Genomic DNA, 56,031 nt, shown 5'->3' on the forward strand with positions numbered 1-56,031 from the left:
CGGTCTTCGGCCCGGCGGGGATCGGCAGCCATGCGTGAGGGGGCGGTGATGGACGATGCCGCGCTTGCGAAGGTCCTGCGCTTCCTGCTGGCGGTGGGCGAGGCGCGGCTGGCCGAAGACGCCGTCCTTGCCGCCGACGGGCGCCGGCAGCCGCTCGCCCCGGCGGTTCTCGCCGAGGCGCTGCGCCTCGGCCTCGTCGGGCGAAAGGGCGAGCGGCTTTTCGCGGCGGCGGAGGCGCGGGCCTATCTGAAGCGCCGGCTCTGCACGGCCGAGACGCCCTTTGCCCTGCAGCACCGCGACATGGCCGAGGTGACGGTGCTGCGCGACGGGGTGCGGGAAAGGGCGCTCGCCAACCGGCTGGAATCGCCGCTGGCGAGCCTCACCCGGCTGAAGGAGAAGACGGGCGAGGCCTTCCTGCCGGACACCGCCCTTGCCGCCGGCGAGCGGCTGCATGCGGATTTCACCCGCGGCGGCCTGCAGCCGCGTTTGACCATGTCCTGGGAGCCGCGCATCGCCGGCCGCCAGAAGGGCGAGGCGGGCGCGGCGCGCGAGCTCACCGACACCGCGCTTGCCGCGCGCCTGCGCGTCGCGCGCGCCATCGCGGCGATCGGGCCGGAACTGTCGGGCGTCGCGCTCGATGTCTGCTGCTTCATGAAGGGGCTGGAGACGGTGGAGCGCGAGCGGCAATGGCCCGCCCGCTCGGCCAAGCTGATGCTGCGCGCCGCCCTGATGGCGCTCGCCCGCCACTACGCCCCGCCGGCCCCGGCCGGGCGGCGGGCGCATGCCTGGGGTGCGGAGGGCTATCGGCCGGATCTGCCGGGGTGAGGGGGCCTCGCAGGGGAATGCGGCGTTAGGTTCGTTGTTCCGCAAAATGGGCACGGCAGCCGCATATGAGCAGGCGAAGCAGCATGTGGCATCACCCCCCTCTGGCCTGCCGGCCATCTCCCCCTCAAGGGGGGAGATCGGCAAGAGGCAAAAACCTTGCTCAATCAGCAGCTTTTGAGATTGGCGGGACGGTGCCCCATCCAATCTCCCCCCCTTGAGGCGGCAGCTTCTTCAGAAAGGCAGGACCGATGGGACGGTGCCCCATCCAATCTCCCCCCCTTTGAGGGGGAGATGGCCGGCAGGCCAGAGGGGGTAATGGCCCGGTCAACAAGGGAGATCGGGGGCAGCGATGCTGAGGCCGTTCAGGCGAAAATGCCGGCCGCCTACGCCGCCACCCGCATCGCCGCCTCTTCCCTTATGCGCCGCACCATCGAGCGCAGGCCGTTGGCGCGCTGGGAGGAGAGGTGCTCGACGAGGCCGATGGCGTTGAAGGTGTCGATGGCGTCGAGGGCGGCGATCTCGGAGGCGCGCTTGCCGGAATAGATGGCGAGCACGATGGCGACGAGGCCGCGCACGATATGGGCGTCCGAATCGCCCGTGAAGGTCATGACCGGATCGGCGCCCGCGCCGACCTGGCTGACGAGCCAGACCTGGCTGGCGCAGCCCTGCACCTTGTTGGCGGCCGTGCGCTGCTCCTCCGGCAGGTCCGGCAGCGCCTTGCCGAGCTCGATGACATAGCGGTAGCGGTCCTCCCATTCGTCGAGGAAGGCGAAGTCGTCGATGATCTCTTGCAGCGTGGCCATGGTTCTTCCGTGTGCGGGGACTGCCTTCATATAGGCGAGGCCGCCCGGAATTTGAACCGCAAACCGACGGGGCAAAAAGAAACGCCGCAGGGAACGGGTCCATGCGGCGGTTGCAGGGCAACGAGTGAGGCAGGCAGAAAAACGGTCGGGCGGCGTCCGGAGGGGAAAGAGGATCCGTTTCCGGACGGGCGGGAAATGGGGGGCGGTATCAGCCCTTGTGGTCGGGGCGGCGGGTCGGGATGGCGACGGTGCCGGTGATGACCTCGTCGTCGGCGTCGATGGTCGCCATGGCCGGGAGCGGCTGGTCGAGCGCTTCCCTGGCGGCCGGATCGGCCTTGGCGACGGCGGTGCCCTCTTCGGCGAACTGGGTGTCGAGGAACTGGTAGGCGATGCGGGCGCCTTCGCGGGCCCGGTGGCCGAGGGCGACGAAGGTCTCGGCGCCCTTCTCGCAGACGTCGGGCTTTTCCAGGCACATGGCGGTGACGTAATGCAGCGCTTCACTGGCGGCGGTGAAGGTGCCGCCGATCTCGACCGTCGGGCCCTTCTCCAGCTTGGCGGAGGATTCCGCGTCCAGGAAGGGGAGCAGGACGAGAACCAGTGAGAACCAGAACGTTCCCTTGATCAGAAACCACATCACTTGCCATCCTCGTTATCGCCTCGGCTCTTTGCGGCCTTCGGCTTGTCTGGTCCTTGGCGAACCGTTGATGCGAGAATAGGGGCGGGAAGGAAATTCCCCTTTGCAGGAATCATTCGGGTTTTGCCCAGTTTTGATTAAAATGCGATCTATCTCGTTCCTGTCGGCACTTTAAACGCATTTGAGGCGGATTTTAGCGATTGCCGTTAAGGATCGTGGCGGGCCGCGCCGCGGCAAGGCGCCGGAATGCCGGGAGGGCGTCTTCCGGCCCTTTGCCCCAGAAGTTAATATGAACAGAAAAATGCCGCAAAATGAGGCGCTTACGCCCCGTTAACCACGCCGGACGAATGGCCGTTGGATTGCCCCGAAATGGGACTTTTGGGCCTTTTTGACCCGCTTTCAGGCCCCGCCGTTTATCCTTTCCTTAAGTCGCCGATGCGATTTTGGGCGCACCAAAAGAACATAAACGGCAGGGTATCGCGTTGCGCCAATTGACCACCATCGCTGACAGAATGGCAGCCCGCCTGGGCGCCGTTGCTGGCGTTGCTGGCGCGTCCGTTGCCGATCAGCGCCCGTCCGCGTCGCTGCGCGCCACCACGCTGGCGCTGCTGGCGGCCGTTCCCGGCCTGCCGCTCATCCTGTCTGCCGTCATGCCCGCCTCCGCCGCGCTGCCGGCCGGCGTCGCGCTGGCCGGCGCCGGCGCACTGCTGACGGCGGCGGCCGCGACCCTCAAGGAAAAGCCGGCGCCGCGGAAGAGCTTTGCCGAGGAGCTGGCCGCCGCCGCGCCGCCCGCCGCCTCTCCTTATGATCTCTTCGCCGGCCTCGTGACGCTGCATGATGCGCGCGGCTTCGTCACGGCGGTGCATGGCCGCGACCGCGCCGACATGCTTGCCTGGATGCGCGATCCCATGGGCCGCGGCTATCTCGACCAGATCCATGTGTCCGACCGGATCGGCTTCCTCGCCGCGATCGACCGCCTGCGCCAGGGCGGCACGCGCGAGACCGTCGAACTGCGCATCGACCGCCCGCGCATCGAGGCGGATGCCGAGCAGTTCACCCATATGCGCGTGGAAATGACGGCGCTTGCCGGTGCGGACGGCGCGCTGTCCGCCGTCGTCGCCCAGTCGCGCGACATGTCCGACGAGGCGCGGCTGCGTGGCGAGAGCGCGCGCAAGGCGGCCGAGGCCGAATCGGCCAATGATGCCAAGACGCGGTTCCTGGCCGCGGTCAGCCACGAGCTGCGCACGCCGCTGAACGCCATCCTCGGCTTTTCCGACATCCTTGCCGGGGAGTATTTCGGCAAGCTGGAGAACGACCGGCAGCGCGAATATGTCACGCTGATCCACCAGTCGGGCTCGCATCTCCTGTCGGTCGTCAACACCATGCTCGACGTTTCGAAGATCGAGGCGGGCCGTTACGAACTCATGAGCGAGCCCTTCCTCGTCGCCGACAGCGTGAAGGCCTGCGAGCAGATGCTCGGCCTCCAGGCGCGCGAGAAGGGCATCAAGCTGACGAGCCGCGTGCCGCGCGCCATCGGCGAGGCCGTCGCCGACCAGCGGGCGATCCAGCAGGTGCTCATCAACCTCGTCGGCAATGCGATCAAGTTCACCGACCGCGGCGGCATCGTCACCATCGATGCGACGCGCGAGGGCCGGGACCTCATCCTGACCGTCAGCGATACCGGCATCGGCATCCCCGCCGACAAGCTGGCGCTGATCGGCCAGCCCTTCATGCAGGTGCAGAACGAATATACCCGCAAATACGAGGGCACCGGCCTCGGCCTGTCGCTGGTCAAGGGTCTCGTGGCGCTGCATGGCGGCAGCTTCCTCATCCAGAGCCGGCCGGGCGAGGGCACGGTCATCAGCGTGCGCGTGCCGGCCGACGGCTCCGGCATCGCGCAGGAAAACGACCTGCGGCCGGGACCTGCATCCACCGTCGAATTTCCGCCGCGCCTTGCGGCTGTGATCGAGACGGTTTACGAGCCGTCGCGAGATGGCAAGGACACGAACGATGAACGCGCACGTCAGAAGACAGCCTGAGCGGCGGCCCCAGGGCCAGACCCGCAAGGGCCGGTCCGGCACCCGCGTGGAGCCGCGCCGGCCGAATATCGTGATCGCCGCGCTTGCGGCGCTCGGCGGCCTTGCCGCGCGCCACCCGACCGTGGTCGGCGGCACCTGCGCTTTCGTCGTGGTCTTCTCCTTCGTCGCCGCCAATGCGCTGTGGTACCAGCCGGGCGGCCATCCGGCGCCGTTCCTGAAGATGCGCTCGGCCGACAATTCCCTCGGCTTCACCGCCACGAAGCCCGAGCCGCACGATGTGACGACCTTCGTCATCGAGCGGGCCGAGGAGGGCGAGCCGCTGCCCGAGGTGACCGACGTGACGCCCGCCGAACGGCCCTTCGACGAGGTGGCCAAGGTCATCGAAAGCAAGCCGGCCCAGACGCAGGCGGACGTCGAGGAAGACCCGGTGGCCGCGGCCATCCTGCAGGCCGAGGCCGATCCGGCCGTCACCTCCGCCGTCGCGCGGCCGGTGCCGAGCGAGCTGGTGATGAAGATCCAGAAGGGCCTCAGCAACATCGCCTATACGGATATCGCGGTGGACGGGCTGATCGGCGAGAAGACCCGCACGGCGATCCGCCATTTCGAAAAGCACTATCGCCTGCCGGTCACCGGCGAGCCGAACGAGAAGGTGCTCGCCAAGCTGAAGGACATCGGCGCGCTCTGACGAAGGCGCGCTCCATGCGACCAAAGTCGCATGCCGCAATGGCACATCTGCCGATGGTTCTTAAAGGATGCGTTAACCATGCCTGCCGGATGATCCGATCATCATCGGGAGGATCGTCGAACCATGTCCAACGCTGCCTTGCGTGAGACTGCGCATACCCGAAACGAGGATGAAGGACAGGCGCCGGTCGATGGCGCTGCGCTGCGCCGGGTCGTCGGCTCGCTGGCCGTCGAGGCGTCGGACCTCGGCCTGCATCTCGTCGATATCGCCGGCTCCATCCAGGACACCGCCGCCCAGTCGCGCGAGCACGCTACGCTCTTCACCCGGCTGACCCAGTCGGCGACCGCGATCGCCAGCGCCAATGGCGACATCGCCCGCTCGCTGGGCGAGACGGACCAACTGGCCGCGAGCGCCCGCCAGGTGCTCGGCGAGCAGGCGGTGCAGCTCGACGGCTCGATTGCCGCCATCGACCACATGGTGACGGCCTCCAACGAGATCGGCACGGAAATCTCCGCCTTTTCCGGGGCGCTGGCCGATGTCGGCCGGCTTGCCGACGCCATCGGCACCATCGCCCGGCAGACCAATCTCCTGGCGCTGAACGCGGCCATCGAGGCGGCGCGCGCGGGCGAGGCGGGCAAGGGCTTTGCGGTCGTGGCGGCGGAGGTGCGGGCGCTGTCGCTCGAAACCTCCAGCACGACGGCCTCGATCCAGAAGACGCTGCAGGCGCTGCGCGCCCGCATCGACCGGCTGGAGGCGGCGGGCGAGGAGGCGCGCGTTTCCGCCGAGGGCGTCAAGGCGACGGCATCGCAGGTTCAGGGCTCGTTCGCCGGCGTCGAGGAGGTCATGTCGAAGATCCTCGACAGCGCCTCGGCGCTCGCCGCGACGACGGGCGCCGTGGACCGGGAATGCAGCGACTTCGCACGCTCGATCGGCGCGGCCTCGGCGGAGATCATCCGGTCCAACGAGACGCTGCAGGGCGCTTCCGGCAAGGTCGGCGAGGTGGTGGCGATTTCCGAGCGCATCATCCAGGCGACGGCGAGCGCCGGGATCGAGACGCCGGACAGTCCCTATATCCGCCTCGTGCAGCAACTGGCCGACAAGGTCTCGGCGCGCTTCTCGGCCGCCGTCGCCAGCGGCGAGATGGGCATGGAGGCGCTGTTCGACCGGCAGTACCGGCCGATCCCGGGCACCGATCCGGTGCAGATGACGACGCGTTTCACCGATTTCACCGACCGCGTGCTGCCCGATATCCAGGAGCCGGCGGTGGCCGCGGACACGCGCATCGCCTTCTGCGCGGCGATCGACGACCGGGGCTACCTGCCGACGCACAACCGCAAGTTCTCCGAGCCGCAGCGGCCGGGCGATCCGGCCTGGAACACCGCCAACTGCCGCAACCGCCGGATCTTCGACGACCGGGTGGGGCTCGCCGCCGGGCGCAGCACGGAACCCTTCCTCGTGCAGACCTACCGCCGCGACATGGGCGGCGGCCAGTTCGTGCTGATGAAGGACATCTCCGCCCCCATCACCGTCAACGGCCGCCACTGGGGCGGGCTGCGGCTGGCGATCCGGGTGTGAGGCGGGGCTTTTCCTGGCCGCGGTGATGGCGGCGCTGCCCCTCATACCGCTGCCGCGACCTTCTCCCCGCAAGCGGGGCGAAGGGGAGGATGCAGCGTTTTCCCGGGTCCATCGCGGGCATTGTTTGGGGAACGGTAGCGGGATGAGGGCGCGCCAGGCTTCGCCATTGCCCGATCGCGCCGCGCCGTGTATGCCGCCGCCATGCGCCTTCGTTCCGATATCTTCGTTTCCGCCCTGATGCGCCGGGTCTTTGCCCGTGGCGATTTTGCGGCTGTCGAGGTGAAGGGCGCGGAGGAGGCGGGGGCGGTGTTCGTGCGGCAGGTGTTCCGCGACGGGGCGGAAAGCCTCCATGCGCCGGCGCCGCAGAGCTTCTTCGAGGCCGAGGAGAGCGGGCTCCGGCGCTTCGAGACGCGGCTGGAGCGGGTCGAGGCGCCTGCCGTCGCCGAGGCGCTCGCCCGGGAGCGGCGTTTCGACGGCGATCTCTGGGTGGTGTCGATCGAGACCGACGATCTCGGCGATCTCATCGACTTTGCCGCCGCCGAGCCGAAGGACGACGGGTTCTTCCGGCGCTGACGATGCGCTGGCGCGCTCCAAGCGCCCGATAACGGCGGTTTCGTTCCGGGGGCCTGTTCCCGCGGGAACATCGCGGCGGCGCCGGGCATGGGAAAAGGGAGGCACACAGGCGCTGGCCTGTGTCGAACCCTCGGAGAAACGCCATGTTCATCGTGCTGCCCGCTCTTGCACTGCTGATTTCGGGAATGTTCGTCGTGACCACGCTCGCCGCGCTCTCGGCCGAGCGCAACGAAGGCGCGACGATTCGCGTACCGGCCAGGCGCCGGATTTTCTAGTAGAAACGATCAGCCGGCGGCGCGGTGCCGCGTGGCTTCGGAGGACCTGTCGTGGTGATCCTGCCCATTCGACTGCGCGTCGTCGGCGTTTGCCGCCTTCGGCAGGCCGTTGCCATTCGTGTAGCTGTCCGCCCGCTGCCAGCTTTCGACCCGGTCGATCGCCTCGGCCGGGTCTAGCGCCGAAAGCAACGCCGCCGCGCCCCCTTCGGCGAGGTGCGGATAGATCTTCGTCAGCACGAACAGGCTGTCTGCGTCCGGCACGTCGAGCGCCAGCAGCGTCTCGGCGAGCTGGCGGCCGGACACGTCGAGAAGGATGCGCTCGGACAGCCACTGGCTGGAGCCGAGCGCGTCGGCGAGCGTGACGGCCAGCATGCCGGCCTCGCCCGCGCGCGCGAACCGCACGAACAGCGCCTGGTGCGCCTCCGTTGCCGGCTCGAGCCCGAGGGGCGCTTCGACGGCGGGCGTTGCGGCGCGCACCAGGGCGCGCAACTCCTCGCGGATCTGTTCTTCCCGCTCCAGCCTTGCCGCTTCCTTCAGCGACGCCTCGCGATCCTCGCCGACCCTGCGGCTGGCATGGTCCTGATGGCTTGCGACCAGCGCCTCGACCACGGCGGGGGAGAGGTCGTCCCGCCGGCCGATGGCGCGGGCATGCTCCGGGCCGGCGGCGCGCAGCACATGCATCAGCGTGCGATCGGCAATGGCCTTCGAGCCCATGAGGAAGATGGCGGCGACGCCGATCGGCTGGGTGGCGATGAAGAGGGCGGTTTCGTCCGGCACCTGCGGGCAGCGCGAGAGCGCGGCGACGGCCTGCCGGCGGGCCTCCTCGGTGGAGGCGTTGTAGAGCGGCTCGAAGAGCTCACCGAACTGGCGCAGGTCCGAGCGCGAGGGAAAACGCAGGCTCTCGAAGCTGGAGACCGTGGCCATCAGCACGATGTCCTTCGGCCGCCCTGCCTGCGGTCTCTCCAGTTCGCGAAACCTGTCCGCCACAAAACACCTGTTCAGTCCCCGGAACGGCAGCCCCCCGCCGCTTCCCAATCGTTCATGAAAAGTAGAGGAAAAGCGTTAGCAAGGCGTTAACCCTGCTCGCGTGGAAACCGCAATGTTTACAACGCAGTGCCGCAAGGGTTGCAGCGGGCGGACCGGCGGATGCGGACCGTATCGGCACAGGCCCCGCCCGCCCGGCGGGCGCTCCGGCCTGTACCGCAGGGAACAGCGAACACGCGCACTTCACGCTAGTGTTAACAGCATGTTAACCCGATAGTCGCTAGTTTTAGGGACAAGGATCGGCTCGTCTATTGCGATGGACGTGTTATGATTCGATCATGTGAGCGGTGGATCCGTCGAAAGGCGCCTGCCGTTCCGCGAGGGAAAGGTGCGATGTTCCGGATGCCGGACGGTCGCCAGACACATTCCCGTGAATGGGAAACTTCTGGTCCCGTATCGCCGTTTTCCACCCGTATGCGACTGGGAAGACATCGATCTCATGTCGCGTCCGGGGGTGACGGAACCGGATGCACCGGCCCGTTGAAACGGGCAGGGTGAGATTTGTAGGAGTGCTTCATCCGTCTCGATTCTTCTTTTGGAGGCGAGAATGGCAGACGTGGTACGATTGAAGGAATGGCTCGCGCGAACGCCGCGACGCGACACCATCCGCCGTGAGGCTCCGGCCCAGGTTCTTCTCTTCACCGGCGTGCGATACGAGCGCCTGACGCCCGCCATGCTGGCGGCCCGCGGCAAGGCGGCAAAGCAGGGCGCGCCGGACACCGCCCGCCGGCCCTGAACCTCTTCCGATCGCTGCCCGGTGCAGCGCTCGGAGCATGCGCGTGCGGCCGCCGCGCATTGCCTGAACGGGCCGGAACGGCCTTCGCGGGCCATGTCCCGCTTCACCATGCTCCTTTCGGAGCGATCCTTCCTATTGTTCCGCCGTGAAGGGCTCGCAGCTTGCCTCTGCCAGGAAGGCGATCGCCGCCTCCTCGCGGCTTTGCGTCGGCACGAAGGTGCGCAGCACGGCGTAACCTTCCTCGCCGCGCATTTCGACGAGGATCGACCGTTCCAGCTCCGCCGGCACGGCCTTGCGGATGGCGATGAGCTGGATGGGCGTGGCGATCAGCGTGTCGAGCGCGCTGCTGACCGAGGTGCGGTCGTTCATGCTGAACACCTCGTTGGAGGCGCTGTCATAGACGGCGAGCGACCAGAACGGCACCTCGCCCTCGGCAAACAGCCGTATCGGGCCGCTTTCCACGGAAAAGGCGCAGACCGCCGTCTTCATCGACGGGTCGTCGTTGATCGGGGCAAGGGAATCGCTGTTGCCCGCCAGCGGGAAGAAGCGGTTCGTCTCGCCGAAGGCCTGCACGCGGGTATAGGCGTCGCGGCCGGTGAAACTCGGCAGCGACAGGATGATGACGATGTGCAGCAGCGCCGCGCCGACGAGGCCGACGGCGATGGCATAGAGGAGGCTACGCATCGGCACAGTCCAGCCGCGTTATGCCGGGCATGGCAAGGTCGATGACGCCGGAACTGCCGGCGGTCGGCGTGTCGAGCAGCGTCATGACCAGGAGGAACGGCGCCCTGCCTTCCGGCACGGCCAGCCAGTTGCCGGGCGTTGCCGAAGAGGCGATGCGGATGGAGAAGGTGCTGTCGGCGCCGCGCAGCACCGACCAAGCGTTGAGGCCCGTCGGCAGGCCGGGGCGGGCATCCTCCAGCGGATTGCCGTTGCGGTCCGCCGCGTGCAGCGTCCAGAGGCGGGCAGGGGGCGTGATGCCGCGGATCTCGTAGCGGCAGTTTTCCACCAGCGTGCGGTTCGCGCTGTCCGTCGCGGCGGTGAAGGTGAGGCCCTCGGCGCTGCCGAGCAGCAGCTTGCCGTCGCGGGCGCGATGGGCTTTCGCGTAAGGGTCGGCATCGACCGTCTGGGCGGTCGGGAAGGCGGTCCAGGGGCCGAGCGCGATGGCGCCGAAGCCGACCGTCGCGCGCAGCGCATAGATCGAGCTCAATATGCCGAGGCCGAAGGCGACGGCGAGCGCTGTGGCGATGACGAGGGGCGTACGGAACAAGGCGATCGACCGTTGGAATCAGGTTGCCGTCACTCTGTCCGGTTCGCCGGAGCAAGGTCAAGCGCTCCGTCGAGCGCGGCGACCCGGCCGTCGGCCTTCAGCGCCGGCGCCGCGCCGAGATCACGGGCGACGTCCTTCAGGAGCTTCGTCACGTCGGCCGAGAGCGAGCGCGGGCGCACGAGCGCGGGCAGCGCGTTCTCGTCGCTCGCGGCCGCGGCCACCTCCTTCGCCTTCTTGCCGTCGGGCAGGGGGTTCTCGATGCCGGGGATGGGGCGCAGCTCGATGCCCTGATGGGCATAGTCCATCAGGCGCTTGAAGGTCATGGCGGGCAGCGAGCCGCCGGTCATGTTGTTGGTGGACGTGTAGTCGTCGTTGCCGAACCAGACGGCGGTCGTGTAGTTGCCGGTAAAGCCGACATACCAGGCGTCGCGATAGGCCTGGGTCGTGCCCGTCTTGCCGCCCGAGACGATGCCGCGGTCGAGCGCGCCGCGCCGTGCCGTGCCGCTCACCGGGATGGTGACGAGGATGCGGTTCATCGACGACATGGCCGCTTCCGACAACACCTCCCTGGCCGGTGGCTCGTCGCGGCCGAAATCGTAGAGGATGTCGCCGTCGTAGTTGAGGATCTGGCTGATGCCGTGGCGGCGCGCCGAGACGCCGCCGGCGGGAAAGACGCCATAGGCGGCGGCCTGGTCGAGCACGGTGACCTCGGAGGTGCCGAGCGGCATGGTCTTGTCGGTGCGAATCGGCGTCTCGACGCCCATGGCCTTGGCCATCTCGGCGATGCGCTTCGTGCCGAGCTTGTCCTTGGCAAGGCGCACCGGCACGGTGTTGATGGACTTGGCGAGCGCCGTCATCAGCGTCATGCGGCCGGCATAGCTGCGGCCGTAGTTCTGCGGCGACCAGCCGCCCCAGCTGATCGGCGCGTCGACGATGGTCGTCTCCGGCGTCATGCCGGATTCCATCGCGGCCGAATAGGTGTAGACCTTGAAGGAGGAGCCCGGCTGGCGCAGCGCGCGCGTGGCGCGGTTGAACTGGCTTTCGCCATAATCGCGCCCGCCGACCATGGCGCGCACGGCACCGCCGTTTTCCATCATCACCAGCGCGCCCTGCTTGACGCGGTAGCTCTCGCCATACTGGCGAAGGCCGCTTTCCACCGCCTCCTCGGCGGCGGCCTGCAGGCCCATGTCGATGGTCGTGCGCACGACGAGGGAGTGCTGGGCGAAGGGCTTTGCGATGCGCTGCACCTCCTCGAAGGCCCAGTCGAGGAAGAAGTCCGGCGCCGTCTTCTCGTTGCGGTCGATGACGGTGGCGGGGTTGCGCCGCGCGGCGATCACCTGGCCCTCGGTCATCAGCCCGCCCTGCACGAGGTTGGTCAGCACCTCGTTGGCGCGGGCGCGGGCGGCGGGCAGGTTGACGTGCGGGGCATAGCGGGCGGGGGCCTTGAAGAGGCCGGCGAGCATGGCGGATTCGGCGAGGTTCACGTCGGTGACGTTCTTGCCGAAGTAGAACTGCGCCGCCGCGGCCGCGCCGAACGTGCCGCCGCCCATATAGGCGCGGTCGAGATAGAGGCGCAGGATCTCCTTCTTGGAGAGGTTGGCTTCCAGCCAGAGGGCGAGGAAGGCCTCCTTGATCTTGCGCTCGATGGTGCGCTCGTTGGAGAGGAAGAGGTTCTTGGCGAGCTGCTGGGTGAGCGTCGAGCCGCCCTGCACGACGCCGCCGGCCCGGGCATTCTCGTTCATGGCACGGGCAAGGCCGAGGAAATCGATGCCGAAATGGCTGAAGAAGCGGCGGTCCTCCGTCGCCAGCACCGCCTTGATCAGGTGGTCGGGCAGTTCGTCGATCGGCGCGGAATCCTCGTGGATGATGCCGCGGTGGCCGATCTCGTTGCCGTAGCGATCGAGGAAGGTGACGGCGAAATCGCTCTGGGCGCGCCAGTTGCCCTTGGTCTCCTCGAAGGCCGGGAGCGCGAGCGCGAGCAGCAGGACGAAGCCGGCAGTGCCGAGGTTCATGCCCTCGCCGGCCACCTCGAAGACCGCCTTCTTCCAGCCCTTCACATGGAAGCGGCGGGAGAAGATGGTGATCTCCTCCCAGATCTCGGCCGCGCGAAAACCGGCGTTCCAGACCGTGGAATCGATCCAGGAATCGATGCGCAGGAAGATGTGCCGCTTGCGGCGGCGGGGTCTTTTCGGCGTCTGGCTGTCGTCTTGCACGGTTCGCATACCTTTGGCGGGGGCGGGTGCAGCCTGCCTGCGTTGGGTTAACGTCCTCTCACCACCGGTTTATTCGGCGAGGATATCAGTCTTTTGAAGGCAGCAGAACGGATTTCGCGGGGAAGGGTCAGGACAATCGCCCTTGACCTTTGCGCCCAAGGGGTTCAGGGGTCGGAGATGACGATCAACAGTGCCGAAAAGCCGGACGACCTGCCGTTCTGGAAGACCAAGACCCTCGCCGAGATGACCGATCCGGAGTGGGAGAGCCTGTGCGACGGCTGCGGGCTCTGTTGCCTCAACAAGCTGGAGGACTGGGACACGGGCGAGATCGCCTGGACCTCGATCCGCTGCGTGCTGCTCGACGGGGAGAGCTGTCGGTGCTCGGACTACGAGAACCGGCAGGCGACCGTGCCCGACTGCATCCGGCTGACGGTGGAGAGCGTGGAGAAGATCTCCTGGCTGCCGCCGACCTGCGGCTACCGCCTCATCCGCGACGGCGAGGACCTCTACTGGTGGCATCCGCTGGTGTCCGGCGATCCCGACACCGTGCACCAGGCCGGCATTTCCGCCCGCGGGCGCACGGTGAGCGAGGAGGACATCGATGTCGACGACTACGAGGACTATCTCGTGACCTGGCCGCTGGAAGTGGGTGAGGGCAAGTAGCGGCGGTTCAGGGAAGGCTTGCCGCGACGAGCTTCTTCGGCGCCACGTTGCGCCAGGCGGTGTCGATGAGTTCGCGCACCCGCGCGGCGTCCGCGCCGTCGAAATAGAGCGACGTCCAGCCCTTCAACCCCCAGCCGCCCTGCACCGGCGCGCACAGGCCCGGATCGGTCTCCAGGACCAGCGCCTGCTGGTCCGGCGTGAACTTCAGGACGGCGCGGCCGGCCTCCGGCAGGGTCATGAAGACCTTCTCGCCCACCCGGAAGTCGCGCTTGCCGAAATGAGCACTTTCCCGCGCCCCCGGCATGCCGAGGGCAATGACCACGAGATCGTCGGATATCATGGAGGAAAGGTAGCATCCTTTCCCGCGGACGAAAAGTTTTCGCAGAAAATAGGAAAATAGTCCTTGACGGCGTCACGGTCGTCTGATAGGGTCATGGCATAGTCGGAAAGGTGCGGACGGAGGGATCCAGCCCGGTTTTCCCGGAGGCTGGGAGAGCGGCGATCTTCGTCCGCGGCCGGCCTTCCGCCTCTGACGCAGGAATTTATTGACAGGCGCTCGTTCCCTTCGGACCGGGCGCCTTTTCATTTGGGGGACCGGCAATGGATGCGATCGATCTCGATCTTTTCGGCGTTTTACCGGCGCCGGCGGTCTATGACGGGCTTGCGGGGCGGCAGGCCCTCTTCAAGGGCGGCGCGGCGCCGCTGCTCGACATCAAGGCGCAGGCGCCGCTCGATCCGTTTCTCGACATGCAGGCGATGCTCCTGGAGATGACCAAGGAGCTGCGCGAGCGCTTCCAGCGCTTCCAGAGCCAGAGGGCGCTGGCCGAGGGGGATGCGGACGGCGCACGGGACGAGGCCTTGCGCAAGCAGGCGCAGGCGGACGCCAAGGCGGCGATCGAGGCCGTCTCGCTGATCGTGCGCACGCTGGAGAAGATCGACAGCCTGCAGCGCACGCTTCTCAATGCACGGGCCGAGGCGGACGCGGCCGCCGACGGCGCCGAGGACGAGGCGGCGCTGGCGGCGGAGTTCGACCGGCTTGTCGAGGACCGCGTGAAGGAACGGCTGGATGCGGCGAAGGAAGACTGGATGCGCGGGCTCGGGCCTGGCGGCGATGCTGCCGCGCGCGCGGCAAGCGGACCGTAGGGCGCGGCGCGCCTGCCGGGGTATCGGGAAGACATTCGATGCGGACATGCGGACGGCGGCTGCGGGCTTGAGGATGATCGAGGAAGAGCGGAGGCGGACGGCGTTTTCGATCGAGGCCGATGCGCTGGAGGCGGGGATTTTGGGGCGGAGGAGCGGTGAAGCCTGCCTCTCGTCTGAGGCTTGCCCCTCATCCCCCTGCCGGGACCTTCTCCCCGCAGGCGGGGAGAAGGGGGAACAGGCGCTCGACTGTTCCATTCCTCTTGCTCCCGATGGGGAGGAAACCCAGGCCCCATCCCCTTCTCCCCGCTTGCGGGGAGAAGGTCCCGGCAGGGGGATGAGGGGCCAGGCCGAAGGAATCGAGCCTGCCTGCGGGACACCGATAACACCGACCAGCCGGCGCCAGATGCGCGGCTGGCACTTCCATCGCCGCCTTGCCCAGATGCCGCCGGACGGCGACTGGCGGGTGTGGCTGCTGATGGGCGGGCGCGGCTCGGGCAAGACGCGGGCGGGCGCCGAATGGGTGCATGCGATCGCCAGCCTGAAGGCGGACCTGCGCATCGCGCTGGTGGCCGAGACGCTGGGCGATGCACGCGAGGTGATGATCGACGGCGTCTCGGGCATCTGCCGGATCGCCGGGCGGGCGCGGCCGGAATTCGAGGCCTCGCGCCGCCGGCTCGTCTGGCCGAACGGTTCGATCGCGCAGATCTTTTCCTCCGAGGACCCGGAGAGCCTGCGCGGGCCGCAGTTCCACCTCGCCTGGTGCGACGAGCTCGGCAAGTGGAAACATGCGCAGGAGACCTGGGACATGCTGCAATTCGGCCTGCGCCTCGGGGACGATCCGCGCGTGCTGGTGACGACGACGCCGCGCCCGGTGCCGCTTTTGCGGGCGCTGGCGGGCGATCCGAAGACCGCGGTGCGGCGCATCCGCACCGACGACAATGCCGGCAACCTCGCGCCGGGCTTCCTTGCGGCGATGGCCGAGCGCTATGGCGGCACGCGGCTGGGGCGGCAGGAGCTGGACGGCGAGCTGATCGCCGACCGCGAGGATGCGCTGTGGAACCGGGCGCGGCTGGAGGGGATCCGCCAGCGCAATCCCGGGCCGCTCTCGCGCATCGTCGTGGCGGTCGATCCGCCGGCGACGGCCTCGGCGGCCTCCGTCTGCGGCATCGTCGTGGCGGGGCTGGACGGCACGGGGCGGGCGGTGGTGCTCGCCGACTGCTCGGTGACGGGCGCGAGCCCTGCGGGCTGGGCGGGCGCCGTGGTGCGCGCCTTCCGGCGCTTCGACGCGGACCGGGTGGTCGCGGAGGTCAACCAGGGCGGCGACATGGTGACGGCGATGCTGAAAAGCGTCGACGCGAACCTGCCGGTGACGGGCGTGCGGGCGACGCGCGGAAAGTTCCTGCGCGCCGAGCCGGTGGCGGCGCTCTACGAGCAGGGGCGGGTGGTCCATGCGGCCGCCTTTGCCGAGCTGGAGGACCAGATGTGCGATTTCGGGCCGGACGGGCTGTCCTCCGGCCGCTCGCCGGACCGGCTCGATGCGCTGGTCTGGGCGCTGACGGCGCTGGTGCTGGAGCGGGCGGGCGAACCGCGGGTGCGGGGGATTTGAGATGGCGATCGACCGCAAGGCGTTTTTCGATGCGGTGCGCGGCACGCTGTATGGCGGCCGGCTGGCGGGGACGCAGGTCGCGGGGCTGGCGGCGCTGCTCGACCGGTTCGAGCGCGGCGAGGTCGAAGACCGGCGTTTCCTCGCCTACATGCTGGCGACGGCCCATCACGAGACGGGCGGGCGCCTGCAGCCGGTGCGCGAGACCTTCGCGGCGACGGATGCAGAGGCGATCGCCCGGCTCGACCGGGCTTTTGCGGCCGGGCGGCTGCCGCAGGTTTCCGCGCCCTACTGGCGGCGGGACGGCGAGGGGAAGAGCTGGCTTGGGCGCGGGCTCGTGCAGATTACCCACCGGCGCAACTATGCGCGGCTGGCCGGGCTGACGGGCATCGATCTCGTCGGCCGGCCGGAGCTTGCGATGGAGATGCCGGTGTCGGTCGAGATCCTCTTCACCGGCATGCTCAGCGGCGCCTTCACGGGGCGGCGGCTGGCCGACCATTTTTCCGGCGCGCTCACCGACTGGGTCGGGGCGCGGCGGATCATCAACGGGCTCGACCGGGCGGAGAAGGTGGCGGGCTACGGGCGGGCGTTTTTCGTCGCGCTGGGCGGGTAGCGGGCGGCATGCCGTGCGGGTGGATCCTCGGGTCGAGCCCGAGGATGACGGAGGGGAGGATCGGGTTTCCATCCCATGGAACGATGCGGCATGCGGATCCGGTGCGGTGGCCCTTCATACATCTCTTCCGTCGTCATCCTCGGGCTCGACCCGAGGATCCACCCGCACGGCACACCGTCCAACCCATTGGCGAATCGACACAATCGGAGGGCACCATGAAATTACCATCCTTCCTCGCGCGGCAGCGCCGGGCGGCCGAGACCAAGGCGTCGGGCTTTTTCGCGCTGACGGCCGAGGGGCGGGCGCACTGGTCGTCCCGCTCCTATGCCTCGCTGTCGCGCGAGGGGTTCATGAAGAACCCGGTGGCGCACCGGGCGGTGCGCATGATCGCGGAAGCGGCGGCCTCCGTGCCCTGGCTTGCCTATCAGGGCGAGGCGGAGCGGCCGGACGACCCCTTGCTGTCGCTGCTGTCGCGGCCGAACGGGCGCCAGGCGGGCGCGGATTTCCTCGAGACGCTCTACGGGCATCTTCTGCTTTCCGGCAATGCCTTCGTGGAGGGGGTGCGGGTGGGCGAGGCGCTGCGCGAACTCCATCTGCTTAGGCCCGACCGGATGCGCATCGTCGAGGGGCGGGACGGCTGGGCGGAGGCCTATGAATACCGCGCGGGCGGGCATGTGCGCCGGCATCCCGCGGGCGAGGGGCAGGCGATCCTGCATCTGCGCCTCTTCCATCCGCTCGACGACCAGCTCGGTTTCGCGCCGCTGGAGGCGGCGTCCATGGCGCTCGACCTCTCCAACGCGGCCGCCATCTGGAACAAGGCGCTGCTCGACAATTCGGCGCGGCCCTCCGGGGCACTGGTCTACCAGCCGAAGGAGGGCGGCAACCTCACGCCCGACCAGTACGGCCGGCTGAAATCAGAGCTGGAGGAGGGCTATTCCGGGCCGGCGCGGGCCGGGCGGCCGATGCTGCTGGAAGGCGGGCTCGACTGGAAGGCGATGGGGCTCTCCCCGCGCGAGATGGATTTCGTCGAGGCCAGGAACGGCGCGGCGCGCGACATCGCGCTCGCCTTCGGCGTGCCGCCGATGCTGATCGGCATTCCGGGCGATGCGACCTATGCCAATTACCAGGAGGCCAACCGGGCCTTCTGGCGGCTCACCGTGCTGCCGCTGGTGCAGCGCACGGCGGCGGCTTTTGCGGGCTGGTTTTCCGAAGGGGCAGATGACGGGCTGCGGCTGGTGCCGGATCTCGACCAGGTGAGCGGGCTGGCGGACGAGCGCTCGGAACTCTGGGCCCGGGTGGGCGCGGCGGGGTTTCTGACGGACGAGGAGAAGCGGCGGGCGGTGGGGTATTGAGGGGGAGCGGGGATGCTTGCCCCTCATCCCGCTGCCACGACCTTCTCCCCGTAAACGGGGAGAAGGGATATGCCGTGGCGGTTTCCCCGGCCAATGACCGTTCGTGAGGCACGTCCCCTCTCCCCGCTTGCGGGGAGAGGGTTAGGGTGAGGGGCTGCCGGTTTTTCCAGCCAAATCAATTGGCTGCAAGGCAAGAGTGAATCATTTTGCAGAGCGCCGGACTCACTTCGTGAAAATCTTGACTTGGTTTGTGAAGGAAGCGGCGCAAGGGATTCAAAAGACTCGCTGATCGGCCCGGCCTTCCCTGGCGGAAAGCCGGCGCTTTCGGCCGCATGCGGCCCGATATCCCGGATTTCCATAATAATCTGAAAGGCTTAACAATGGCTGACTTCGGAAACGACGGCGGGCTTTGGACGGCCCGGCTGATCGGCGCGTCCGCGGGCGCGGCCGTCTCGCTCATCTATCTCCTGCCCAGGAGCCGCCGCGAGGCGGCGTGCCGGTTCCTCACCGGGCTTGCCTGCGGCCTCGTCTTCGGCGGGCCGGCGGGGCTGTGGATCGCGGTGCGGCTCGGCATTGCCGGCTATCTCGGGCCGGCGGAGATGCTCCTGACCGGCTCGGCGGCCGCCAGCCTTTCGGCCTGGTGGGGGCTGGGGGTGCTGGCGCGGCTGGCGGAGCGGATGCGGGAATAGCGAACAGGCAATAGGCAGTAGGCAGTAGGCAGTAGGCGGTAGGGATGGGCGCAGCGCAGCCCCAACCACCAATTCCCTACTGCCTACTGCCTATTGGCTATTGCCTACCGCCTACCGCCTATCCCCCTTCACATCATCGGAGACGACCATGATCACCGACGACCTGCCGGTCTGGCGGACGAAGAAATATGCCGATCTGACGCTTTCGGGCGTTTCCGGCGACGGAGTGTTTTCCGGCTATGCGAGCCTCTTCGGCGAGGTGGACCTCGGCAAGGACGCGATCGCGCCGGGCGCCTTTTCCCGCTCGCTGGAAAAGCGCGGGCCCTCCGGCGTGCGCATGCTGTTCCAGCACGATCCGGCCGAGCCGCTCGGGCGCTGGCGGACGATCCGCGAGGACGGGCGCGGGCTCTATGTCGAGGGCGTGCTTTCGCCCGGCGTGGCGCGGGCCCGCGAGGTGTTGAACCTCATGAAGTCGGGCGCGCTCGACGGGCTTTCCATCGGCTTCCAGACCGTGCGCTCGAAGACCGACCGGACGAGCGGCGTGCGCCGCATCCTGGAGGCCGACCTCTGGGAGATCTCGATCGTCACCTTTCCCATGCTGCCCTCGGCGCGGGTGTCGAACGTGAAGAATGCGCGGTGGTTCCGCGACCGGGAGACCGAGCTGGTGCGCCTCATGCGCCGGGCGGCCCGGATGATGAAACGCTAGGTTTTTGTTTTACCCGACGCCGAAGCGGTTTCGCTTCGGCTGGAAATGCCAACCGAAGAAGAGGAAGACAGCATGGAGAGCCACAGGACCGCGCCGGAAATCAAGGCCGTGCCGGAAACGATGACCGCCGCCTTCGACGATTTCATGGAGGCCTTCGAGGCTTTCAAGGAGACGAACGACCGGCGGCTCGGCGAGATCGAGCAGAAGCTGACCGCCGACGTGGTGACGCGCGACAAGGTGGAGCGCATCAACCGCGCGATGGACGAGCACAAGCGCGTCATCGACCAGCTTGCGCTGAAGAAGGCGCGCCCCGCCCTCGGCGGCGGCGAGGGCGGCTTCGAGGCGGCCGAGCACAAGGCGGCCTTCTCCGCCTATATGCGCCGCGGCGACGAGAGCGCGCTCCGGGCGCTGGAGGGCAAGGCCATGTCGGTCGGCTCGGCGGCGGATGGCGGCTATCTCGTGCCGCCGGAGACCGACACGGAGATCGGCCGCCGGCTTTCCGCCATCTCGCCGATCCGCGCGCTTGCGACCGTGCGCCAGGTCTCCGGCACGGTGCTGAAGAAGCCGTTCGCGACGGGCGGCATGGCGGCGGGCTGGGTGGCGGAAACCGCCGCGCGGCCGCAGACGGGCAATGCGCAGCTCGCCGAACTCTCCTTCCCGACCATGGAGCTCTACGCCATGCCGGCGGCGACGGCCGCGCTGCTCGACGATGCGGCGGTGGACGTGGAGGGCTGGATCGCCTCCGAGATCGACATGGTCTTCGCCGAGCAGGAGGGCACTGCCTTCGTTACCGGCGACGGCACCAACAAGCCGAAGGGGTTCCTCGGCTACACGGCTGTCGCCGACGCGAGCTGGAGCTGGGGCAATATCGGCTATATCGCGACGGGCGCGGCCGGGGCCTTCAAGGCCGCGAGCCCCTCCGACACGCTGTTCGACACGGTCTATTCGCTGAAGGCGGGCCACCGGCAGAACGGCACCTTCGTGATGAACCGCAAGACGCAGGGGCAGATCCGCAAGTTCAAGGATGCGGACGGCAACTATCTCTGGCGCCCGCCGGCCTCGGCGGGGCAGGCGGCCTCGCTGCTCGGCTTCGCCATCGCGGAGGCCGAGGACATGCCGGACGTGGCGGCCGACAGCTTCTCCATCGCCTTCGGCGACTTCCGCGCCGGCTACCTCGTCGTCGACCGCACGGGCGTGCGCGTGCTGCGCGATCCCTATTCGGCCAAGCCCTATGTGCTGTTCTACACGACCAAGCGTGTCGGCGGCGGGGTGCAGAATTTCGAGGCGATCAAGCTGGTGAAGTTCGCGGCGAGCTGAGCGACCCCATCCAACAGCGCCGTCATGGTCGGGCTCGACCCGAGGATGACGCAAAGTGTGCACCGGCGGCGTTCCCTGGCGCCGGAGCCGGCGGGCGCGGTTTCCTCCCGGCCGCGCCCGCATTCCTTTCTCCATCGCGAAGGACGATCATGACCATTGCCGAACTGTTGCCGCCGGCCGTGGAGCCGGTGACGCTTGCCGAGGCGAAGGCGCATCTGCGCCTCGATGCGGCCGACGAGGATGCGCTCGTGTCCGCGCTGGTCCGCGTGGCGCGCGAACATCTGGAGGCCGCGACGGGGCTTTGCCTGATCACGCGCCCTTTGCGCCTCTATCTCGACGACTGGCCCGAAACGCGGGTGATTCAGATTGCCAGGGGGCCGGTGCAAACCATTGAGTTGGTGACGGTTTATGATGTCGCGGGGCTGCCGGTGGACGTGGATGTGACGGGTTACGTGCTCGACGGCACGGCGCGGCCGGCCCGGCTGGTGCTGCCGGCGCGACCGGCGACGGAGCGTGCGCTCAACGGCATCGAGATCGATTTCACGGCCGGCTTCGGCGAGAGCGGCGCGGATGTGCCGGACGGGCTGAAGCGGGCGCTGCTCTTGCATGTGGCGGCCATGTTCGAGCTGCGCGGGGTGCTTTCGCCTTCAGATCAGCCGGGCACGGTGCCGGCGGGCTACGACCGGCTGGTGGCGCCCTACCGGCTGCGGAGGCTGTGATGGCGAAGGCGAGGATCATCGATCCCGGCGCGTTCTCCGCGCGGCTGACGCTGGAAGGGCCGGTCGAGACGCCGGACGGGCAGGGCGGCGTGGAGCGCGGCTTCGCGGCGCTGGCAATGCTCTGGGCGGCGATCGAGCCGGTGGCGGCGCGGGCGGACGAGGCGGCGGGCACGCTGCCGGTGTCGGTGACGCACCGCATCTGGCTGCGGCGGCGGGGCGACCTTGCCGGCGGCATGCGGCTGCGCAAGGGCGCGCGGATCTTTTCCATCCGCGCCTTTCGCGATCCGGACGAGACGGGGCGCTATACGCTCTGCGACTGCGAGGAGATCCAGCCATGAGCGCGGCATCGGCCCTGCAGAAGGCGATCTTCGCCAGGCTTTCGGGCGATGCGGCGCTGACGGCGCTGGTCGGCGCGAACGGCATCACCGACCGCAGGCCCGACGGGCCGGCGGCGCCGCTCATCGTGATCGCGGGCATCGACAGCACCGACCATTCGACGGCGAGCGAGGCGGGCGAAGAGCATGTGGTGACGCTGGAGGCCTGGTCCGAGGCGGCGGGGCACCGGCAGGCGCAGGCGATGGCCGCCGCCGTGCGCGCGGCGCTCGACGACGCCGCGCTGGTGCTGGCCGGGCACCATCTCGTCCTGCTCTTCCACCGCGATACGCAGCTTCGCCGCGACGGCAAGTCCCGCTTCCACCGCGCGCAAATGCGCTTCCGGGCGGTGACGGAGCCGCATGCCTGACACCCAACTTTCGGAAAGGACCTTGCCATGGTGGCACAGAAGGGGCGCGAGCTCCTCATCAAGATCGACAACGGGGCGGGTTTCGTCACCGTTGCGGGGCTGCGCTCGAAGCGGCTGTCGTTCAATGCGCAGCTCGTCGACGTGACGGATGCGGAATCGGCGGGGCGCTGGCGCGAACTCCTCGGCGGGGCGGGCGTGCAGCGCGCGGCGGTGTCCGGCGCCGGCATCTTCAAGGACCAGGCCTCGGACGCGCTGGTGCGTGCGCTGTTCTTCGCCGGCACGATCGCCGCCTGGCAGATCGTGATCCCGGATTTCGGCACGGTCGCGGGGCCGTTCCAGATCGCGGCGCTCGACTATTCCGGGGCGCATGACGGCGAGGTGGTCTTCGAGATCGCGCTGGAATCGGCCGGGCTCCTCACCTTCGGGGCGCTCTGATGGGCGCGCGGGCGAACCGGCACCGCGGCGAGATCGAGGCCGTCCTCGACGGCGAGCGGCGCGTGCTGTGCCTGACGCTCGGGGCGCTGGCGGAGCTGGAGACGGCCTTTGCCGTCGACAGCCTGACGGGACTGGCGGAGCGCTTCTCCTCCGGGCGGCTGAAGGCCGAGGATCTCATCCGCATCATCGGCGCAGGGCTGCGCGGCGGGGGCAATCTCTTTTCCGACGAGGACGTGGCGGCGATGGCGGTGGCGGACGGGCTCTCCGGCTTTGCGCGCATCGCGGCGGCGCTGTTGCAGGCGACCTTCGGGCCGGGCGCGGAGGCGCGGCCGGAAAACCCTCCGGGGCCGCATCCGGGCTGAACGGGGAGAGGGCGGCCTTTCCCTGGGAGGCGGCGCTTCATGCCGGGCTCTGCCGGATGCGGCTTTCGGCGACGGATTTCTGGGCGATGACGCCGCGTGAGCTGGCCTTCGCGCTCGGCGTGCTGCGGCCTGTGCCGCCGGCACCCGGGCGCAATGCGCTTGCCGCGCTGATGCGCGCCTTTCCCGACCACAAGGAGTGAACGATGGCGGATGCGGATGACAGGCCTCTTGCCGGCACGCTCGACGATGCCGGGCAGCTTTCGGCGATCTTCGACGACCTGGAGGCGCGCTCGCGCTCCTTCGGCGCGGCGCTGACGAGCGCGCTGAAGGGCGCGGTCGTCGACGGCAAGGGGCTGGAGAGCGTGTTGCGCGGGCTGGCGCTGCGCATGAGCGACATTGCGCTTTCCGTGGGGTTGAAGCCGCTGGAAGGGTTTTTGTCGTCGGGCTTTTCCGGGCTGCTCGGCAGCGTCACGCCCTTCGCCAAGGGCGGCGTGGTGGCCTCGCCGACCTATTTCGGGACCGGCGGCGGCGTCGGGCTGATGGGCGAGGCGGGAGCGGAGGCGATCCTGCCCCTGAAGCGCGGGCCGGACGGGGCACTGGGCGTTGCCGGCGACGGCGGCGGGACGCGCATCCTCTTCAACGTGACGGCGCAGGATGCGGCGAGCTTCCGCAAGTCCGAGGGGCAGATCGCGGCCATGCTGACGCGCGCCGTGGGGCGCGGGCAGCGCAGTTTGTGAGGGCGGACGCTCCTCATCCCGCTGCTGCGACCTTCTCCCCGAGCGGCAGGATTATCGCCCATGGAGTTCGACGTCGCCACACCCCCTTCTCCCCCGCGGGGAGAAGGTGCCGGCAGGCGGATGAGGGGGATGGCGAAGGCGCAAAGGCTCTATCCGAGCCACCCCCTCATCCGACCCTTCGGGCCACCTTCTCCCCGCGGGGGAGAAGGGAGAACGGCACCGTCGAACTCTGTAGGCGATAATCCTGCCGCTCGGGGAGAAGGTCGCGGCAGCGGGATGGGAGGCAGGAGCATTTTCGGAGAGATGGGCATGGCAGGATTTCATGAGGTGCGGTTTCCGCTGCGTGTCGCGCTCGGCACCAGCGGCGGGCCGGTGCGGCGGACGGATATCGTCAGCCTTTCCAACGGGCGGGAGAACCGCAATCGCCGCTGGCACGATGCGCGGCGGCGCTATGATGCGGGCTCCGGCGTGCGTTCGGTCGAGGATCTCTATGCGGTGCTCGCCTTCTTCGAGGCGCGCGCGGGGCAGTTTTACGGATTCCGCTTCCATGATCCGGTGGACCACAAGTCCTGTTCGCCGGGCGGGATGGTGAGCGCCATGGACCAGCAGATCGGCACGGGGGACGGTGCGACGGCGGCCTTCCGGCTCGTCAAGCGCTATGCGGATGCCGGCGGGGAGACGGTGCGCACCATCGACAAGCCGGTCATGGGCACGGTGATCGTCTCGGTGGCGGGCAGCACGCGGCCGGCGGCGGACTATACGGTGGACCATGCGACGGGTGTCGTCACCTTCAAGCCGGGCAAGATACCGGCTTCGGGCGCCATCCGGGCAGGCTACGAATTCGACGTGCCGGTGCGCTTCGACACGGACCGCATCGACATCGACCTCGCGCAGTTCGATGCGGGACGCATTCCCTCCATTCCGCTGGTGGAGATCCGGCCATGAGGACGATCCCGGGCGGATTGCAGGCGCATCTCGACGGCGAGGCGACGACGCTGTGCCATGCCTGGCGGGTGACGCGGCGCGACGGCGCGGTGATGGGCTTCACCGACCACGACCGTGATCTTTCCTTCGGCGGGCTCGCCTACCTGGCGGCGAGCGGCTTCGAAGCGAGCGAGACGGAGGACGGCAACGGGCTTTCCGCCGAGGGCGGCGACCTCTCGGGCGGGTTTTCGGCGGAGGCGATCCGCGCGGAAGACCTTTCGGCGGGGCGCTACGACGGGGCAAAGGTCGAGGTCTATCGGGTCAACTGGCAGAACACCGCGCAGCGGCTGCTGCTGCGCACGGCCGAGCTTGGCGAGGTGCGGCGCGAGGGCGGGCTTTTTCGCGCCGAGCTGCGGCGGCTGACGCATCGGCTCGACCAGGTGCGCGGGCGCATCTACGGGCATCGCTGCGATGCGGTGCTGGGCGACGGCCGGTGCGGCGTGAACGCGGCGGCGCCGGCCTTCCGGGCGACGGCGACGGTGGGCGCGGTGCTGGACGACATGCGGCTGCGGGTGAGCGGGCTCTCCGGCTTTGCCGAGCGGTTCTTCCGCTACGGCGTGCTCACCTTCACGAGCGGCGCGGCGGAAGGGCTGACGGCGGATATCGAGGACCAGCGCAAGGTGGCGGGCGGCGATGAGCTGACCTTCTGGCTGCCGGTGCCGGCCGGGGTGGCCGCGGGCGATGCGATGCAGGTGACGGCGGGGTGCGACAAGCGCTTTGCGACCTGCAAGGCCAAGTTTGCCAACGGGCTGAATTTTCGTGGGTTTCCGCACATGCCCGGTAGCGACTTCACCTATGGCTATGCCGATGGCGAGACGGTGCATGACGGGAGGCCGCTCTATGCGTGAGATGCTGCGGGGTGCCCCTCATCCGGCCTGCCGGCCACCTTCTCCCCGCAAGTGGGGAGAAGGGATTTGCCGCCACGGTTTCCCGCATGACATTGCCGCGGTGGAAGAAGACGGTTCGGCATATTCCCATGACGGGCCGGGACAGGATACCGGCGGTCGCGTCGTCGCGATCGCCCGCAGCTTCATCGGCACGCCCTACCGGCATCAGGGCGCGCTGAAGGGTGTCGGGTGCGATTGCCTCGGGCTGGTGCGCGGGGTCTGGCGGGAGCTCTATGGGGCGGAGCCGGAGGTGCCGGGGGCCTATGCGCCCGACTGGGCGGAGCGGGCGGGGGAGGAGCGGCTGCTGGCGGCGGCGGCGCGGCATTGCGGGGCGGCGCTGCCGGTCTCGGCGCTTCGGCCGGGCGATATCCTCATCTTTCGCTGGCGGGCGGGGGTGGCGGCGAAACATGCCGGCATCGCGGCGCCCGATGCACATTTCATCCATGCCTATGAGCAGGCGGCGGTGATCGAATCGCCGCTCGTGCCCGCATGGCGGCGGCGGATCGCCGGCGTCTTCCGTTTTCCGGAGATTTCCTGAGCCATGGCGACACTTCTCTTCCAGGCGGCGGGCGCGACGCTCGGCGGCCTCTTCGGGCCGTTCGGCGCCATGCTCGGCCGGGCCGTCGGGGCGCTGGCAGGCTCGGCGGTCGACCGCTCGCTGTTGGGCGGCATGACGAGGATTCCCGGCGCGCGGCTCAATGACGGGCGCGTGCCGGGCGCGGAGGAAGGCACGGCGATGAGCCGCGTCTACGGCACGGCGCGCGTCGGCGGCACGCTGATCTGGGCGACGCGCTTCGAGGAGGACGTCTCCGTCGAGCGCGCCGGCGGCAAGGCGAGCGGGCCGCGGGTCGAGACCTTCAGCTATTTCGCCAACTTCGCCGTCGGCGTGTGCGAAGGGCCGATCGCCGGCATCCGGCGCGTCTTCGCGGACGGGCGGGAGATCGACCTGACCGGCATCGAGATGCGCGTCCATCGCGGCACCGCGAACCAGGCGCCCGACCCGCTGATCCTCGCCAAGCAGGGGGCCGGCAACGCGCCGGCCTATCGCGGGCTTGCCTATGTCGTCTTCGAACGGTTGCCGCTCGACACGTTCGGCAACCGCATCCCCATCCTGCAGTTCGAGGTGCTGAAGCCGGTCGGCTCGCTGGAAGGCAAGGTGCGGGCGGTGACGGTCATTCCGGGCTCGAGCGAACATGGCTACGACCCCGAGCTGGTGACGGAGAAGATCGCCGCCGGCAAGGCGCGCAACATGAACCGCAACACGCTCGTCGCGGCGACGGACTGGGTGGCCTCGATCGACGAATTGCAGGCGCTGTGCCCCGGCCTCGAACGGGTGGGGCTGGTGGTCGCCTGGTTCGGCACGGATCTGCGGGCCGGTGAGTGCCGCATCCTGCCGGGGGTGGAGGTGCCCGCCCGGCAGGAGGAGAGCAAGCCCTGGAGGGTTTCCGGCATCGCGCGCGAGGACGCCTATGTGGTGAGCCGCGTCGAGGGCCGGCCGGCCTATGGCGGCACGCCCTCGGATGCGAGCGTGATCGCGGCCATCCGCGACCTGAAGGCGCGCGGGATCGAGGTCTATCTCTACCCCTTCCTGATGATGGACGTGCCGGTCGACAACACGCTGCCCGATCCCTATGGCGACGCGCGGCAGGCGCCCTATCCCTGGCGCGGGCGCATCACCTGCCATCCGCCGTCCGCCGACGGGACCGCGTCGGCGCGCAGCCAGGTGAACGCCTTTGTCGGCGCGGCCGGGGCGGGGAGTTTTTCCGTTTCGGGCGAGGAGGTCACCGGCCCTACCGGCGACGAGGGATTCCGGCGACTGATCCTGCACTATGCGCTGCTGGCGGAGGCGGCGGGCGGGGTGGACGGCTTCCTGATCGGCTCGGAAATGCGCGGGCTGACCTGGCTGCGCGACGGGAGCGGGGCCTTTCCCTTCGTCGAGGCGCTTGCCGCGCTTGCCGGCGACGTGCGGGCGATCCTCGGGCCGGGCACGAAGATCACCTACGGGGCGGACTGGAGCGAATATTTCGGCTACCAGCCGCCGGGCGGCAGCGGCGAGGTGCGCTATCATCTCGACCCGCTCTGGGCGTCCCCGGCGATCGATGCGGTGGGCATCGACAATTACATGCCGCTCTCCGACTGGCAGAATGCCGATACGCTGGCCGGCAATCCGGATGGGTTTCGCCATTCCGAGGACATGGCGGCCATGCGCGCCATGATCACCGGCGGCGAGGGGTTCGACTGGCATTATCCCGACGCGGCGGCGCGGGCGGCGCGCGAGCGCGTGCCGATCACCGACGGCATGGCGGGAAAGCCCTGGGTATTTCGCTACAAGGACCTCGCGAACTGGTGGGGTAATCGCCACTACGAGCGCGGGCCGGGCGGGGCGGAGCTTTCGGGCCACACCGCCTGGGTGCCGCGCTCCAAGCCGATCTGGTTCACCGAACTCGGCTGCCCGGCGGTCGACAAGGGGGCGAACCAGCCGAACGTCTTCGTCGATCCGAAAAGCGCGGAGAACGCGCTGCCCTATCATTCCGGCGGGGCGCGCAACGACGCGGTCCAGCGGCGCTTCCTCGACGCGCACCACGGCTGGTGGCAGGGCAGCGGGCCGGAGGCGGGCATGGTCGATCCGGGCCATGTCTTCCTGTGGACCTGGGATGCGCGGCCCTATCCGGCCTTTCCCGAGGATACCGCGCTCTGGTCGGACGGGCTCAACTGGCAGCGCGGGCACTGGCTGAACGCGCGGCTCGGGGCCGGAACGGTGGCGGATGTCATCGCGGCGATCCTGAAGGATCACGGGTTTTTCGATTTCGACGTCTCGAGCGTGGCCGGCGATCTCTCCGGTTTCGTGCAGGCGGACCAGACCTCGGCGCGCGCGCTGATCGAGCCGCTGATGGAAGCGTTCCAGCTCGATGCGCTGGAGGCGAACGGCAGGCTGGTCTTCCGCTCGCGGCTGAAATCCGCGCTGCCGCCGGCGGAGATCGGCCTTCTTGCCGAACGGCCGGAGGAGGCGCTGTTCGAGGAGAGCCGCGGGCATGCCAGCGATTTCGCGGGCGAGGCGATCCTCGACCATTTCGACGATTCGGGCACCTATTCGCGCGTGACGGCGCGCTCGCGCCGCATGGCGGGAGAGAACGACCGCGTGCTGCGGCTGGCGCTGCCGGCGGTGCTGCATGCGGGGGCGGCCGCGGCGAGCGTCGAGACGGCGCTGCGCGACCAGCGGGCGGGGCAGCGGCGGCTCACCTTCCGCCTGCCGCCGACGGCGATGGGCGTGACACCGGGCGACATCGTGCGGCTGGCCGGCGGGCCGGAGGGGCGCTTCCTCATCACCGGCATCACCGACGGGCTGGTGCGCGAGGTGGAGGCGCGGGCGATCGCGGCCGGGGAAAGCCCGGCGCCCCTGCTCCTGGACGGCCGCGGCCGGCCGGTGAGCGGGGCGGGGCCGGGGGCGCGCGATGCCTTTGCGCCGGATGTCGTCTTTCTCGACCTGCCGGTGCTCGGCTCGGGCGGGGCGCAGGATTTTGCCCGCGTCGCCGCCTATGCGCAGCCCTGGCGATCGATGATCGTGTCGAGTTCCGAGGGCAGCGAAGGCTATCGCAGCCGCGTGCGGCTCGACCGGCCGGCACGGATCGGCACGCTGGTCGAGCCGCTGGCGGCGGGCGTCGTCGGGCGGTTCGATCCGGGGCGGGCGATCGTGCTCGACCTGCCGTTCGGCGGGCTTTCCACGGTGGACACGCTTGCCATGCTGAACGGCGCCAACCGGCTTGCGATCAGGGCCGGCAACGGGGCCTGGGAAATCGTCGGCTTTGCCGGGGCGAGCGAGATCGCGCCGGGGCGCTGGCGGCTCACCCGGCTGCTGCGTGCCCTGCACGGCACCGAGGACGCCATGGCGTCCGGCCATGCGGCCGGGGCGCGGGCGGTGGTGCTTGATGATGCCGTGCTGCCGCTCGGGCTCGACGTGGAGGAGGTGGGGCGGCCGTCGAACTGGCTCGTCGAGCCGGTGGGCATGACGCCCGGACAGGCGGGGCCTTTCGCCTTTGCCGGCGGCGAGCGGGCGCTGACGCCCTTGGCGCCGGTGCATCTGCGCGGCCGGCGGGGTCTCGACGGCGTCGTGCGGCTGTCGTGGGTCCGGCGCGGGCGGATCGATTCGGACAGTTGGCTGGCTGCCGAGATCCCGCTCGACGAGCCGGTGGAGGCCTATCGCCTCGATATCCTCTCGGGCGAAACGGCGGTGCGCAGCGTCGAGACCGCGGCGCCGGCCTTCACCTATCCGGCGGCCCAGGAGCTTGCCGATTTCGGCGCGCCGCAGGTGGCGCTCTCCATCCGTGTGCGCCAGCTCGGCCGGGCCATTCCGCTCGGCCTGCCGGCGCGGGCGACGATCATCCTCTGAGCGAAAGGAAAACCGATGAACGACGACGCAAAAGCCTGGTATCTGTCGCGCACCGTCTGGGGCGCGCTGGTCGCGATCCTCGCCTCGCTCGCCCATGCGGCGGGCGTCGAGGTGACCGCCGGGGACGAGGGGGAACTGGCCGATCTCCTCGTGGCGGCGGTGGGCACGCTGGGCGGGTTCGTCGCGCTCTACGGGCGGATTTGCGCGCGCCGGCGCGTGCGGTGAGGCGGCTTGACGATCCACAGGGCATTCATTTGCCATTCAGCGTGGATCGTTTATTGCTTGCATCACACTGATCCGCACCTGAAAGTACATTCATGGCCTCGCCACTTCTCATAACCGCGCTTGCGGCCAGCCTGATCCTGCCGGTGCCCGTCGAGACGGGCACGGCGCGGGACGTCGTCGCGGTCGCGGGCGATTGCAGCGACGCGGCTGCGCAGGTGGTCGCCCAGACGGGGGGCGAACTGCTCTCGGCGCAGCCGAAGGGCGATACCTGCGTGGTGACGGTGCTCGTGCCCGGCAAGGGCAATGCCCGGCCGCGCAAGGTGACCGTGCGCGTGCCGATGTAGGGCCGCCGGGCCTTTCGTGATGGAACGAGAGAGATAGGAAAGAGGGCGAATGCGCATCCTGGTGGTCGAGGACGATGTCAACCTGAGCCGGCAGCTCAGCGAGGCCTTGAAGGAATCAGGCTATGTGGTGGACCAGGCCTTCGATGGCGAGGAAGGCCACTATCTCGGCGACACCGAGCCCTATGACGCCATCATCCTCGATATCGGCCTGCCGGAAATGGACGGCATCACCGTCCTCGAAAAGTGGCGTGCCGACGGCAAGACGACGCCCGTCCTCATCCTCACCGCCCGCGACCGCTGGAGCGACAAGGTGGCCGGCATCGACGCCGGCGCCGACGACTATGTGGCAAAGCCCTTCCATGTCGAGGAGGTGCTGGCGCGCATCCGGGCGCTGATCCGCCGCGCGGCGGGCCATGCGAGCCCCGACATCGTCTGCGGGCCGGTGCGGCTCGACACGAAGGGCTCCAAGGCGACGGTCAACGGCGAGACGCTGAAGCTGACCTCGCATGAATACCGGCTGCTCTCCTACCTCATGCACCATATGGGCGAGGTGGTGTCGCGCACCGAACTGGTCGAACATATGTACGACCAGGATTTCGACCGCGATTCCAACACGATCGAGGTTTTTGTCGGGCGCCTGCGCAAGAAGATCGGCGTTGACCTGATCGAGACCGTGCGCGGCCTCGGCTACCGGATGCAAGCCCCCGCCAATGGCAAATAACGCCAGGCGCTCCCGCTCGCTCACCTTCCGCGTTCTTCTTCTCGCCTCGCTCTGGGCGGCGGTCGCACTCATCGTCATCGCCGTCGTCATCTCGACGCTCTATCGCCAGAGCGCGGAGAAGAGCTTTCGCGATCTCCTGCGCGCGCAGCTCTACAACGTCATCAACTCCGTTTCGGCGGACGAGGAGACGCGGCTGACCGGCACGCCGCAGCTCGGGGACCTGCGCTTCTTCCAGCCGCAATCGGGCTGGTACTGGGTGGTCGAGCCGATCGGCGGGGCGCTGGCGAGCGAGACGCTGACCTCGTCCTCGCTCGGAACGGGGAGCATTCCGATCCCCGATACCGACAGCATTCCCTTCGACACGCGTTACGAGCGCTTCTACACGACCATCGATTCCTTCGGCAACGAGGTGGAGGTGGGCGAGACGGAAGTGGTGCTCGACGACGAGGGGCGCACGGCGCGTTTCCGCGTCGTCGGCAACCGCGACGTGCTGGAGGGCGATATCGACGATTTTTCCGGCAGCCTCTATCTCGCGCTGGCCGGCTTCGGTGTCGGCAGCCTGCTCCTCAACGCGGCGGCGATCCTCATCGGCCTGAAGCCGCTCGACCGGGCGCGCAAGGCGCTGGAGAAGATCCGCGCGGGGGAGAGCGAGCAGCTCGATGGCGATTTTCCAAGGGAAATCCTGCCTTTGGCGAGCGAGGTGAATGCGCTGATCGACAGCAACCGGCGCATCGTCGAGCGGGCGCGCATGCAGGTCGGCAACCTTGCACATTCGCTGAAGACGCCGATCGCGGTTCTCCTCAACGAATCGCGGCTGCTCGCCGCCCCGCAGGGCGATCTCGTGCGCACGCAGGCCGAAGCCATGCAGAGCCAGGTGCAATCCTATCTCAACCGCGCCCGCATCGCCGCCCAGCGCGAATCCGTGCTGGCGCGCACCGAGGCACAGGCCGTGCTGGAGCGGCTGGTGCGCGTGATGCGGCGGCTCAATGCCGAACGGCAGTTTCCGCTGACGGTCGATCCGCCGGGGCTGGTTCTGGCGATGGAGCAGCAGGACGTCGAGGAGACCGTCGGCAACCTCCTGGAAAACGCCGCACGTTACGCCCGCACGACGGTGGCCGTGCGCGCCTTGATGGCGCCGGCCGAGGTGCGCGGCAACGACGATGCGCGCAGGAACTGGATCGTCATCGAGGTGGAGGACGACGGGCCGGGGCTGGAGCCGGACGAGATCCGCGAGGCGATGAAGCGCGGCAAGCGGCTCGACGAGAGCAAGCCGGGCACCGGGCTCGGCCTTTCCATCGTCAGCGAGATCGCCTCGGAATACCAGGGAACCTTCGCGCTTTCGCGCGGGCCGCGCGGCGGGCTTCTGGCACGGCTCGTGCTTCCGGCCGTCACAAAGGATGTTGCCTGAGACCGCGGACAATGCAACAAGGAAGGGGCTCGCGAATATGAGGATCGCGGGATGGATGAAGTGCCGGCTGGGCGTATCGCCTCCGGGACGAGTCCGGCAGGAGCGCGAAGCGGTTTTGCAGCCGCAGTCGCGTGGAAACGAAAGCGAGAGCAGTTCCAGCAAACCTGCGAAGCGGTTTTGCGCCCGGAATTGCGGCAGAACAAAAGGTCAGAGCGTTTTCGCCCACGGGTGAAGGCGCTCTCTCATGAAGAGAGACGGTCCCAGCGGATGAAGACGGGTTTGCGCGGCGCCTTTTTCCCCCTCCTTCTGGCAACAGCGACGGTTTCGGGATGCACGACCACGTCGGGCGGCGTAGCCGGGGCCGCCGGCGCGGCCGTTGCGACCGGAGCGGGCGTCTATATCACAGCGCTGCAGGGCGGGCTCGTCAGCCGCAATGCCGGCGGCGCGCAGCTTTCCAAGGCGGACATGCAGCGGGCGCTGGAAGCTGAATACCGTGCGCTGGAAGCCGCGCCCGGCGGCCAGCCCGTCGTCTGGCAGGGCAAGGGCGTCAGCGGATCGGTGGTCGCGGCCGCGCCCTATCAGGTCGGCTCGCAGAACTGCCGGCAGTACAGCCACACCCTGACCGTGGGCGGCCGGGACACCGCAACGCGCGGGGCGGCCTGCCGCAATGCGGACGGGGCCTGGGCGCCGCTGTCGTAGCCTTTTCCGGTGGCGTGAGGTCACCGGAAAAGGGGAAGGCGTTTCGTTTTTTACCGGCGCCGCTTCGGCTGGACATGCGTTAGCGCAAGCCTGGTCGTCGACGGTTGCGGCGAAACGCCTCAAATTCACGTCATCGTTCCCTGGGGAATTGGAAACGTTCGCGCGTTCCAGTATTTGAACGGTCATGTTTTTCTGGATTCTCGTCGCCATCCTGACGGCCACCGTGGCCGCCGTTCTGCTTCTTCCCCTGCTGCGCCGCCCTGCGGCGGCGGCGGATGACGCCGGTCACGACGTCGAGGTCTACCGCGACCAGCTCGAAGAGTTGAAGCGCGACGAGGCGAGCGGCCTCATCGGCGCGAACGAGGCCGAGCTTGCCCGGGCGGAGGTCGCACGCCGGCTGATCGCGGCCAGCAAGGCCGAGGCGAAGGGCGGGGCGAGCCCGGCCGGGCGCCGCAACCGGCTGGCGCAGGTCTTCGTGATCGTGCTGCTGCCCACCATCGGCCTCTGTCTTTACGTGGCGACCGGCCGGCCGGATCTTCCGGCCCAGCCGCTCGCAGAGCGCCTTGCCAATCCCGGCAACGACATCTCCATCCTCATCGCCAAGGCGGAGAACCATCTCGCGCGCAATCCGGACGACGGCGCGGGCTGGGACCTCCTGGCGCCGATCTACTATCGCAGCGGCCGGGTGGAGGATGCGGCGAACGCCTTTTCCCAGGCGATCCGCCTGCTCGGGCCGACGCCGGAACGGCTGGACGGCTATGCGGAAACGCTGATCGCCCAGTCGAACGGCATCGTGACCGCCGAGGCGCGCGCCCGGCTGGAACAGTCGCTGACGCTGAAGGCGGACAATCCGCGCGCCGAATACTACCTGGCGCTGGCGCTGGAGCAGGAGGGCAAGCGCGCCGAGGCGCGCGCGGCCTTCGAGGCCCTGGCGAAGCAAGCGCCGGCCGATGCGCCCTGGCTGCCGCTCGTCGACCGGCATATTGCCGGGCTTGCCGAGGGGCAAGGTGATGCGGTCGCCGGTGCGCTCGGCAATCCGACGGCGGAGGACATGGCGGCCGCCCAGGACATGTCGGCGGGCGACCGCCAGCAGATGATATCCGGCATGGTCGAGAGCCTTGCGGCGAAGCTTGAGGAAAACCCTGATAATATCGAAGGATGGATGCGCATCATCCGTTCCTATGTTGTGCTGGATCAAAGGCCGAAGGCAGAAGCTGCGCTACAGACGGCGCTGAAGACCTTCCCGGCGGACAGCGACAACGGCAAACAGCTTCTGGCGCTTGCCCGGGACCTATCGATTTCGGCTGAGGGCAGCGGACCATGACACGCAAGCAGAAACGTCTGGCAGTGATCGGCGGCGGCATCGCCTTCCTGGTGGCGGCGGTGCTGCTCGTCATGTTCGCCTTCAGCCAGTCGATCGCCTATTTCTACGTGCCGGGCGATCTTACCAAGGCCAATGTGCCGCCGGGAACGCGCATCCGCCTCGGCGGGCTCGTGGAGGCCGGCACGGTCAAGCGCGGCGAGGGCTCCACCATCACGTTCACGGTGACGGACACGCTTGCCACGGTGCCGGTCACCTATACCGGCATCCTGCCCGACCTCTTCCGCGAGGGGCAGGGCGTGGTGGCGGAAGGCGCCTTCGGCACGGACGGGCTGTTCCTGGCCGACACGGTGCTCGCCAAGCATGACGAGACCTACATGCCCAAGGACGTCGCGGATCGCCTGAAGGCGCAGGGCGTCGAACTTTCCGGCAAGGAAACGATCAAATGATCATCGAGCTCGGACACTATGCCCTCATCCTCGCGCTGGCGACCGTCATCGTCCAGTCGATCCTGCCGCTGATCGGCACGATCCGGGGCGACCGCGCGCTGATGGCCGTGGCGCCGGCCGCGGCGCTGGCCGGTTTTCTGCTCGTGCTCTTCTCCTTCTCGGTGCTGACCTTCGCCTATGTCGTCTCCGATTTCTCGGTCGGCAATGTCTGGCAGAACTCGCATTCGCTGAAGCCGATGATCTACAAGATCACCGGGGTCTGGGGGAACCATGAGGGCTCGATGCTGCTCTGGCTCCTCATCCTCGTCTTCTTCAGCGCGCTTGTCGCCACCTTCGGCGCCAACCTGCCGGAGCGGCTGCGCGCCAACGTGCTGGCCGTGCAGGGCTTCATCTCCACCGCCTTCGCGCTCTTCATCCTGCTCACCTCCAATCCGTTCCTGCGGCTCCAGCCGGCGCCGGCCGAGGGGCAGGACCTCAATCCCGTTCTGCAGGACATCGGCCTCGCCATCCATCCGCCGCTGCTCTATCTCGGTTATGTCGGCTTCTCCGTCAGCTTCTCCTTCGCCATCGCGGCGCTGATCGACGGGCGGATCGACGCGGCCTGGGCGCGCTGGGTGCGGCCGTGGACGCTGGCGGCCTGGAGCTTCCTCACCGCCGGCATCGCCATGGGCTCCTACTGGGCCTATTACGAACTCGGCTGGGGCGGCTGGTGGTTCTGGGACCCGGTGGAGAACGCCTCCTTCATTCCCTGGCTCGCCGGCACGGCGCTCCTGCATTCGGCGCTCGTCATGGAAAAGCGCGAGGCGCTGAAGATCTGGACGGTGCTGCTCGCGATCCTCACCTTCTCCATGTCGCTGCTCGGCACCTTCCTGGTGCGCTCCGGCGTGCTCACCTCGGTGCATGCGTTTGCCACCGATCCGACGCGCGGCGTCTTCATCCTCGCCATCCTGGTCTTCTTCATCGGCGGCGCGCTGTCGCTCTTTGCCTTCCGGGCGGCGACGCTGAAGGCCGGCGGGCTTTTCGCGCCGATCTCGCGCGAGGGCGCGCTCGTCCTCAACAACCTGATCCTGACGACGGCGGCCGCCACGGTGCTGACCGGCACGCTCTATCCGCTGGTGCTGGAAGCGCTGACGGGCGAGAAGATCTCCGTCGGCCCGCCCTTCTTCAACCTCACCTTCGGCCTTCTGATGCTGCCGCTGCTGCTGGCGGTGCCGTTCGGGCCGCTGCTCGCCTGGAAGCGGGGCGACGTCTTCGCCGCCGGCCAGCGCCTCTTTACGGCGGCGGGCATCGGCCTCGTCTTCGCGGCGGTGGTTCTCTACATCCAGAACGGCGGGCCGGTGCTCGCCTATTTCGGCCTTGCCATCGGCTTCTACATGATCGCAGGCGCGATCACCGACCTGTGGCTGCGCGCCGGCATCGGCAAGGTGGCGCGCACTGTCGCCGTCCGCCGCTTCATCGGCCTGCCGGGCTCGGCCTTCGGCACGGCGCTCGCCCATATCGGCATCGGCGTGACGGTCATCGGCGTCATCGCGGTGACGGCGTTCGAGACCGAGCATGTCGTCGAGATGAAGCCCGGCATGCAGGTGGAGGCCGGCGGCTACACGCTGACCTTCGACGGCATGCGCCGCGGGCAGGGGCCGAACTATTCCGAGGAATCCGGCCACTTCACGGTGGCGCGCGGCGGCGTGATCGTCACCGACGTCTGGTCCTCCAAGCGGCTCTATTCCGCCCGCCGCATGCCGACGACGGAGGCGGGCATCCGCACCTTCGGGCTCAGCCAGCTCTATGTCTCGCTCGGTGATGCGATGGCCGACGGCGGCATCGTCGTGCGCGTCTGGTGGAAGCCGATGATCCTCTGTATCTGGATCGGCACGCTGATCATGATGGCGGGCGGCATCGTGTCGCTGTGCGACCGGCGGCTGCGCGTCGGGGCGCCGCAGAAGGTGCGCAAGGTCAAGCCCGCGCTGGAGGCGGCGGAATGATGCGTCGCCTGCTCCTCGCCTCGGCCTTCCTGATTGCCGCTTTTCCGGCCTTCGCGGTCAATCCGGACGAGGTGCTGGCCGATCCGGCGCTGGAGGCGCGGGCGCGGGCGCTGTCGGCCCAGCTGCGCTGCATGGTCTGCCAGAACCAGTCGATCGACGATTCCAATGCCGAGCTTGCCCGCGACCTCAGGCTTCTCGTGCGCGAGCGGCTGAAGAACGGCGACAGCGACGAGGCGGTCATCGACTATGTCGTCTCGCGCTACGGCGAATTCGTGCTGCTGAACCCGCGCCTGCGCGGCGAGACGCTGTTGCTCTGGGGCGCGCCGATCGTGCTCTTCCTCGCGGGCGCGGCGGCGATGGTGCTCTTCGTGCGCAAGCGCGGCGGCAAGCCGACGGGAACGCCGCTTTCGGAGGCGGAGAAGGCCGAGCTGGAAAAGGCTCTGGAGTGAGGAATTAGGGATGAGGAATTAGGCAGTAGCCAATAGGCAGTAGGGAAGAAGATATTTCTACTGCCTACTGCCTACTGCCTACTGCCTTCCTTCCCAACATTACCAAAAATTCATGCCGCGGATAGTGCGCTGTAATGTGCACGCGCCTATCTCTTGCTCATCGGCTGCCGCACGCAGCCATGAAGTGAGAGAAAAGGTGCAAAGAATGTCCAAGATTTCAGCATTCCGTCCGGGCCTCAAGACCGTCCTGAAGACGACCACCGTCGCCGGGCTTGCGGCCGTCATGCTTGCGACCGGCATTCCCGCGCGCGTCACCGAAAGTTTCGCGGAGGCCGTTTCCGTCGAAGGTCCGCAGGTCGCGAGCTTCGCCGATGTCGTCCAGGCCGTCTCGCCGGCCGTCGTTTCCGTTCGCGTCCAGTCCGATGTCAAGCCGGCCAACGACGAGAGCAATTTCAGCTTCAACTTCGGCGGCCGGGGCTTCGATGAGCTTCCCGACGACCATCCGCTGAAGCGCTTCTTCCGCGAATTCGGCGGCCCCGACCAGTTCCGGGGCGACCGCGGGCCGGATCGCCGCTTCGGTGATCGCGGCGACCGCCGCGGCCGTGACCGCAAGCCGCACCTGCGCCCGACCTCGCAGGGCTCCGGCTTCTTCATCTCGGAAGACGGCTACATCGTCACCAACAATCACGTCGTCAATGACGGCAGTGCCTTCACGGTCGTGATGAACGACGGCACCGAGCTCGACGCCAAGCTCGTCGGCAAGGACAGCCGTACGGACCTCGCCGTGCTGAAGGTCGAGGAGAAGGACAAGCGCAAGTTCACCTATGTGAGCTTCGCCGATGACAGCCAGATCCGCGTCGGCGACTGGGTCGTTGCCGTCGGCAATCCGTTCGGCCTCGGCGGCACGGTGACGGCCGGCATCATCTCGGCCCGTGGCCGCGACATCGGTTCCGGCCCCTATGACGACTACCTGCAGGTGGACGCCGCCGTGAACCGCGGCAATTCCGGCGGCCCGACCTTCAACCTTAACGGCCAGGTTGTCGGTATCAACACCGCGATTTTCTCGCCGTCGGGCGGCAATGTCGGCATCGCCTTCGCGATTCCCGCTTCCGTCGCCAAGGGCGTCGTCGCCGACCTGATGAAGGACGGCAAGGTCGACCGCGGCTGGCTCGGCGTGCAGATCCAGCCGGTGAGCCGCGACATCGCCGATTCGCTCGGCCTTGCGGACGCCGCCGGTGCCCTCGTCGTCGAACCGCAGGCCGATTCGCCCGGTGCCAAGGCCGGCATCAAGAAGGGCGACGTGATCACGGCGCTCGATGGCGAGCCGATCAAGAATCCGCGTGACCTTGCCCGCCGCGTGGCCGATATCGCGCCCGGCAAGACGGTGGAGCTTTCGGTCTGGCGGGACGGCAAGTCCGAGACGATCCGCGTCGAGATCGGCACGCTTGCCGGCGAGCAGATCCAGGCCGCGACGGGCACGGACGAAGTCGAACCGGAAGCGCCCGCCAGCGAGCAGGCGCTTGCCGATCTCGGCATCTCGGTCACGCCGGGCGACGACGGTCTGACGGTCTCCTCCGTCGATCCGGACTCCGACGCCAGCGACCGCGGCCTGAAGCAGGGCGACCGCATCACCTCCGTCAACAACCAGGCGGTCAAGTCCGCCGACGACGTGGTGAAGGTCATCAACAATGCCCGCAAGGACGGCCGCTCCAAGGCGCTGTTCCAGATCGAGACCAATGACGGCAGCCGCTTCCTGGCCCTGCCGATCGACCAGGGCTGAGCGGCTCCGTAATCCGCTTTTCGGCGCCGCGAAATCGCAAGGTTTCGCGGCGCTGCCATATCGGGACACGGCACTCTGGCCAAGTCCCGCCGAACATGCTGTAAGGTCCGCACGATGAAGATATTGATTGTGGAAGACGATCTGGAGGCGGCTGCCTATCTCTCGAAGGCCTTTCGCGAGGCGGGCATCGTGCTCGACCATGCGAGCGACGGCGAAAGCGGGCTCTTCCTCGCCACCGAGAACAGCTACGACGTCCTGGTCATCGACCGCATGCTGCCGCGCCGCGACGGCCTGTCGCTGATCTCGGAGCTGCGCCGCCGCAACATCCACACCCCCGTGCTCATCCTCTCCGCGCTCGGCCAGGTCGACGACCGCGTGACGGGGCTTCGCGCCGGCGGCGACGACTACCTGCCGAAACCCTATGCCTTCAGCGAGCTTCTGGCGCGGGTGGAGGTGCTCGGGCGGCGCAAGGGCACGCCGGAGCAGGACATGGTCTACCGCGTCGGCGACCTAGAGCTCGACCGTCTGTCGCACACGGTCAAGCGCGCCGGCAAGGAAATCCTGCTCCAGCCGCGCGAGTTCCGCCTGCTCGAATATCTGATGAAGAATGCCGGCCAGGTGGTGACGCGCACCATGCTGCTGGAAAACGTCTGGGACTATCATTTCGACCCGCAGACCAATGTCATCGACGTCCATGTCTCGCGGCTGCGCTCGAAGATCGAGAAGGACTTCGACCAGCCGCTGCTGCGCACCGTGCGCGGCGCGGGATACATGATGAAGGACGAGGCGGCGGGCTGACCCCATGCATCGAATGCTCGGCAGGCTGACCGCCCTCTATCGCACGACCGCGGTGCGGCTTTCCGCCGTCTATCTGCTGCTGTTCGCCCTGTGCGCGGCCTTCCTCGTCTTCTACGTCTCCTCCATGTCGGAACGGCTGCTGCGCCAGCAGATGCGCGAGGCGGTGGCGCAGGAGGTCGAGCAGATCGAGCGCGTCTTCGAAGGCAACGGCATGAACGGCCTCCTGCGCACGCTGGAACGGCGCTCGCGCCAGCCGGGCGCCAATCTCTACATCATCGCAAGCCCGACGGGCGAGGTGCTGGCCGGCAACGTGGCGTCGCTGCAGCCGGGCGTGCTCGACACCGAAGGCTGGACGGAGACGCCCTTCCGCTACCAGCGCTACCAGGAGGAGGCGCGCGGCAACAACCGCCCGATGGCCTATGCGCAGGTCATCGTGCTCACCAACGGCCTGCGCGTGCTCGTCGGCCGCGATCTCGGCGAGCCCGAGAATTTCCGTTATCTGGTGCGCCAGGCGCTGATGGTGGCGCTCGGCGTCATGGGCTTCGGGGCGCTCGCCATCTGGTACCTGATCGGGCGCAATGCGCTGAAGCGCATGGACCGCATGTCCGGCGCCAGCCAGCGAATCATGGCGGGCGACCTCTCGCAGCGCCTGCCGACCAGCGGTTCGGGCGACGAGTTCGACCGGTTGTCGGAATCGCTCAACACCATGCTCGGCCGCATTGAGAAGCTCGACGAGGGCCTGAAGCAGGTCTCCGACAATATCGCGCATGACCTGAAGACGCCGCTCACCCGGCTGCGCAACAAGGCGGAGGCGGCGCTTGCCGGCGGCGATCGGGCCGATTACCGCACGGCGCTGGAGGAGATGATCGGGGAATCCGACCAGCTCATCCGCACCTTCAACGCGCTCCTGATGATTTCCCGCGTCGAGGCGGGGCAGGCACCGGCCGAGATGAGCGCGATCGACATCAGCGGCATCGCCCAGGACGGCGCCGAGCTCTACGAGCCGGTGGCCGAGGACAGCGGCCTCACGCTGGTGACCGACATTGCCGACGGCGTCGAGGTCAAGGGCAACCGCGAGCTCGTCGGCCAGGCGCTCGGCAACCTCATCGACAATGCCATCAAATATGCCGAGGGCAGCGGCGGCGAGCCGGAGATCCGCATTTCCCTGCAACGGCGGCAGGGCGACGTCGTGCTCTCGGTCGCCGACAGCGGCCCGGGCGTGCCCGACGACAAGCGCGAGGATGTGGTGAAGCGCTTCGTGCGGCTCGATGCCAGCCGTTCCAAGCCCGGCACGGGCCTCGGCCTTTCGCTGGCCGGCGCCGTCATGGAAATGCACCATGGCCGCCTGGAGCTCGACGCGACCCATCCGGAGCGGGAAAACAATCGGGGGCTGACGGTCAGGATGGTTTTCCCCGTCGCCGCGGACTGATACACCTTTTCGCGCCGGCCTTTCATCGGCCGGATGCGGTGAGGAGGCATCATGAGCGCAGCGGAAACGACGCGGTTTTCCGATCTTTCGGCGAGCCCCGTGCGGGCTCTCAGCCAGACCGAGGTCAAGTCGGTCCTGTCCGACCTCAAGGACTGGGGCAGGGAGCATGCCGCGATCGCACGGCTCCTCGGCGAGGAGGGGCCGCTCAAGGATTTCATCGTCGCGACCCTGTCGCTCTCGCCCTATCTGCGCGACACGGCCCGCATCGATCCCGGCCTGCTCGCCCGCGCGCTCGAAGAGCCGATCCTGCCCGCCGTGCAGGCCGCCATCGACGGCGCCCGCAAGGCCTGGCGGGCGGAGGACGGCGAGGTGACGGAGGCCGTGCTGATGACCCGGCTGCGCCGCGCCAAGCGCGAGGTCGCCTTCTTCACCGCCCTTGCCGACCTTGCCCGCATCTTTGACGCGCGGCGTACCACGGCATTGTTGACGGATCTTGCCGAGGCGACCACCTCCGCGGCCATCGACCACCTGCTTTTATCGGCGCATGAGAGCGGCAAGCTGAAACTGCCCGACCCCGCGCGCCCGAGCGAGGGCTCCGGCCTCATCGTGCTCGGCATGGGCAAGCTGGGCGCGGCGGAGTTGAATTACTCCTCCGATATCGACCTCGTCGTCTTCTTCGATCCGATGGCCGGCATCGCCGTCGATCCGAGCGAGGCCGTCGAGACCTTTTCCCGCCTTGTCCGCCGGCTGATCCGCATCATGCAGGAGCGCACGGCGGACGGCTACGTCTTCCGCACGGACCTGCGCCTGCGGCCCGACCCCGGCGCGACGCCGCTCGCCATCTCGGTCGATTCGGCGATGCTCTATTACGAGGGCAGGGGACAGAACTGGGAGCGCGCCGCCTTCATCAAGGCAAAGCCCGTTGCCGGCGACCTTGCGGCCGGCGAAGCCTTCCTCAAGGACCTCACGCCCTTCGTCTTCCGCAAGTATCTCGACTATGCGGCCATCGCCGACATCCATTCGATCAAGCGGCAGATCCATGTGCACAAGGGCCATGGCGAGATCGCGGTGAAGGGCCACAATGTCAAGCTCGGCCGCGGCGGCATCCGCGAGATCGAGTTCTTCGTGCAGACCCAGCAGCTCATCGCCGGCGGGCGCGTTCCGGCGCTGCGCCTGCGCGCCACCGAGCCGATGCTGGCGGAACTCGCCAGGGCGGGCTGGATCGACGCGGCGACGGCCGACGAGCTGACGCAGGCCTACTGGTTCCTGCGCGATGTCGAGCATCGCATCCAGATGGTGCGCGACGAGCAGACCCATGTGCTGCCGGAAACCGAGGCCGAACTGAAGCGCATCGCCTATATGCTGGGTTTTGCGGATACGGCGGCCTTTTCCGCCCGGCTGGTCGAGGTGCTGAAGACCGTGGAGCGGCGCTATGCGGCGCTCTTCGAGCAGGAGGCGAAGCTCTCCTCGGAGACCGGCAATCTCGTCTTCACCGGCCAGAAGGACGATCCGGACACGCTGGAGACGCTGAAGCGCCTCGGCTTCGAGCGCCCCGCCGACATTTCCCGCACCATCCGCACCTGGCACTACGGCCGCTACCGCGCCACGCAGTCCGTCGAGGCGCGCGAGCGGCTGACGGAGCTGACGCCGGAGCTGCTGCGCGTCTTCGGCGAGAGCAAGCGGGCGGACGAAGCGCTGCTGCGCTTCGACAATTTCATCTCCGGCCTGCCGGCGGGCATCCAGCTCTTCTCGCTGCTCGGCAACAATCCGGCGCTGCTCTCCCTCATCGTCAACATCATGTCGTCGGCGCCGCGCCTTGCCGAGGTGATCGCGGCAAAGCCCCATGTCTTCGACGGCATGCTCGATCCGGGGCTTCTCGCCGAACTGCCGACCCGCGCCTATCTCTCCGAGCGTATCGACGGCTTCGTTTCCGGCGCGCGGCATTACGAGGAGATCCTCGATCGCCTGCGCATCATCGCCGCCGAACAGCGCTTCCTCATCGGCATTCGCCTGTTGACCGGCGCGATCACCGGAAAGCAGGCCGCCCGGGCCTTCACCCATGTCGCCGATCTCATCGTCCAGGCAGCCTTCAAGGCGGTGCTGGAGGAGGTCGAGGCGGCGCATGGCAGGTTTCCCGGCGGGCGCGTCGCGCTGGTCGGCATGGGCAAGCTCGGCAGTTTCGAGCTGACGGCGGGCTCGGACATCGATCTGATCCTGCTCTACGACCACGACGGCGACACCTTCGAATCGGACGGCGCCAAGCCGCTCGACAACGTCAGGTATTTCACCCGCATCACGCAGCGCCTGATCGCGGCGCTCTCCGCGCCGACGGCCGAAGGCGTGCTCTACGAGGTCGACATGCGGCTTCGCCCTTCCGGCAACAAGGGGCCGGTCGCCACCCGCATCACCGCCTTCGCCAAGTACCAGGCGGAGGAGGCCTGGACCTGGGAGCACATGGCGCTGACCCGCGCCCGCGTGCTCTGCGGCGACGAGAGCCTGATGCGGCAGGCGGAGGAGATTTTCCGCGCGGTGCTCGCCCGCGCGCGCGATGCGGGCAAGATCGCCAGGGACGTGGTCGAGATGCGGACGCTGATCGACCAGGAAAAGCCGCCGAAGGACATCTGGGACCTGAAGCTGATTGCCGGCGGGCTGATCGACATCGAGTTCATCGCCCAGTTCCTCGCGCTGGTGGCACCCGCGCGGGGCGCCGCGCAGCCGGAAAAGGCGCTGCCGACGGGCGATGCGCTGGCCCTGCTCGGACAGAGCATGATGGACCCGAACGATCTCGACACGGTGCAGCGGGCGCTCACCCTCTATACGGAGATCTCCCAGATCGTGCGCCTCAGCGTCGATGGCGGCTTCGACCCGAAGGAGGCGCCCGCCGGTCTCCTCGACCTCGTCTGCCGCGCCGGCGACTGCCCGGACGTGCGCACGCTGGAGGCGGAGATACGGCGTGTCTCCAAGGCGGTGCGGAAGATCTTTCAGGGGGTGGTGAGAGGGTAAGCGCTACCTCCCTCTGCCCTGCCCGGCATTTCCGCCACAAGGACGGGGCAATCGTCTATGGAGTTCGACGGTGCCACTCTTCCCTTCTCCCCGCGGGGAGAAGGTGGCCCGAAGGGTCGGATGAGGGAATGGCTCGGACGGATCGTTTGTGCCTTAGGCATCCCCCTTATCCGCCTGCCGGCACCTTCTCCCCGCGGGGGAGAAGGGGATGGGGCGACGGTTTCCTTCCATAGGCGATGGTTCTGCGGTCAAGGGACGGCTTGGCAGAGAGGAGCGTCCTCGCGCGGTCGCCCTCAGGCCGCCGCCAGGTGCAGCGCCGCCAGCCGTTCCCGGTCGGGGATGCGCACGGAGATGATCGTGCCCTTGCCCTCGACGGAGTGGATGCGCATGGCCCCGCCGTGCAGGTGGGCGAGCGAGCGGGAGATGGCGAGGCCGAGGCCGGAGCCGCCCTTGCTCTTGGCGTACTGGCTCTGCACCTGCTCGAAGGGCTGGCCGATCTTCTGCAGCGCGGATTTCGGGATGCCGATGCCGGTGTCGGCGATCGTCAGCGTGACGGCGCCGTCCACCCTGCGCGCGCGCACCTTCACCGTGCCCCCGGCATTGGTGAACTTCATGGCGTTCGACAGGAGGTTCAGCAGGATCTGCTTCATGGCGCGGCGGTCGGCGACGGTCAGCAGGTTGCCCGGGCAGGCCTGCTGCACCTCGATGTGCTTCTTTTCCGCCTGCAGCATGGTGAGGCGCAGCGTCTCCTCGATCAGCGGCGACAGGTCGACCGTCTCGCAGCTGATGCGCATGTGGCCGGCCTCGATCTTCGACATGTCGAGGATGTCGCTGATGACGTTGAGGAGATGCTTGCCGCTCTCGTGGATGTCGCGGGAATATTCGCGGTACTTGTCCGAGCCGAGCGGGCCGAACATCTGGTTCTGCAGGATTTCGGAAAAGCCCAGGATGGCGTTGAGCGGCGTGCGCAGCTCATGCGACATGTTGGCGAGGAATTCGGACTTGGCCCGGTTGGCCGCCTCCGCGCGGTCCTTTTCCGCCTGGTAATTGGCATTGGCAAGGGAAAGCTCGGCCTTCTGCCGCTCCAGCTTGGCGCGGGAGGCCGAGAGGTCGCCGATCGTCGCCATCAGGCGGCGCTCGGATTCGCGCAGGCGCACCTGGTGGCGCTTCATCATGGTGATGTCGGTGCCGACGGAGACGAGGCCGCCGTCGCGGGTGCGCCGCTCGTTGATCTGCAGCCAGCGCTCGTCGGCAAGCTGCACCTCGCTGGTCTGCGAGGCGCCGGTGCCGTCGGCATCCGCGATGCGCCGCTCGATGACCGGCCGGGCCGCCGCGGCATGCACCGTCGCCCGGTCCGTGCCGGGAACGAGCACGTCGTCGGGAAGGCCATAGGCCTGCTGGTAGTGCGCATTGCACATGACGAGCCGGTCGCTCTTGTCCCACAGCACGAAGGCCTCGGAGGTGCATTCGATGGCGTCGGCCAGCCGCTGGTCGGCCTCCTGGTAGCGCTGGGCGAGCCGGTGCTGCTCGGTGACATCCATGGCGATGCCGATCATGTGCATGCGGCCGGAGGCCATGCGGATGAGCTGGGCGCGGGCGCGCAGCCACACATAGTGCCCTTCGGCATGGCGCATGCGGAACACCTGGTCCACCTGCTTAGCCTCGCCGCGCGCCACGGCCCGGGCGACCTGGTAGATGCCGTCGTCGTCGGGATGCATCAGCCGGGCGGCATCGCCGAAGGACAGAACGCTGTCGCGCGCCGGCATGCCGAGCATTTCATACATGGAGCGCGACCAGAACAGCCGTCGGCTCGTGAGGTCGAAATCCCAGAGGCCGCAGCGGCCGCGGGCGAGCGCCGTCTCGACGCGCAGGTTCGATTCCGCGAAGATCGCATCCGCATCGCGCGCGCGCTTCGCCTGGATGTAATAGGCATAGAGGATGACGAGCAGGATGGCCGAAATGCCGGAAAACAGCGTGACGTTCAACGCCACCTCATCGCGCCAGAACGTCGCGAGCTGCCCGAGCGGATTGGCGACGATGATGAAGCCGCCCTTCTTGGGCATCTGCACGAGCGAGGCGTAATAGTCCTCATCGCCGATGCGGGCACGGAAGACGCCGGCCGGATCGCCGAAATACTGGGTTGCCGCCAGCTCCGGCGCGAACCGCGCCAGCGACAGGCCGACATAGCGCGCCGCGCCCAGCGAGGCGCCGAAGACCTGGCCTTTTTCCGCGACGAAGAGAACCAGCCCGCCCGGCTGCATGCGGTCCTGCGGCAGATGCAGGGAGAGCGCCGCCTCGACCGCCATGCGGTCGGATTTCGCAAGGCTCTCGGCCATGGGGCCGGAGAACACCGCCCCGACGGCCATCGCCGTCAGCGAGGTCGTGTCCTTCACGCCGGTCTCCATCCGGTCGTGCTCGACCAGGATGCCGGCCATGCGCGAAATGGCCACCACGAACAGAAAGGCGATGATCAGGATCGGTATCGACCGCTTCAGCACGGGCTCGGCCCGTGTCAGATGCCGTGCGGCTGGCCCGGCGAAAATCTTCGCCTGTCCCGTCAGCTCATTTTCCCAGGCCGCCATTCCCGGAAATTTGAGGTGAGTCCACCCGCCGGCTGCGCGTCCTCGTTGCGCGTCCGTCATAGTCTTAAACCTTGTACCCTCTCGTGATTCGGCGCGCCGCTCGCCCGAATCTGCCTTAATGAATCAATTGTGATTCGGCTTGTCCAGAGGAAAAGGTAACGGACTATTAACCAATTATTACGGTTGGGAAATTGGGGTTGCGGCGGCGCGAGGGGCGCTTCGCGGGATGGCATCCTCTCCGGTCCTGCCGACCGGAGAGGATGCCGTTCGCTCACCCCTTCAGCATGCGCTCCACGATGTCGGAAACGTCCGAAGACAGCTTCTCGCCCGCCGCGATCGTGCGCAGCGCGTTGCGCGCATGGTCCGATCGGCCATCCTCCAGCGCACGCCAGGAGCGCATGGAGGTGAGGATGCGGGCGGCGAGCTGCGGGTTCTTCGGGTCGATCTCGAGGATCTGCTCGGCGAGGAAGCGGTAGCCGGCGCCGTCCGCCCGGTTGAAGCCGGTCGGGTTCGAGAAGGCGAAGGTGCCGACGAGCGCGCGCACGCGGTTCGGGTTCGCCTTGTTGAAGAGCGGGCTTTCCATCAGCGCCTTGACGCGTTCCAGCGCGCCGTCGCCCGGAATGGTCGACTGGATGGAGAACCATTTGTCGATGACCAGCGCATTGTCGGCAAAGCGGGCGCGAAAGGTTTCGAGCGCAGCCGCCGTCTCCGGCGCGTCCGGGAAGCGATGGGCGAGCACGGTGAGGGCCGCGCTGAGATCGGTCATGTTGTCGGCCGCCGCGAAGGCCTCCGCGGCGCGGGCCGGCGTGCCGTCGGCGACGGCGAGATAGGCGAGCGCGGCATTGCGCAGCGCCCGCCGGCCGGCGCTTGCCGCATCCGGCGTGAAGGCGCCGCCGGTGCGATGGCCCGCAAAGAGCGCGGCGAAGACGGCGGGATTACGGTTCGCCACGAAGGCGAGCACGGCTTCGCGGCCGGTGCGGATGGCGTCCGGGTCGTTGTTGCTGCCGAGTTCGCGGGCGATGTCGGATTCGGAGGGGAGCGCCAGCGCCTGCGCGCGGAAGGCCGGCTCCAGCGCCTCGTCGCCGGCAATGGCGATCAGCGTGTCGGCTAGGACCGGGTTCGTCTCGACCGTCTCACCGGCCCGTGCCTTGCGCGCGGCCTCGACGAGGTTCGGCAGGGCGAGGTCGTTCAGCGCCTGCCAGCGGGCGAAGAGATCGCTGTCGTGGCGGGCGATATGGGCAAGGTCGGCGGGCGCCTGCTCGAAATGCAGGTTGATTGGCGCGGAGAAGCTGCGGTTGAGCGAGACGACCGGGCGCGAGGCGATGCCGGAGAAGGTCACCGTCTGGCGGCGCTCCCGGAGATGCAGCACGTCACCGGTCACGTCGGCGCCGCTGACGGCGCTGGGCAGCGCCTCGGAACCGTCGGCGGAAAGGAGGCCGAAGCGCAGCGGGATGTGCATCGGTTCCTTCGTGGCCTGGCCGGGCGTCGGCGGGATCATCTGCTCCAGCGACAGCGTGAACGCACCCTTCGCCTGGTCGTAGCTCGACGAGACGCTGACGAGCGGCGTGCCGGCCTGGTGATACCAGAGCGAGAACTGCGTGAGGTCGACGCCGTTCGCCGCCTCGAAGCATGTGACGAAATCCTCGATCGTTGCGGCATCGCCGTCATGCCGCTCGAAATAGAGGTCCATGCCCTTCTTGAAGCCGTCCTTGCCGACGATGGTCGCGATCATGCGCGTCACCTCGGAGCCCTTTTCGTAGACGGTCGTCGTGTAGAAGTTGTTGATCTCGCGGTACTTCGTCGGGCGCACCGGATGGGCGAGCGGCCCGGCATCCTCCGGGAACTGCTCCGATTTCAGGTGGCGCACCTCGGCGATGCGCTTGACGGCGCGCGAGCGCTGGTCGGCGGAGAATTCGTGGTCGCGGTAGACCGTCAGGCCTTCCTTGAGGCAGAGCTGGAACCAGTCGCGGCAGGTGACGCGGTTGCCGGTCCAGTTGTGGAAATATTCATGCGCGATGATCGCCTCGATATTCGCATAGTCCTGGTCAGTGGCGATCTCGGGGTCGGCGAGCACGTATTTGTCGTTGAAGACATTGAGCCCCTTGTTCTCCATGGCGCCCATGTTGAAGTCGGAGACGGCGACGATCATGAAGATGTCGAGGTCGTATTCGCGGCCGAACACCTCCTCGTCCCACTTCATGGAGCGCTTCAGCGCGTCCATGGCATAGGCCGCGCGCGGCTCCTTGCCATGCTCGACATAGATCCTCAGCGTCACCTCGCGGCCGGACATGGTGGTGAACGTGTCCTCCACGACGCCGAGATCGCCGGCGACCAGCGCGAAGAGGTAGGACGGTTTCGGGTGCGGATCGAACCAGGCGGCGAAATGCTTGCCTTCGCCGTAGCCGGCGCCTCCGAGGAAATTGCCGTTGGACAGCAGCAGCGGGCAGCTCGCCTTGTCGGCGATGATGTTGACCGTATAGACGGCGAGCACGTCCGGCCGGTCGGGGAAATAGGTGATGCGGCGGAAACCCTCCGCCTCGCACTGGGTGCAGTAGACGCCGTTGGTGCGGTAGAGGCCCATCAACTGGGTATTGGCCTCCGGATTGATCATCGTCGTGATGGTGATCTCGAAGGGGTCCGTCGCCGGCAGGTCGCGGATCGTCAGGCTGTCGGGCGTGGCGTCGTAGCGCGCGGCATCCATCTCCATCTGGTCGAAGAGCAGGCCGGTCATCACCAGTTCGTCGCCGTCGAGCACCAGCGGTGCGGCGGGATCGGCGCCTTCGCGGCGGTGGAAGATCAGCCGCGCCTCGACCTTGGTTTCCGTCGGGTCCAGTTCGAAGGTCAGGTCGACGCGCTCGAGAACGAAGTCGGTCTGGCGATAATCTGCCAGATGAATGATCCGGCCGTTCTCTGTCCGCATGATATGTCCTGCTCGTTGCCGTCCGGGCCGTATCGTTTTCGTACAACGTCACGGGCGGCGCGGACGGTCTGCCCCCAAATTCCATGGATTGATAAGCTTATTGGCTTAACATCTCATTTCCATGGGCCTTCGCAAACTGCAAATTTGTGTTTTGCCGGGACAGTCGTTTCCTCCTGCGGATCCGATCAAAATTATCCGTGACGCATCACCAGAATTGATCCCATCCGCCAGCCGATCCGGATAGACTTGCCGCCAGCCTGAATCGGTTCTCCGGTCTCTCCTCAACGCCTGATGCCACGGCCCGCCGGCCGTGACGAGTTCTCCATGGACATGCCGTACTCCAACCCCATGCGGGGCATTTCGCTCAAGGTCATTTCCGTGGTGATCTTCCTGTGCATGTCCGCGCTCATCAAGGCGGCCGGCAAGGATATTCCGGCAGGACAGATCACCTTCCTGCGCTCCGCCTTCGCCATGGTGCCGATCATCGTCTTCCTCGCCGTGCAGGGCCAACTGCGCGACGCCTTCCGCACCAACGACATCTTCGGCCATTTCAAGCGCGGCTTCGTCGGCATCCTCTCGATGGGGTGCGGCTTCTACGGGCTCGTGCACCTGCCGCTGCCGGAATCGATCGCGCTCGGTTATGCGCTGCCGCTCGTCACCGTGGTCGTCGCCGCGATCGTCCTCAAGGAGAAGGTCGGCATCTATCGCTGGACGGCGGTGCTCGTGGGGCTCCTGGGCGTCGCCATCATAAGCTGGCCGCGCCTGACGTTGTTCCGCGAGGGCGGCTTCGGTTCCTCGGAGGCGACGGGCGCGCTCGCCATGCTGGCCTTCGCCGTGCTCGGCTCCTTTGCCATGGTGCTGGTGCGCAAGCTGGTGCAGACGGAGCGCACGCCGACCATCGTGCTCTATTTCTCGCTGTTCGCCTCGGTCTTCTCGCTCGGCACGCTGCCTTTCGGCTGGACCGCGCTCGGCTGGCCGTCGCTCGGCCTGATGGCGCTCGCCGGCTTCTGCGGCGGCATCGCGCAGCTCCTGCTGACGGCGAGCTATCGCCATGCCGACGTCTCCACCATTGCGCCGTTCGAATATATCTCGATCGTGCTCGGCCTCATCATCGGCTATGTCGTGTTCGGCGACGTGCCGACGCAGACCATGCTCGTCGGAACGGCCGTCGTCGTCGCCGCCGGCATCTTCGTCATCCTGCGCGAGCATCAGCTCGAATTGAAGCGCCGGGCGGTCCTGCGCCACCAGACCCTTCAGGGATAGGCATCAGCGCCATTCCGGCGTCGTCGTATCCTCGATGCGCGCCTCCACTGCCGCATCCGGCTGGAGCGCGGCGGCCGCGGCATCGGCGCCCAGCGGCTGCGCCGCCATCGCCTGGTAATCGGTCTTGACGACGAGGCCGTCGTTCTCCTCGCGCCGGCTGATGCGCCAGGCGGCATAGGCGCCGTAGAGCACGAAATAGGCCGCCAGCACGACGAACAGCGCGCCCGGCCCGAACCGGTCCATGATCGGGCCGACCATGATGGGGCCGGAAATGGTGCCGACGCCATAGACGATCATCATGCCGGAAGAGACCTCGACATATTCGTCGGGCTGCGCGCGGTCGTTGGCGTGCGCGACGTTCAGCGCATAGATCGGGAAGATGACCGAGCCGACGAAGGCGGCGACGACGTAGAGCAGCACCGGCGGCCCGCCGGCGACCGCGGCCATGGCAAGGCACGAGACCGTGCCGACGATACCGCAGGCCACCATGACGAGGCGGCGGTCCATCCGGTCGGAGGCCCGGCCGATCGGGATCTGCGAGAGCGCGCTGCCGAGGAGCACGCAGGCGAGCAGCGTTGCCCCCTCGGCGGTTGAAAGCCCGCTGCGCTGCGTGAACACGCCGCCGAGGTTCAGCCAGGCGCCGGACATCGCCCCGGCAAGGAAAGCACCGATAACAGCGACAGGCGAGCGCCGGTAGAGTTTTGCGACATCGAAGCGCGCCTGCGTCGGCGGGGCCGGCAGCGGCGAGGAGGTAAGTGCCGTCGGCAGCAGGGCGACGGAGAAGATGATGCCGCACAGAATGAAGAGCGAGGTGTTGGACGGGTCGCCGAGCGGCACGAGATATTGCCCGCCGATCGTGCCCACCATGGTGGTGATCAGGTAGACGGAGAAGATCGAGCCGCGGTTCTCGTTGGTCACGCGTTCGTTCAGCCAGCTTTCGATGATGAGGTAGCTGCCGGAAATGGCAAAGCCCGACATGGCGCGAAACGCCATCCAGGCGCGCCAGTCGACGACGAGGGCGCAGAGCAGGATGCCGATGGCCAGCAGCGTGATCAGCGCCACGAAGACGCGCACATGCCCGACGAGCAGCACGAATTTCGGCGTGACGATGCAGGAGAGCGTGAAGCCGATCGTATAGCCCGTCGCGATCATCGAGATCGTCTGCGTCGACCAGCCCTCCGCGACCGCGCGCACCGGCACGACATAACTCTGCAGCCCGAAGGCGACCATCATCAGGAGGGTGGACAGCATCAGGCTGAGAATGGAGATGAGGCTCGCCAGCATGGGGGCTCCGGGGAAGGCGCGTTCGGTGTCGGAATGTCGCTCTATTGCGACGGCCGCGCGCTGTCCACTGCGACAGTGGCTGGCGTAAAGCAATCAGACTTCCGAAACGCTCCCGGCGAACAGAAGGAATTCCCGGTTGGGTTGTGGTATGGGTGAGTGTCGGGCGAATGCCCGGCGAAGTGAAAGGAGGTGAGACGTTTGCGAATCCGGATTTCGGTTGTTGTCAGGCTGTTTGGTTGGCGCCTAACCCTGACAGTCAGCCGATAAAATAGGGGGCCGGGCTTCGGCCCGGTCTCCACCGGAGGAAAAGGCGTCTCACCTCCTCACGATGAGGACAATAACACAGCGCCGGCAGGCTTCAAAGTCGCACAGGACTATTTGCATCGCCAGAACGGGCGGGAAACGCGGCCTGGTTGTGCTATGAGAAGGCGCCAGGCAAAAAAGCCGCGGCAAAACGAAAGGAGGTGAGACGTTTGAAATTCCGGCTTACGCTGACGATCAGGTTCAGGACTTGGCGGTTCACCCTGACGATCAGCTAAGAAACGGGGATCGGGCTTCGGCCCGGTCTCCACCGGAGGAAAAGGCGTCTCACCTCCTCACGATGAAGACAATAGCACAGCGTCGGCCGGCTTCAAAGCCACGGCCGGGCTCAGTTCGGCAGGAAGGCCTTGAGCGGGTCGCGGCGCTGCGCGGCGTCGCGCGGCAGGGAGGCCAGCACGGCATATTCCCGGGCGGCGTTCACGGCGGCGCGGATATCGGCGATGTCGGACATCAGCTTGCGAAGAGTGGCCATGGTCTGCTCCTGGGGTCGGTCTGCATCGGAAGGCGCCGGCGGGCGCCCGGCATCGGCTCAGCGCTGGATGAACTCGGCGAAGAGCTGGACGGGGCGGTGGATGCGGGCGAAACCGGAGGCGGTGAGCTGCTCGTTGGCCGGGGCAGCGATGCCGCCGAAGCCGTGGCCGGTGCGAAGACCGCAATGGCGGAGCGTCTCGAAGCTCGAATGAATGGGCCGAAAGCGGGCGGTCATGGGTCGATTCCTTAAATCCTGTCCTCCCGTATCGTTATATTGCGCCGCAACATCGATTTTGCAATGCGACATTCTGCCCGGCAGATATGTGCAAATCGCATGACTGGTGAAACATTTTGTTCATGCTTGCGGCATGTTTTTGGCATTGGCTGCCGATGGCGGGCGGGCTTTCAAAATCAAGCCATTGATAAATATCGATATTGTCTTGCCGGCTAGGCCCGGAGCCCTGCACGAAAAGCAAGCAGGTCCTGCCAGACGAGACGCTTGCTGACGGGCGCCGTCACCAGATCCTGCGGGTGAAGCGTCGCAAAAGCCGGGATGGTGCGGCCGGAAATCGCAACCTCCCGCCATTCTCCCCGCAACTGGTGGATCGTGTCGCTGGAGCGCAGCAGGAATCGCGCGGCGAAATTGCCGAGGATCAGCAGGTGATTCGGCTCGGCGAGCGCGATCTGCCGCTCGATGAACGGCCGGCAGATATCGGCCTCGCGCTGCGAGGGCGGGCGGTTGCCGGGCGGCCGCCACGGCACGACATTGCTCAGCAGAAGATCGGCCCGGTCGAGGCCTATGCCGGCGAGCATGCGGTCGAGCATCGTGCCCTGACGGCCGGAGAAGGGCTGGCCGTCGCGGTCGTCGTCGGCATTCGGCATGGCGCCGATCACCATGACCGACGGCTTCGCATTGCCCGCGGCAAAGACGAGGCAGCGGGCGCTGGTCTTCAGGTTGCAGCCGTTGAAGGCCTCCATGGCCGTGCGCAATTCCTCCAGCGAGCGGGCGCTGCCCGCCGCGAACTTGGCCTCGGCCACCGCCTGGCTGTCCGGTATCGCGACATTGGGCAGGACGTTCGGGGCAGGGGCCGCGGCGCGCGATTGCTCCTGCCGGGCCGGCGCCGGCCGGGTGGCCTGCTGCGGGGCGGGGGCGGTTTCCCGCGACGCCTGCATGCCGCGCGCCGCGCGCATCGCCTCGAATTCGGCGATGCGGTCGACGGCCTCTTCCTCCAGCAGCCATTCGACGCCGGCATCCGCATAGAAATGCAGGAGCGATCGGAGCTGTGCGGGATTGAGGTCGTTCGCGGCGTTCATGGCTGCACCTTAGCGAAGCGGCCTGCCGGAGGAAAGCGCCGCCGTCATCCTCATGCCGCCCATTGCGCCACATCGTCGCTTTCGCCGATCAGCGCAAGGCCGTGGGCGATCGAGAGCAGCTCGCCGCCGCTCTCGATGCGGTCCGCATCGAAGCGACGGGTGAAGACGCGCCTGACGGCCGGCACGAAGGAGGTGCCGCCGGTCAGGAACACCTTGTCGATGGCGCCGGGCGCGGTGCCGGTCTTCTCCAGAACCTCGTCCAGCGCGCCCTCGATGCGGGCGAGGTCCGGCGCGATCCACTCCTCGAAATCGGAGCGCCTGACCATCCTGCGGCCGGCGGCGCCGAGCGGGGCGAAGTGGAATTCCGCCTCGTCCGCTGCCGACAGCGCCATCTTGGTGGCCGAGATCGCCTGATAGAGCGGATAGCCCTCGTCATGCTCGACGAGATCGATGAAGAGCTCCAGCTTTTCCGGCTCGAGCGACGAACGGACCAGCGACTTGAGGTCGGCGAATTCGCGCGTCGTCTTGAAGATCGAGAGCTGGTTCCAGCGGGCGAAGTTGGCATAATAGCCGGACGGCACCTCCAGGACCTTGTCGAAGCTCTTGAAGAAGCTGCCCTTGCCGATCTCCGGCGCGACGAGGCGCTCGATCATGCGGGCATCGAAGTGGTCACCCGCGATACCGACGCCCGAATGGCCGATCGGCTGCGCCGTCAGCCGGCCGGCCTGCCGCTCGAACCGGATCAGCGAATAGTCCGTCGTGCCGCCGCCGAAATCGGCGACCAGCACGGTGGCGTCGCTCTTCAGCGTCTGGGCGAAGTAGTAGGCCGCCGCGACGGGCTCGTAGACATAGTGGATCTCCGGGAAGCCGAGCCGCGTCAGCGCCGCGTTGTAGCGTTCAAGCGCGAGCGCCGGGTCCGGGCTGGCACCGGCGAACTGCACCGGCCGGCCGGCGATGACGCGCGAGACGTCCGCCGGCCATCCATCGCCCGCATAGGCCTTCAGGCGGCGCAGGAACACCTCCATCAGGTCGTCGAAGGCATGGCGGCGGGCAAAGACCAGCGTGCCCTGGAAGAGGGCGCTCGCGGCAAAGGTCTTGATCGACTGCAGGAAGCGGCAGTCGCCGGGATTGTCGATGAACTGGCGGATCGCCGCCTGCCCGGCCTCCACCTTCAGCGCCTGGGCGCCGACGACCGGATCCTTCATGAAGGACAGCGCCGTGCGCATCGTGTCGGTGATGCCGACGCTGCTGGTGAAG

55 protein-coding genes (2 of these 55 only partly in view) are annotated in these 56,031 nt (G+C 67.9%); 41 read left to right on the forward strand and 14 right to left on the reverse strand.

The window, feature by feature from the left end; translation table 11 throughout:
• Positions 1–38, forward strand: partial view of a helix-turn-helix domain-containing protein gene (locus tag shn_RS36945; RefSeq protein WP_245337372.1) — the end only. It extends 403 nt beyond the left edge of the window; the window shows 38 of its 441 coding nt (coding positions 404–441); the start codon falls outside the window, past its left edge; it ends in the stop codon at positions 36–38.
• The gene (locus shn_RS05390) at positions 31–825 is read left to right on the forward strand and encodes a DUF6456 domain-containing protein (RefSeq protein WP_064329486.1); all 795 of its coding nucleotides are present in this window, start codon (positions 31–33) and stop codon (positions 823–825) included. The genes shn_RS36945 and shn_RS05390 overlap by 8 nt, the downstream gene beginning before the upstream one ends.
• Positions 826–1,208: 383 nt before the next feature.
• On the opposite strand, the gene shn_RS05395 is transcribed toward shn_RS05390, so the two are convergent.
• Together shn_RS05395 and shn_RS05400 are read right to left on the reverse strand one after the other, a co-directional pair.
• On the reverse strand, positions 1,209–1,628 hold the full coding sequence (locus shn_RS05395; RefSeq protein WP_064329487.1) for a SufE family protein: 420 nt from the start codon (positions 1,626–1,628) through the stop codon (positions 1,209–1,211).
• A gap of 208 nt (positions 1,629–1,836) precedes the next feature.
• Entirely contained in the window at positions 1,837–2,262 is a 426-nt protein-coding gene (locus shn_RS05400) for a DUF5330 domain-containing protein (protein WP_064329488.1), read from the reverse strand.
• Between the two features lie 512 nt (positions 2,263–2,774).
• On the opposite strand from shn_RS05400, the gene shn_RS05405 reads away from it, so the two are divergent.
• From shn_RS05405 to shn_RS37400, 5 genes are all read left to right on the forward strand, one after another.
• Positions 2,775–4,301 carry a HAMP domain-containing sensor histidine kinase gene (locus tag shn_RS05405; protein WP_064329489.1) on the forward strand — a complete coding sequence of 509 codons (1,527 nt, stop codon included), beginning with the start codon at positions 2,775–2,777 and terminating at the stop codon, positions 4,299–4,301.
• A complete protein-coding gene (locus shn_RS05410) occupies positions 4,273–4,986 on the forward strand; it encodes a peptidoglycan-binding domain-containing protein (RefSeq protein ID WP_064329490.1) in 714 nt (237 codons plus the stop codon). Before shn_RS05405 ends, shn_RS05410 begins: the two co-directional genes overlap by 29 nt.
• Before the next feature lie 123 nt (positions 4,987–5,109).
• Positions 5,110–6,561, forward strand: coding sequence for a methyl-accepting chemotaxis protein (locus shn_RS05415; protein ID WP_064329491.1), 1,452 nt, complete (start codon positions 5,110–5,112; stop codon positions 6,559–6,561).
• A 201-nt stretch (positions 6,562–6,762) separates the two neighbouring features.
• Positions 6,763–7,134 carry a DUF1491 family protein gene (locus tag shn_RS05420; protein WP_064332459.1) on the forward strand — a complete coding sequence of 124 codons (372 nt, stop codon included), beginning with the start codon at positions 6,763–6,765 and terminating at the stop codon, positions 7,132–7,134.
• 143 nt (positions 7,135–7,277) lie between these two features.
• Entirely contained in the window at positions 7,278–7,409 is a 132-nt protein-coding gene (locus shn_RS37400; RefSeq protein WP_256388502.1) for a hypothetical protein, read from the forward strand.
• A gap of 9 nt (positions 7,410–7,418) precedes the next feature.
• Here shn_RS37400 and shn_RS05425 read toward each other — a convergent pair whose 3' ends face one another.
• Positions 7,419–8,333, reverse strand: coding sequence for a DUF2336 domain-containing protein (locus tag shn_RS05425; protein ID WP_133033149.1), 915 nt, complete (start codon positions 8,331–8,333; stop codon positions 7,419–7,421).
• Positions 8,334–9,000: 667 nt separating this feature from the next.
• Here shn_RS05425 and shn_RS34895 point away from each other — a divergent pair.
• A complete protein-coding gene (locus shn_RS34895) occupies positions 9,001–9,189 on the forward strand; it encodes a hypothetical protein (RefSeq protein WP_133033150.1) in 189 nt (62 codons plus the stop codon).
• A 132-nt stretch (positions 9,190–9,321) separates the two neighbouring features.
• On the opposite strand, the gene shn_RS05430 is transcribed toward shn_RS34895, so the two are convergent.
• From shn_RS05430 to shn_RS05440, 3 genes are read right to left on the reverse strand one after another with little or no spacing between them, the layout of a single operon-like run.
• Positions 9,322–9,873 carry a hypothetical protein gene (locus shn_RS05430; protein ID WP_064329493.1) on the reverse strand — a complete coding sequence of 184 codons (552 nt, stop codon included), beginning with the start codon at positions 9,871–9,873 and terminating at the stop codon, positions 9,322–9,324.
• A complete protein-coding gene (locus shn_RS05435) occupies positions 9,866–10,459 on the reverse strand; it encodes a DUF1214 domain-containing protein (RefSeq protein ID WP_064329494.1) in 594 nt (197 codons plus the stop codon). The genes shn_RS05430 and shn_RS05435 overlap by 8 nt, the downstream gene beginning before the upstream one ends.
• Before the next feature lie 29 nt (positions 10,460–10,488).
• On the reverse strand, positions 10,489–12,681 hold the full coding sequence (locus tag shn_RS05440) for a transglycosylase domain-containing protein (RefSeq protein ID WP_064329495.1): 2,193 nt from the start codon (positions 12,679–12,681) through the stop codon (positions 10,489–10,491).
• A gap of 168 nt (positions 12,682–12,849) precedes the next feature.
• Between shn_RS05440 and shn_RS05445 the strand changes: the two genes are divergently transcribed.
• Entirely contained in the window at positions 12,850–13,335 is a 486-nt protein-coding gene (locus tag shn_RS05445; RefSeq protein WP_064329496.1) for a YcgN family cysteine cluster protein, read from the forward strand.
• 7 nt (positions 13,336–13,342) lie between these two features.
• Here the strand turns inward: shn_RS05445 and shn_RS05450 are convergent, their stop codons facing one another.
• Positions 13,343–13,675, reverse strand: a complete 333-nt coding sequence (locus shn_RS05450; protein ID WP_064329497.1) for an MmcQ/YjbR family DNA-binding protein — start codon at positions 13,673–13,675, stop codon at positions 13,343–13,345.
• A 260-nt stretch (positions 13,676–13,935) separates the two neighbouring features.
• Here shn_RS05450 and shn_RS05455 point away from each other — a divergent pair, with 260 nt between their 5' ends.
• From shn_RS05455 to shn_RS05605, 31 genes are all read left to right on the forward strand, one after another.
• Positions 13,936–14,478 (forward strand): hypothetical protein, encoded by a 543-nt coding sequence (locus tag shn_RS05455; protein WP_084437804.1) that lies wholly within the window; start codon positions 13,936–13,938, stop codon positions 14,476–14,478.
• Between the two features lie 403 nt (positions 14,479–14,881).
• Positions 14,882–16,084, forward strand: coding sequence for a DNA-packaging protein (locus tag shn_RS05460; protein WP_084437806.1), 1,203 nt, complete (start codon positions 14,882–14,884; stop codon positions 16,082–16,084).
• Between the two features lies 1 nt (position 16,085).
• Complete coding sequence (locus tag shn_RS05465) at positions 16,086–16,694, forward strand: hypothetical protein (RefSeq protein ID WP_064329499.1); 609 nt, start codon at positions 16,086–16,088, stop codon at positions 16,692–16,694.
• Between the two features lie 215 nt (positions 16,695–16,909).
• Positions 16,910–18,046, forward strand: coding sequence for a phage portal protein (locus shn_RS05470; protein WP_064329500.1), 1,137 nt, complete (start codon positions 16,910–16,912; stop codon positions 18,044–18,046).
• 380 nt (positions 18,047–18,426) lie between these two features.
• Entirely contained in the window at positions 18,427–18,735 is a 309-nt protein-coding gene (locus tag shn_RS05475) for a DUF6107 family protein (protein ID WP_064329501.1), read from the forward strand.
• A 148-nt stretch (positions 18,736–18,883) separates the two neighbouring features.
• Positions 18,884–19,441 (forward strand): HK97 family phage prohead protease, encoded by a 558-nt coding sequence (locus shn_RS05480; RefSeq protein WP_133033157.1) that lies wholly within the window; start codon positions 18,884–18,886, stop codon positions 19,439–19,441.
• A 72-nt stretch (positions 19,442–19,513) separates the two neighbouring features.
• Positions 19,514–20,758, forward strand: coding sequence for a phage major capsid protein (locus shn_RS05485; protein ID WP_064329502.1), 1,245 nt, complete (start codon positions 19,514–19,516; stop codon positions 20,756–20,758).
• Between the two features lie 149 nt (positions 20,759–20,907).
• Positions 20,908–21,477, forward strand: a complete 570-nt coding sequence (locus shn_RS05490) for a phage head-tail connector protein (protein WP_064329503.1) — start codon at positions 20,908–20,910, stop codon at positions 21,475–21,477.
• On the forward strand, positions 21,477–21,815 hold the full coding sequence (locus shn_RS05495; RefSeq protein ID WP_064329504.1) for a phage head closure protein: 339 nt from the start codon (positions 21,477–21,479) through the stop codon (positions 21,813–21,815). The genes shn_RS05490 and shn_RS05495 overlap by 1 nt, the downstream gene beginning before the upstream one ends.
• Positions 21,812–22,219: a DUF3168 domain-containing protein gene (locus tag shn_RS05500; protein ID WP_064329505.1), complete on the forward strand. Its 408-nt coding sequence runs from the start codon at positions 21,812–21,814 to the stop codon at positions 22,217–22,219. The genes shn_RS05495 and shn_RS05500 overlap by 4 nt, the downstream gene beginning before the upstream one ends.
• Positions 22,220–22,246: 27 nt before the next feature.
• Positions 22,247–22,654 (forward strand): phage major tail protein, TP901-1 family, encoded by a 408-nt coding sequence (locus shn_RS05505; protein ID WP_064329506.1) that lies wholly within the window; start codon positions 22,247–22,249, stop codon positions 22,652–22,654.
• Positions 22,654–23,016 carry a gene transfer agent family protein gene (locus shn_RS36765; protein WP_064329507.1) on the forward strand — a complete coding sequence of 121 codons (363 nt, stop codon included), beginning with the start codon at positions 22,654–22,656 and terminating at the stop codon, positions 23,014–23,016. Before shn_RS05505 ends, shn_RS36765 begins: the two co-directional genes overlap by 1 nt.
• A gap of 56 nt (positions 23,017–23,072) precedes the next feature.
• Positions 23,073–23,216 (forward strand): phage tail assembly chaperone, encoded by a 144-nt coding sequence (locus shn_RS36770; RefSeq protein ID WP_206362199.1) that lies wholly within the window; start codon positions 23,073–23,075, stop codon positions 23,214–23,216.
• A gap of 3 nt (positions 23,217–23,219) precedes the next feature.
• Positions 23,220–23,753, forward strand: coding sequence for a phage tail tape measure protein (locus shn_RS05520; RefSeq protein ID WP_064329508.1), 534 nt, complete (start codon positions 23,220–23,222; stop codon positions 23,751–23,753).
• Between the two features lie 309 nt (positions 23,754–24,062).
• Positions 24,063–24,698 carry a DUF2460 domain-containing protein gene (locus tag shn_RS05525; protein ID WP_064329509.1) on the forward strand — a complete coding sequence of 212 codons (636 nt, stop codon included), beginning with the start codon at positions 24,063–24,065 and terminating at the stop codon, positions 24,696–24,698.
• On the forward strand, positions 24,695–25,585 hold the full coding sequence (locus shn_RS05530; RefSeq protein ID WP_064329510.1) for a DUF2163 domain-containing protein: 891 nt from the start codon (positions 24,695–24,697) through the stop codon (positions 25,583–25,585). Before shn_RS05525 ends, shn_RS05530 begins: the two co-directional genes overlap by 4 nt.
• A gap of 100 nt (positions 25,586–25,685) precedes the next feature.
• A complete protein-coding gene (locus tag shn_RS05535; protein WP_064329511.1) occupies positions 25,686–26,162 on the forward strand; it encodes an NlpC/P60 family protein in 477 nt (158 codons plus the stop codon).
• 3 nt (positions 26,163–26,165) lie between these two features.
• Positions 26,166–30,011, forward strand: coding sequence for a glycoside hydrolase/phage tail family protein (locus tag shn_RS05540; protein ID WP_064329512.1), 3,846 nt, complete (start codon positions 26,166–26,168; stop codon positions 30,009–30,011).
• 15 nt (positions 30,012–30,026) lie between these two features.
• The gene (locus shn_RS05545) at positions 30,027–30,236 is read left to right on the forward strand and encodes a hypothetical protein (protein ID WP_064329513.1); all 210 of its coding nucleotides are present in this window, start codon (positions 30,027–30,029) and stop codon (positions 30,234–30,236) included.
• Between the two features lie 92 nt (positions 30,237–30,328).
• Complete coding sequence (locus shn_RS05550) at positions 30,329–30,580, forward strand: hypothetical protein (protein ID WP_064329514.1); 252 nt, start codon at positions 30,329–30,331, stop codon at positions 30,578–30,580.
• Between the two features lie 49 nt (positions 30,581–30,629).
• Entirely contained in the window at positions 30,630–31,301 is a 672-nt protein-coding gene (locus tag shn_RS05555; protein ID WP_064329515.1) for a response regulator transcription factor, read from the forward strand.
• On the forward strand, positions 31,291–32,709 hold the full coding sequence (locus shn_RS05560; RefSeq protein WP_064329516.1) for a HAMP domain-containing sensor histidine kinase: 1,419 nt from the start codon (positions 31,291–31,293) through the stop codon (positions 32,707–32,709). Before shn_RS05555 ends, shn_RS05560 begins: the two co-directional genes overlap by 11 nt.
• Positions 32,710–32,976: 267 nt before the next feature.
• Positions 32,977–33,408 carry a hypothetical protein gene (locus shn_RS05565; protein WP_064329517.1) on the forward strand — a complete coding sequence of 144 codons (432 nt, stop codon included), beginning with the start codon at positions 32,977–32,979 and terminating at the stop codon, positions 33,406–33,408.
• Positions 33,409–33,592: 184 nt separating this feature from the next.
• Positions 33,593–34,732, forward strand: coding sequence for a c-type cytochrome biogenesis protein CcmI (gene ccmI, locus shn_RS05570; protein ID WP_064329518.1), 1,140 nt, complete (start codon positions 33,593–33,595; stop codon positions 34,730–34,732).
• Positions 34,729–35,178 (forward strand): cytochrome c maturation protein CcmE, encoded by a 450-nt coding sequence (ccmE, locus tag shn_RS05575; RefSeq protein WP_064329519.1) that lies wholly within the window; start codon positions 34,729–34,731, stop codon positions 35,176–35,178. The genes ccmI and ccmE overlap by 4 nt, the downstream gene beginning before the upstream one ends.
• On the forward strand, positions 35,175–37,160 hold the full coding sequence (locus shn_RS05580; protein WP_064329520.1) for a heme lyase CcmF/NrfE family subunit: 1,986 nt from the start codon (positions 35,175–35,177) through the stop codon (positions 37,158–37,160). Before ccmE ends, shn_RS05580 begins: the two co-directional genes overlap by 4 nt.
• Entirely contained in the window at positions 37,157–37,609 is a 453-nt protein-coding gene (locus shn_RS05585; protein WP_064329521.1) for a cytochrome c-type biogenesis protein, read from the forward strand. The genes shn_RS05580 and shn_RS05585 overlap by 4 nt, the downstream gene beginning before the upstream one ends.
• Before the next feature lie 205 nt (positions 37,610–37,814).
• Positions 37,815–39,389 carry a Do family serine endopeptidase gene (locus shn_RS05590; protein ID WP_064329522.1) on the forward strand — a complete coding sequence of 525 codons (1,575 nt, stop codon included), beginning with the start codon at positions 37,815–37,817 and terminating at the stop codon, positions 39,387–39,389.
• A 114-nt stretch (positions 39,390–39,503) separates the two neighbouring features.
• The gene (locus shn_RS05595; protein ID WP_064329523.1) at positions 39,504–40,187 is read left to right on the forward strand and encodes a response regulator transcription factor; all 684 of its coding nucleotides are present in this window, start codon (positions 39,504–39,506) and stop codon (positions 40,185–40,187) included.
• A gap of 13 nt (positions 40,188–40,200) precedes the next feature.
• Positions 40,201–41,616, forward strand: a complete 1,416-nt coding sequence (locus shn_RS05600; RefSeq protein WP_064329524.1) for a HAMP domain-containing sensor histidine kinase — start codon at positions 40,201–40,203, stop codon at positions 41,614–41,616.
• A gap of 51 nt (positions 41,617–41,667) precedes the next feature.
• Positions 41,668–44,619, forward strand: a complete 2,952-nt coding sequence (locus shn_RS05605) for a bifunctional [glutamine synthetase] adenylyltransferase/[glutamine synthetase]-adenylyl-L-tyrosine phosphorylase (protein WP_064329525.1) — start codon at positions 41,668–41,670, stop codon at positions 44,617–44,619.
• Between the two features lie 293 nt (positions 44,620–44,912).
• Here the strand turns inward: shn_RS05605 and shn_RS05610 are convergent, their stop codons facing one another.
• Positions 44,913–47,261, reverse strand: coding sequence for a PAS domain-containing sensor histidine kinase (locus shn_RS05610; protein ID WP_064329526.1), 2,349 nt, complete (start codon positions 47,259–47,261; stop codon positions 44,913–44,915).
• 211 nt (positions 47,262–47,472) lie between these two features.
• Positions 47,473–50,121, reverse strand: a complete 2,649-nt coding sequence (gene pepN / locus shn_RS05615; protein ID WP_064329527.1) for an aminopeptidase N — start codon at positions 50,119–50,121, stop codon at positions 47,473–47,475.
• Positions 50,122–50,445: 324 nt separating this feature from the next.
• Between pepN and shn_RS05620 the strand changes: the two genes are divergently transcribed.
• The gene (locus shn_RS05620) at positions 50,446–51,384 is read left to right on the forward strand and encodes a DMT family transporter (RefSeq protein WP_064329528.1); all 939 of its coding nucleotides are present in this window, start codon (positions 50,446–50,448) and stop codon (positions 51,382–51,384) included.
• 3 nt (positions 51,385–51,387) lie between these two features.
• On the opposite strand, the gene shn_RS05625 is transcribed toward shn_RS05620, so the two are convergent.
• The 5 genes from shn_RS05625 to shn_RS05635 all read right to left on the reverse strand — a co-directional run.
• Positions 51,388–52,668: an MFS transporter gene (locus tag shn_RS05625; RefSeq protein ID WP_064329529.1), complete on the reverse strand. Its 1,281-nt coding sequence runs from the start codon at positions 52,666–52,668 to the stop codon at positions 51,388–51,390.
• A 649-nt stretch (positions 52,669–53,317) separates the two neighbouring features.
• On the reverse strand, positions 53,318–53,461 hold the full coding sequence (locus shn_RS36325) for a hypothetical protein (RefSeq protein WP_162852965.1): 144 nt from the start codon (positions 53,459–53,461) through the stop codon (positions 53,318–53,320).
• Between the two features lie 57 nt (positions 53,462–53,518).
• Positions 53,519–53,695: a hypothetical protein gene (locus shn_RS36330; RefSeq protein ID WP_162852966.1), complete on the reverse strand. Its 177-nt coding sequence runs from the start codon at positions 53,693–53,695 to the stop codon at positions 53,519–53,521.
• A gap of 212 nt (positions 53,696–53,907) precedes the next feature.
• A complete protein-coding gene (locus shn_RS05630; RefSeq protein WP_064329530.1) occupies positions 53,908–54,774 on the reverse strand; it encodes a uracil-DNA glycosylase family protein in 867 nt (288 codons plus the stop codon).
• A gap of 50 nt (positions 54,775–54,824) precedes the next feature.
• A protein-coding gene (locus shn_RS05635) for an Hsp70 family protein (protein ID WP_064329531.1) crosses the window boundary here: on the reverse strand, positions 54,825–56,031 show its 3' portion. Its footprint extends 86 nt past the window's final position; 1,207 of the gene's 1,293 nt are visible here — the last part of the coding sequence; its start codon lies off the right edge, out of view; it ends in the stop codon at positions 54,825–54,827.

The organism is Shinella sp. HZN7 (assembly GCF_001652565.1).
Taxonomy (GTDB): domain Bacteria; phylum Pseudomonadota; class Alphaproteobacteria; order Rhizobiales; family Rhizobiaceae; genus Shinella; species Shinella granuli.

Coding starts and splice junctions, on each gene's coding strand:
- shn_RS05390 (WP_064329486.1), top strand. CDS start 31: ATGCGTGAGGGGGCGGTGATGGACGATGCCGCGCTTGCGAAGGTCCTG.
- shn_RS05395 (WP_064329487.1), bottom strand. CDS start 1,628: ATGGCCACGCTGCAAGAGATCATCGACGACTTCGCCTTCCTCGACGAA.
- shn_RS05400 (WP_064329488.1), bottom strand. CDS start 2,262: ATGTGGTTTCTGATCAAGGGAACGTTCTGGTTCTCACTGGTTCTCGTC.
- shn_RS05405 (WP_064329489.1), top strand. CDS start 2,775: ATGGCAGCCCGCCTGGGCGCCGTTGCTGGCGTTGCTGGCGCGTCCGTT.
- shn_RS05410 (WP_064329490.1), top strand. CDS start 4,273: ATGAACGCGCACGTCAGAAGACAGCCTGAGCGGCGGCCCCAGGGCCAG.
- shn_RS05415 (WP_064329491.1), top strand. CDS start 5,110: ATGTCCAACGCTGCCTTGCGTGAGACTGCGCATACCCGAAACGAGGAT.
- shn_RS05420 (WP_064332459.1), top strand. CDS start 6,763: ATGCGCCTTCGTTCCGATATCTTCGTTTCCGCCCTGATGCGCCGGGTC.
- shn_RS37400 (WP_256388502.1), top strand. CDS start 7,278: ATGTTCATCGTGCTGCCCGCTCTTGCACTGCTGATTTCGGGAATGTTC.
- shn_RS05425 (WP_133033149.1), bottom strand. CDS start 8,333: ATGGCCACGGTCTCCAGCTTCGAGAGCCTGCGTTTTCCCTCGCGCTCG.
- shn_RS34895 (WP_133033150.1), top strand. CDS start 9,001: ATGGCAGACGTGGTACGATTGAAGGAATGGCTCGCGCGAACGCCGCGA.
- shn_RS05430 (WP_064329493.1), bottom strand. CDS start 9,873: ATGCGTAGCCTCCTCTATGCCATCGCCGTCGGCCTCGTCGGCGCGGCG.
- shn_RS05440 (WP_064329495.1), bottom strand. CDS start 12,681: ATGCGAACCGTGCAAGACGACAGCCAGACGCCGAAAAGACCCCGCCGC.
- shn_RS05445 (WP_064329496.1), top strand. CDS start 12,850: ATGACGATCAACAGTGCCGAAAAGCCGGACGACCTGCCGTTCTGGAAG.
- shn_RS05450 (WP_064329497.1), bottom strand. CDS start 13,675: ATGATATCCGACGATCTCGTGGTCATTGCCCTCGGCATGCCGGGGGCG.
- shn_RS05455 (WP_084437804.1), top strand. CDS start 13,936: ATGGATGCGATCGATCTCGATCTTTTCGGCGTTTTACCGGCGCCGGCG.
- shn_RS05460 (WP_084437806.1), top strand. CDS start 14,882: ATGCGCGGCTGGCACTTCCATCGCCGCCTTGCCCAGATGCCGCCGGAC.
- shn_RS05465 (WP_064329499.1), top strand. CDS start 16,086: ATGGCGATCGACCGCAAGGCGTTTTTCGATGCGGTGCGCGGCACGCTG.
- shn_RS05470 (WP_064329500.1), top strand. CDS start 16,910: ATGAAATTACCATCCTTCCTCGCGCGGCAGCGCCGGGCGGCCGAGACC.
- shn_RS05475 (WP_064329501.1), top strand. CDS start 18,427: ATGGCTGACTTCGGAAACGACGGCGGGCTTTGGACGGCCCGGCTGATC.
- shn_RS05480 (WP_133033157.1), top strand. CDS start 18,884: ATGATCACCGACGACCTGCCGGTCTGGCGGACGAAGAAATATGCCGAT.
- shn_RS05485 (WP_064329502.1), top strand. CDS start 19,514: ATGGAGAGCCACAGGACCGCGCCGGAAATCAAGGCCGTGCCGGAAACG.
- shn_RS05490 (WP_064329503.1), top strand. CDS start 20,908: ATGACCATTGCCGAACTGTTGCCGCCGGCCGTGGAGCCGGTGACGCTT.
- shn_RS05495 (WP_064329504.1), top strand. CDS start 21,477: ATGGCGAAGGCGAGGATCATCGATCCCGGCGCGTTCTCCGCGCGGCTG.
- shn_RS05500 (WP_064329505.1), top strand. CDS start 21,812: ATGAGCGCGGCATCGGCCCTGCAGAAGGCGATCTTCGCCAGGCTTTCG.
- shn_RS05505 (WP_064329506.1), top strand. CDS start 22,247: ATGGTGGCACAGAAGGGGCGCGAGCTCCTCATCAAGATCGACAACGGG.
- shn_RS36765 (WP_064329507.1), top strand. CDS start 22,654: ATGGGCGCGCGGGCGAACCGGCACCGCGGCGAGATCGAGGCCGTCCTC.
- shn_RS36770 (WP_206362199.1), top strand. CDS start 23,073: ATGCGGCTTTCGGCGACGGATTTCTGGGCGATGACGCCGCGTGAGCTG.
- shn_RS05520 (WP_064329508.1), top strand. CDS start 23,220: ATGGCGGATGCGGATGACAGGCCTCTTGCCGGCACGCTCGACGATGCC.
- shn_RS05525 (WP_064329509.1), top strand. CDS start 24,063: ATGGCAGGATTTCATGAGGTGCGGTTTCCGCTGCGTGTCGCGCTCGGC.
- shn_RS05530 (WP_064329510.1), top strand. CDS start 24,695: ATGAGGACGATCCCGGGCGGATTGCAGGCGCATCTCGACGGCGAGGCG.
- shn_RS05540 (WP_064329512.1), top strand. CDS start 26,166: ATGGCGACACTTCTCTTCCAGGCGGCGGGCGCGACGCTCGGCGGCCTC.
- shn_RS05545 (WP_064329513.1), top strand. CDS start 30,027: ATGAACGACGACGCAAAAGCCTGGTATCTGTCGCGCACCGTCTGGGGC.
- shn_RS05550 (WP_064329514.1), top strand. CDS start 30,329: ATGGCCTCGCCACTTCTCATAACCGCGCTTGCGGCCAGCCTGATCCTG.
- shn_RS05555 (WP_064329515.1), top strand. CDS start 30,630: ATGCGCATCCTGGTGGTCGAGGACGATGTCAACCTGAGCCGGCAGCTC.
- shn_RS05560 (WP_064329516.1), top strand. CDS start 31,291: ATGGCAAATAACGCCAGGCGCTCCCGCTCGCTCACCTTCCGCGTTCTT.
- shn_RS05565 (WP_064329517.1), top strand. CDS start 32,977: ATGAAGACGGGTTTGCGCGGCGCCTTTTTCCCCCTCCTTCTGGCAACA.
- ccmI (WP_064329518.1), top strand. CDS start 33,593: ATGTTTTTCTGGATTCTCGTCGCCATCCTGACGGCCACCGTGGCCGCC.
- ccmE (WP_064329519.1), top strand. CDS start 34,729: ATGACACGCAAGCAGAAACGTCTGGCAGTGATCGGCGGCGGCATCGCC.
- shn_RS05580 (WP_064329520.1), top strand. CDS start 35,175: ATGATCATCGAGCTCGGACACTATGCCCTCATCCTCGCGCTGGCGACC.
- shn_RS05585 (WP_064329521.1), top strand. CDS start 37,157: ATGATGCGTCGCCTGCTCCTCGCCTCGGCCTTCCTGATTGCCGCTTTT.
- shn_RS05590 (WP_064329522.1), top strand. CDS start 37,815: ATGTCCAAGATTTCAGCATTCCGTCCGGGCCTCAAGACCGTCCTGAAG.
- shn_RS05595 (WP_064329523.1), top strand. CDS start 39,504: ATGAAGATATTGATTGTGGAAGACGATCTGGAGGCGGCTGCCTATCTC.
- shn_RS05600 (WP_064329524.1), top strand. CDS start 40,201: ATGCTCGGCAGGCTGACCGCCCTCTATCGCACGACCGCGGTGCGGCTT.
- shn_RS05605 (WP_064329525.1), top strand. CDS start 41,668: ATGAGCGCAGCGGAAACGACGCGGTTTTCCGATCTTTCGGCGAGCCCC.
- shn_RS05610 (WP_064329526.1), bottom strand. CDS start 47,261: ATGACGGACGCGCAACGAGGACGCGCAGCCGGCGGGTGGACTCACCTC.
- pepN (WP_064329527.1), bottom strand. CDS start 50,121: ATGCGGACAGAGAACGGCCGGATCATTCATCTGGCAGATTATCGCCAG.
- shn_RS05620 (WP_064329528.1), top strand. CDS start 50,446: ATGGACATGCCGTACTCCAACCCCATGCGGGGCATTTCGCTCAAGGTC.
- shn_RS05625 (WP_064329529.1), bottom strand. CDS start 52,668: ATGCTGGCGAGCCTCATCTCCATTCTCAGCCTGATGCTGTCCACCCTC.
- shn_RS36325 (WP_162852965.1), bottom strand. CDS start 53,461: ATGGCCACTCTTCGCAAGCTGATGTCCGACATCGCCGATATCCGCGCC.
- shn_RS36330 (WP_162852966.1), bottom strand. CDS start 53,695: ATGACCGCCCGCTTTCGGCCCATTCATTCGAGCTTCGAGACGCTCCGC.
- shn_RS05630 (WP_064329530.1), bottom strand. CDS start 54,774: ATGAACGCCGCGAACGACCTCAATCCCGCACAGCTCCGATCGCTCCTG.